The following is a 57671-nucleotide window of genomic DNA, read 5'->3' as shown; positions in this document are numbered from 1 at the left end:
AGATTTGTACCTCTCCTTTGAGCAACTTCAAGAATGGTTAACCGCCGTTCAAAGCGATTATGAAAGTGGGCAATTGACTTTACAGGACTATGTATTATTTCTGACTACTTTCTTTTTATCCGATCGCAAATCAGAAACTTACGCTATCAAATGGAAGAACGTGAATTTCACGACTTCCCAGATTACGATTGGTAAAGCCTTGGATAAATTTGGTAATGAAAAAAGCACAAAAGGGAATAAAACGACAATTTTCCATATTCCAAATGAACTAAAGCAATTACTTCAACAGTGGAAAGTCCAACAAAAAGAAGAACTAGCTCAGTTTGAAATCGAACAAACCGAAGAACAGCTACTCTTTACCTTCTTTGATGATAAAGGGAATATCAATCAAAGACTTCATACAGATTATTTGAACTACCGCATGAAATCCATTGAGCGACGACATAAACACCTTACCCATGCGACCCCACACAAGTTACGGCATACTGGGGCAACTTTAGCCAAACAAGCTGGTGTAGCTCTAGAACAGATTTCTGAAGCATTGACTCACAGCGATACCAACATCACACGAACATATGTAAATACACCAAACGTCATTCAAATGCCTATTGGTGAAATTGCCTATCGCAAATTGTCTCAAAATGTTGCAGACCGGAATGGTGTCAACAATGGTGTCAACTCAAAAAAAGACGCTTCGCAAAATGAATTGCGAAACGCCTGAAAGTGTTGATATAAAGCTGTTTTTAACGTTTTGAAAACTGTGATGCTTTACGAGCTTTTTTAAGACCTGGTTTTTTACGTTCAACCATACGTGCGTCACGAGTAAGTAACCCAGCGCGTTTAAGAGCAAGACGGAAGTCAGGATCAACTTCTAGCAATGCACGAGCGATACCATGACGCATAGCTCCTGATTGTCCAGCGTAGCCTCCACCGTTTACGTTAACAAATACGTCATAAGCGCCTTTTGTTTCAGTAACAGCGAAAGGTTGATTGATAACTTCACGCAAGTCAGCATGTGGAATGTATTCTTCAACATCTTTTTTGTTTACAGTAATTTTACCAGTTCCTGGTACTAAGCGTACGCGAGCAACTGCATTTTTACGACGGCCTGTGCCGATATATTGAACTTGTGCCAATGAAATTCCCTCCTATTAGATTAAGTTTGTGATGTCTAAAACTTCTGGTTGTTGTGCTGCATGTGGATGTTCAGCGCCACCGTATACATTTAATTTTGTAAATTGTTTGCGGCCTAAAGTATTTTTAGGAAGCATTCCTTTTACAGAAGTTTCGATCAAACGACGAGAATTTTTAGCACGCAATTCGCCAGCAGTGATTGATTTCAATCCTCCTGGGAAGTTGCTGTGACGGTAATAAATTTTATCAGTCGCTTTTTTACCTGTTAATTTCACTTTATCTGCATTGATGACGATGACGAAATCGCCAGTGTCCAAATGAGGTGTGAAAGTTGGTTTATTTTTACCACGTAGTACAGATGCAACAACTGTTGAAAGACGTCCCAATGGAACATCAGTTGCGTCTACTACATACCATTTACGTTCTACTTCGCCTGGTTTGGCCATATATGTTGTACGCACGTTATTTTCCTCCAATTTAAGTTCTGATGTTTGACATACACTTCGAGTTTCCGGGGCTCTTTGTGGGGCAAACAATACCATTTAACATATTACCTTCTAATCCCCTTAATGTCAACGTTTTTTCTTTCTAATGAAAAATTTTAATTTTCAGTGCAAATTCTTTTATTCTTTTCATTTTTTCAATGTCCAATCAAAAATCCACTTTGAATAAAATGATAGATATTCATAAATAAATGCATAATATATATTTTTATTTCATTTTATTGTATATTTATTTAGTAAATTGATTGATTTTTTATTTTTATGATGTTATCATTTGAAACAATCAATTCTGAAAACAATGAAAATTAAGGGGAGATTTCTATGAAAGAGAAAATTATTTTAGCTTACTCTGGTGGTCTGGATACATCTGTCGCAATCAAATGGTTAGCAGATGATGGATATGATGTCATCGCGTGCTGTCTTGATATTGGTGAAGGAAAAGATACTGCGTTCATCAAAGAAAAAGCATTACAAGTCGGTGCGGTTGCTTCTTATGCGATTGATGCGAAAGAAGAATTTGCCCAAGAATTTGCGAGTGTGGCGCTTCAAGGGCACACATTCTATGAACAGTCTTATCCACTGGTCTCTGCTCTTTCACGCCCCTTAATTGCAAAGAAATTAGTGGAACTTGCTCGAGCAACGGGTGCAACAACGATTGCGCATGGCTGTACTGGAAAAGGAAATGACCAAGTTCGTTTTGAAGTAGCGATCAATGCCTTGGCGCCTGATTTAAAGATCGTAGCACCTGTTCGTCAATGGCAATGGTCTCGGGAAGAAGAGATTGCTTATGCGAAAGACAATGGGATTCCGATTCCTGCGAATCTAGATAACCCTTACTCGATTGATCAAAATCTTTGGGGACGTGCCTGCGAATGTGGCGTATTAGAAGATCCTTGGGCAACTCCTCCTACTGGTGCCTATGAACTGACGACTGATTTGAAATACACACCTGATGAAGAAGATATCATTGAGCTTACCTTTGAAAAAGGGTTGCCCGTTGCATTGAATGGTGAGAAACTCTCTCTTTCACAACTGATCCTTGCAGTGAATCAATTGGCTGGTAAACATGGTATTGGCCGTATCGATCACGTTGAGAATCGTTTAGTGGGCATCAAATCCCGTGAAGTATATGAATGTCCTGGTGCTATAACATTGATGCAAGCCCATAAAGAATTAGAAGACTTGACATTTGTTCGCGAATTGGCGCATTTCAAACCGATCATTGAACAACAATTGAGTCAAATGATCTATGACGGTTTATGGTTCAATCCTTTGACAGAAGCATTGCTTCAATTTTTGAAATCGACACAAGTGTATGTGAATGGTACGGTTCGTGTGAAGCTGTTCAAAGGAAATGTCATCGTAGAAGGACGTAAATCAGAAAACAGTCTGTATAGTGAGGAATTGGCTACTTATACTTCTGCTGATACATTTGATCAACAGGCAGCTGTTGGTTTTATCAAATTATGGGGACTACCTTCAAAGGTCCACGCAGAAGTCCAAGAAAAACAGATGAACAAAACAAGTACAAAATAATTTGTAAATCATACAAGATTTACGCCGGATACTTGCCAATTACTGGGAGGAACAATAATGGAAAAACTTTGGGGTGGTCGTTTTCAAGGAAAAAGTGAAGAATGGATTGACGAGTTTGGAGCATCGATCTCTTTTGACCAAAAATTAGCGAAACAGGATATTTTAGGGAGCTTGGCCCATGTCAAAATGCTTGGACACACAGGAATTCTTACGGTTGAAGAAACTGCAGCAATTACAGAAGGATTAAAGACCTTACAAACGAAACTGCAAGAGGGAAATTTACAATTTTCCATTGAAAATGAAGATATCCACTTGAATATTGAAACGTTACTGCATCAGGAGATCGGTGCAGTTGCCGGGAAATTGCATACCGCTCGTAGCCGAAATGATCAAGTCGCCACGGACATGCACCTGTTTTTGAAAGATGTTGTGCAGGAGATACTTCAAAAATTGCATCATCTACGCCAAACCTTTGTGGAAAAAGCGGAAGAACATGTAGAAACGATTGCACCTGGCTATACCCATCTCCAACATGCTCAACCGATTTCATTTGGTCACCATTTGCTTGCCTATTATCAGATGTTTACACGTGATTATGCGCGTTTAACAGAAAGTTTGAAACGAATCGATCTTTCTCCATTAGGTAGTGCGGCTTTAGCCGGGACAACTTTTCCGATCGACCGAGAATTTGCTGCTAAAGAGTTAGATTTTTCTGGTGTTTATGCGAATAGTCTAGATGCTGTAAGTGATCGCGATTTTATACTTGAGTTTTTGAGTAACTGCTCCTTGTTGATGATGCATTTGTCACGTTTTTGTGAAGAACTCGTTTTATGGTGTAGTTACGAGTTCCAATATATTGAATTAACAGACACGTTTTCTACAGGTAGTTCGATCATGCCACAAAAGAAAAACCCGGATATGGCTGAATTGATTCGTGGAAAAACAGGACGTGTCTATGGAAATTTATTTGGTTTATTGACATTGATGAAAGGTCTTCCCTTAGCATACAATAAAGATTTTCAAGAAGATAAAGAAGGGATGTTCGATACCAGTGAAACGGTGTTGGCATGCCTGACTATCATGGATGGGATGGTTGCTACGATGAAAGTGAACAAATCACGTATGTACGCAGCCACTCAAAAAGATTTCTCGAATGCTACAGAATTAGCGGATTATCTGGCTGCTAAAGGATTACCTTTCCGCCAAGCCCACGAGATCGTTGGTAAATTGGTTCTGCGTTGCACGCAGAAAGGTGGATATTTACAAGATATTCCTTTTGAAGAATACCAAGCGATCAGTCCTTTGATCGAAGAGGATATCTATGTGACCCTTCAACCGGAAACTGCTGTCAAACGTCGCCACTCGCGTGGTGGGACAGGATTTGATCAAGTACGGTTGCAAATTGACCATGCGCATAAAGAGTTACTCACTGAAAATTAGAGATTGGCTTCCAAAAAAAGAAGGCTCTGCGTTTATTCTTCTATTCTTTGGAGAATCACTCATTGAAGCCATTTGCGGATAGCCATTCTCTTTCAAAAGGTTTCCAAATAAAAATGAATACCCCTCTAACATAAAAAACTGCGTGAAAGGAAACTTCCACGCAGTTTTTCTACTATTATATATTCTATCAATTATCTTTATGCATCGATTTCTGGTGCTTTGCCCAAGTGTGCTTGGATCATCCAGATACGTTTTTCAGTAGCTGTTTTAAATGCAATAAAGATGTCTTGTGTTGGGTCATCGCCTTCTTCGCCAGATACTTCTATCCCTTTTTGGTAAAGGTCTGCTAAGTAGCGATAGCCTTTAACAAGTGTTTCTAAGCGTTCTGGGATTGTACGGTCCCAACGGCCTACTTCATCAGGGATTTTTGTATTGTCAGCAAATTCACGTAAAGTTGAGTAAGGTGAGCCATCTAACGTGATCAAACGTTCTGAGATTTCATCCAATTGTTCATTTAAATCATCCATGAACTCATCCATCATTGGGTGCAATGTCAGGAAGCCAGGCCCTCTCATGTACCAATGTGTTTGGTGAACCACAACAGACATTTGACTCAAATCTGCGACTAACTGATTTAATACTTCTTTGGTTTGTTGGAATTTCATTTTCTGGTTTCCTCCTAACTTTTATTTACATTAAAAGCATAGTAAACTTTGAGACAAAAGTACAATGAAACCATTTACTTGAGAATGATTTTCAACAGAGAACAATTCTTTTTCAATCTGTATTCCCCAGTACTTTCCCCTTTATCGCATCTTTGGTTAATCTCAATCTATTAGATTTCATTTTTTTGGTATCATGTTCTGTCTAATGCTTGGCGAAGGTGTGCTAGTCGTTTATAAGTACTGGCTAATTGTTGTTGTGTATCAACGAATATCGGATAAATGATTTCATAGATCTCGTGGATATTTTTCTGTACGGGAACTTGGGTCTCTAATTTGATCCATTTTTTGCCTTCATTTAATTCCTTGATTTTCCCTAGGCTCTGCCAGCCTAGAAAAACGGCCCCTAAAGCGGAGGCCTCAGAAACAGTTGGAAAGACGAGTGGATAGCCTAAGACATCTGCCATGAGTTGACGAAAAACATAGGATCGAGCAAATCCACCAGTCGCTCGTAGTTCAGATAGCTGACCTTCTTGGCAGATCCCTTCCAAGATCCGTTTCAAGTTGAGACAGATTCCCTCTAAGATTGCCCGCATCATTTCTTTCTCTGTGTGGTGCCGTTGGAGACCTAAGAAGCTTCCAGAAGCCTCTGCATCCCATAGTGGCGCTCTTTCTCCTAATAAATAAGGTTGGAAAAGTAAGCCGTTTGCTCCTGGAGGGACAAAAGCAATTGCTGAGAGCAGGGCATCGTAAGGATTGTCTCCTTGCGCAATCGCTTGTTGCGTGACTTCCTGCATCAAGGTTTGACTTGCCCAATCAAAGATCCCTGCGCCATTACTTGTTGCCCCACCAACGACCCAATGGCTTTGATCCAATACATAACAAAAGGTCTCCATATCTGGGTGCAACTGTGGATGATCTGTTATAAATCGGATAGCACCACTCGTCCCGACCGTTAATGCGGCGATATCCTCCCCAAATGCGCCTAATCCTAAATTTGAGAGCGGACCATCTGCACCACCCAAAACAAATGATATATCATTTTCGAGTTTCAATATTTCTTGCATCTCTGTTTGAAGTTTTGGCATCTTCATGGTGGGTGGAGCTATTTCAGGCAACTGTTTTTCACTGATATTTAAGTAGTCCAACACTTCTTTTGCCCATTTGAACTGATGGATATCGAAGTATCCTGTGCCAGAGGCTGTACTATAATCTGTTATGAGCTTGCCAAATAAACGATAAATGATATATTCTTTGATCCCGATATAATACGCGGTACGTTCGATTAGTTCTGGTTGTGTTTCTTGTAACCATTTGATTTTTGCGAATGGCGTCATTGGATGAAGCGGCGTACCTGTTTGTTGGTAGATGCTTAGACCTAGTGGAGTGTTCTTCAATCTTTCTGCCTGTTCCACAGCACGTGTATCTGCCCAAGTGATCATTCGGGTAAGTGGCACCATTTGTTCATCGCACAAAATCAAACTGTGCATTGCTGACGAGAAGGAAATGACGTCAATCGTTGCTTCTTTAGAGAACCGTTCAGTCAATTGCTGGATCACTGTACAAACAGCGTAGAAAATCAGTTCTTGGTCTTGTTCTGCCATCCCTGGTTGTTCTTGGATCAAGGGATAAGGAAAGTACGCTGAATCGATGACTTGTGCTTGTTCATCGAAGGCGACTGCTTTGGTTTGGGTTGTGCCAATATCTATGCCAATTGAGATCTTCATTTTATCACCTCTACTAAAAATTACGAAAAAATTGGAGCATTACTGACGTATCTTACCTAAAAAGGAGGATACATTCATGTTACTGTCTGTTGTCATTGGTTGTTGTGTTGGTTCTTTCTTATGTTTGTCGGCACAACGGATTCCCCAAGGTCATTCTATTATTTATCCCAGATCACATTGTGTCAACTGCCACCATTTTTTGACATGGTATGAATTGATTCCTTTGCTTTCAATCTGCTTGCAACGATTTCGCTGTCGCTCTTGCCATGTTCCCTTACCCCAAAGCTATTTTTTAGCTGAACTGGCTTGTGGTGGGATCTTTGTTTGGTTCTTCCACTATGCACCAAGCACGGATCCAATGCTCCTTTTTTGGATACTTTCTGCTTTTTTGCTCTCACTGATGGATTGTTTTTATCTCTTCATTGATTCTAGGATACTTTACCTGATTTGGATCATTTTGTGGAGTTATTGGTTGCTTACTGGGCATTTTCAATTCACGACGGTTTTGATCCTATCGATTGTCAGTAGTCTTTTGATTTTTTATGCTACTGATTATTTAGGTTCCGGTGATTCATTGGTTGTATGGTGTTGGAGCGGACAACTCTTACTAGTACAATTACTGTACTTAGTCTTGATTGCTAGTGCCTTAGGAATTTGTTTTATGCTCTGCACTCATTTCTTCTTTCAAAAGAAGATCACAAAGTTACCCTTTCTGCCTTTTTTAAGTGTGGCTTTACTCGTTGTCCAACATATTGAATAACGCGATACTACAGCAATGAAAAAGCCGACATCTAGTTGCACCCTAGCTGTCGGCCGAACATAGAGGTCGAGAAAAAAGTCGTTTAGGTTTGAGAAATTGGAGAGAAAAACGAGGCTAGGACAGAAGTAAGAAACACTTTTGTCTCATTCTTTAAAAACGAATAAACGGTGGGAGCAAAACTGATTTTTAGATTTGTCCCAGACTCTATATTTTTTAGCTCTTTTTATCGCCCCAATGCTTTCTCAAAAAGCCTCCACGGCCAGAGCCTTCACGGTATAGCTGATAATGTACTTTGTTTTTTCTATAATAGTCTTGATGATATTCTTCTGCTGGATAAAAGTCGCTTTTAGGTTCGATTTTCGTTACGATCGGTTTATCGAATCGGCCACTGTCTTGCAGTTTTTGTTTTGATTTTTCCGCTATTTCCCGCTCTTCTTCATTCCCATAATAAATGACTGGCCGGTAGGAGTCCCCTCGATCTGCAAACTGTCCTAACGCATCGGTCGGATCGGTTTGTTGCCAATAGATCTCCACCAGTTGTTCATAGCTGATGATGTCAGGATCATAGGCGATCTCCACGGCCTCCGTATGTCCTGTCGTTCCTGTTGTCACTTGTTCATATGTTGGATTAGGCACGTGTCCACCTGTATAACCTGAAACAACAGAGAATATACCTGGTTGCGTTTCAAATGGTTTTACCATACACCAGAAACATCCTCCGGCAAATACCGCTTTTTTTACTGCCATAATGATCAACTCCTTTCCTTTTATCATACTCATTTTATATGAAAGTCCTATTGATTTGCTTAAATTACCCTGCCAGGGTATTCAAAAAGCTGCTTTATTTCTGTTTTTCCTACTGCCTATTCCAGACTCAATTTTTTGATATTGTGGATAATTATTGAAAAAGAAAAAACTTATCCACCTGTGGATTTATTTTTCGTGTAACTTTTTATGTTTCCTACTGACTGTTGATAGCTTCTTCCCACTTTTTTATCCACAATTTTTTAAAATCATTTGATAAACTCTAGGACGATTTATCTGTAAAATGACTCATAAGATGATTATAGCTAGAATTCGCTTCAATAAATTTCTGTTTATGTTCCAATGAACTGGACCACTATTTTATTCAAAAAAAAGAGGATGTGATAGATTTTATCACATCCTCTAGTTCGAGTAACAAGGGAGAACAGAAGCCATTTCTTGTTGAATCCTTCTGTTCCGACCGCTTTACTTACACGTTATGCTTATTTTTGTTCATTCATTGCATCTTCTGCAGCCATTTGTGCTTCGATGTCTGAAATACTATAAACATTTTCACTTGCTACACCGACTTCTTTTGGTTCCATGTTGCGGTAACGTGACATACCAGTACCAGCTGGGATGATCTTACCGATGATAACATTTTCTTTCAAACCAAGAAGTGGATCTTTCTTCCCTCTGATAGCAGCATCCGTCAAGACACGAGTTGTTTCTTGGAATGATGCAGCAGATAAGAAGCTGTTTGTTTCTAATGAAGCCTTTGTAATACCTAGTAAGACTGGACGAGATGTTGCAGGAACACCGCCGGCTACTAACGTATTGTAGTTTTGGTCTTTGAAATCTGCGATATCTAATAATGTTCCTGGTAAGATTTCTGTATCACCTGGGTCCATTACGCGAACTTTACGCAACATTTGACGAACCATTACTTCGATATGTTTGTCTCCGATTTCTACCCCTTGCATACGGTATACGCGTTGTACTTCACGTAGCAAGTAGTTTTCAACAGACAATACATCGCGGACTTGTAACAATTGTTTAGGATCGATCGAACCTTCTGTCAATGGTGCTCCACGATGGATCATATCGCCTTCAGCAACTTTCATACGAGCTGTATAAGGAACAGTATACGTACGTGTATCTGTTTTCCCTTTGATCGTTACTTCTTTTGTACGTGTCGCAGCGTCTTCTGAAATGTCGATGACATCTCCGGTTACTTCTGTGATCACGGCTTGCCCTTTCGGATTACGTGCTTCAAAAATTTCTTGGACACGAGGAAGCCCTTGAGTGATATCGTCTCCGGCAACCCCACCCGTATGGAACGTACGCATTGTTAACTGAGTACCTGGTTCACCGATTGATTGAGCGGCGATCGTACCAACTGCTTCTCCGACTTCAACGTCAGAGCCAGTTGCCAAGTTACGTCCATAACAATGTTTGCAGACACCGTGTTTTGTGTTACATGTGAAGACTGAACGGATCGTTACTGTTTCAACACCTGCATCAACGATTTGTTTTGCAACATCTTCTGAAATCAATTGATTTCCAGCAATGATCACTTCATTTGTTTCAGGATGACGGACTTCTTTACGTGTGTAACGTCCAATCAAACGATCTTCTAGTGATTCAATGATTTCGTTTCCTTCACGAATCGCTTGAATTTCAAGCCCTCGATCTGTACCGCAATCTTCTTCACGAATGATTACGTCTTGGGCAACGTCTACTAAACGACGAGTTAGATAACCTGAATCGGCTGTCTTCAAGGCTGTATCGGTCATTCCTTTACGCGCTCCGTGAGTAGAGATAAACATTTCCAAGACAGATAGTCCTTCACGGAAGTTTGAAATGATCGGCAATTCCATGATTCGTCCGTTAGGGGCAGCCATCAATCCACGCATACCAGCAAGCTGTGTAAAGTTGGAGATGTTACCACGGGCTCCAGAATCAGACATCATGAAGATTGGGTTTTTCGCTTCCAGACTTTCCATCAGTTTTTGTTGGATGTTGTCTTTGGCAGCGTTCCAAACAGCGATTACGCGTTCATAACGTTCATCATCAGTAATCAACCCACGACGGAATTGTTTAGTGATTGTTTCAACTTGTTTATGGGCATTTTCAATGATTCCTTGTTTTTCATCTAGTACACTGATATCTGCGATACCCACTGTGATACCAGCATGAGTGGAATGTTTGTACCCTAAGTCTTTCATACGGTCAAGCATCTTAGAAGTTTCTGTTACTTTGAAACGTTTGAAGACTTCTGCGATGATATTTCCTAAGTTTTTCTTCTTGAATGGTAAGACTAATTCTTGCTCTTTGATGTGTGCCGGAATATCTGTACCTGCTTCAACAAAATATTTATCCGGTGTTTGGACTGTTAAGTTGAAGTCAGTAGGTTCATTCAAGTAAGGGAATTCTGGTGGCATGATTTCATTAAAGATGATCTTACCAACAGTTGTGATCATCGTACGTTCTTTTTGCCATTCAGTAAATGGTTTTTCACCTAGTGAATTAGGGTTCACACCGATACGTGAATGTAAATGAACGTAGCCATTACGCCATGCGATCACGGCTTCATTTTGATCACGGAAGACCATACCTTCGCCTTCACGTCCTTCTTCTTCCATCGTTAGGTAGTAGTTACCTAACACCATATCTTGAGAAGGAGTTACAACTGGTTTACCGTCTTTTGGATTCAAAATGTTTTGAGCAGCGAGCATCAACATACGTGCTTCTGCTTGTGCTTCTTCGTTCAATGGTACGTGGACAGCCATTTGGTCTCCATCGAAATCGGCATTGTAAGCTTCACATACAAGTGGATGCAAACGGATTGCACGACCTTGAACTAATACTGGTTCAAATGCTTGGATACCAAGTCTGTGAAGCGTAGGTGCCCGGTTAAGTAAAACTGGGTGTTCTTTGATTACGTCTTCTAGGACATCCCAAACTTCGTCTTCTTGACGCTCGATTTTACGTTTCGCATTTTTGATATTTGAAGCAAGTTCACGTTGAACAAGTTCACGCATCACAAATGGTTTGAATAATTCGATCGCCATTTCTTTTGGTAGACCACATTGATACATTTTCAAGAATGGTCCAACAACGATAACCGAACGACCTGAATAGTCCACACGTTTACCAAGTAAGTTTTGACGGAAACGACCTTGTTTCCCTTTCAACATATGAGAAAGAGATTTCAATGGGCGGTTACCTGGTCCAGTAACTGGACGGCCACGACGACCATTATCGATCAATGCGTCAACAGCTTCTTGTAACATACGTTTTTCATTTTGAACGATGATACCAGGAGCGTTCAAGTCTAACAAACGTTTCAAACGGTTATTACGGTTGATTACTCGACGGTAAAGGTCGTTCAAGTCACTTGTCGCAAAACGGCCACCTTCTAATTGGACCATTGGGCGTAGATCTGGCGGGATGACAGGGATAACATCCATGACCATCCAGCTTGGTTCATTTCCTGAAGCACGGAAAGCTTCTAAAATGTCCAAACGACGGATCGCACGTGTACGTTTTTGTCCTTGTGCAGATTTCAATTCTTCTTTTAATTCAGCTGCTTCAGCATCTAAATCAACATTATCAAGTAATTGTTTGATTGCTTCTGCTCCCATAGCTGCTTGGAATTCTTGTCCATATTGTTCACGTTTTTCGCGGTATTCGCGTTCAGTCAACAATTGTTTTTTCTCTAAGTTTGTGTTTCCAGGTTCGATGACCACATATGAAGCAAAGTAAATGATTTCTTCTAGTGCGCGTGGGCTCATGTCTAATACAAGACCCATACGAGAAGGAATACCTTTAAAGTACCAGATATGTGAAACAGGTGCTGCTAATTCAATGTGTCCCATACGTTCACGACGAACTTTTGAACGTGTGACTTCCACACCGCATCGATCACAAACGATTCCTTTATAACGGATACGTTTGTACTTTCCGCAGGCACATTCCCAGTCTTTTGTAGGACCAAAAATCCGCTCACAGAACAACCCTTCGCGTTCAGGTTTTAAGGTACGATAGTTAATCGTCTCAGGTTTTTTTACTTCACCGTAAGACCAGCTTCTGATTTTTTCGGGAGAAGCCAAACCTATTTGCATACTTTCGAATTTATTTACATCGATCAAAAGGGGTTCCCTCCATTTCGTTTAATGGCAAAACCGCAAGGCGGCTGATCATCGACCGCCTTACAGCTCATAGACCGGATTAGTCTAATTTATCTTCTGCGGTTTCAAAGTTTTGGATGACATCTTGTCGTTCATCTTCTACTTGTTCTGCAGCTTTTTTCTCTAGCTCTTTTGCAGTTTGTTGTTCCGCAAATTTAGTCAATGCATCAACGGTGATCAAATCATCGTCTTCGTCATCCATATCACGAAGTTCGATTTCAGCATCTTTGATATCCAAGACACGCATATCCAAACCAAGTGATTGTAATTCTTTTACTAATACTCGGAATGATTCTGGAACGCCTGGTTTTGGAATTGGTTCACCCTTAACAATTGCTTCGTATGTTTTCACACGACCGACAACATCATCTGATTTGTAAGTCAAGATTTCTTGTAAGGTATATGCTGCACCGTAAGCTTCCAGTGCCCAAACTTCCATTTCCCCAAAACGTTGTCCACCAAATTGTGCTTTACCACCCAACGGTTGTTGTGTAACCAATGAGTAAGGTCCAATTGAACGAGCATGCAATTTATCATCAACCATGTGGGCAAGCTTGATCATGTACATCACGCCGACAGACACACGGCCATCAAATGGTTCACCAGTACGACCGTCATAAAGAACAGTCTTCGCATCGCTAGCCATACCAGCTTCACGAACAGTTTCCCAAACGTCTTCATCACTTGCACCATCAAAGACTGGTGTTGCAACGTGGATGCCTAGTTGACGAGCAGCCATCCCTAAATGCAATTCCAATACTTGTCCGATATTCATACGTGATGGCACCCCTAGAGGATTCAACATGATATCGATCGGTGTTCCATCTGGTAAGAATGGCATATCTTCTTCCGGCATAATACGGGAAACAACCCCTTTATTACCGTGACGACCGGCCATTTTATCCCCTTCATGGATTTTACGTTTTTGAACGATATAGACACGAACTAACATGTTTACACCTGGTGACAATTCATCGCCAGCTTCACGAGTAAAGATCTTCACATCGTGAACGATCCCGCCACCGCCATGTGGTACACGTAAAGAAGTGTCGCGGACTTCACGAGCTTTTTCACCAAAGATCGCATGCAATAGACGTTCTTCTGCTGATAGTTCAGTAACCCCTTTTGGCGTAACTTTACCAACAAGTAGATCTCCATCTTTCACTTCTGCACCGATACGGATGATCCCCATTTCGTCTAAGTCTTTCAATGCGTCTTCCCCAACGTTAGGGATTTCGCGAGTGATTTCTTCAGGTCCTAATTTTGTATCACGAGCTTCTGACTCATATTCTTCAATATGAATCGAAGTATACACATCATCTTTTACCAAACGACGGCTCATGATGATCGCATCTTCATAGTTATACCCTTCCCAAGTCATGAAACCGACAAGAACGTTTTGTCCTAAAGCCATTTCACCTTGTTCCATAGAAGGTCCATCAGCTAATGTATCGCCTTTTTCAACTTTTTCGCCTAAATGAACGATTGGTCGTTGATTGTAACTTGTTCCTGAGTTTGAACGGCGGAACTTCGTAATATCATATTTATCTAATGCACCATTATCACGACGAACACGGATTTGAGAAGCATCAACGAATTCAACTACTCCATCGTGTTTACATAATAATGCAGCACCTGAGTCATGTGCTGATTTATATTCCATACCAGTACCAACCCATGGAGCTTGTGGATTGATCAACGGTACAGCTTGTCGCTGCATGTTGGCACCCATCAAGGCACGGTTGGAGTCATCGTTTTCCAAGAAAGGAATACATGCTGTCGCTACCGCAACTACTTGTTTAGGAGAAACGTCCATATAGTCGACTTTATCGATTGACACTTCTAAGTTTTCACTTTGTGCACGAGCCATAACTACGTCTTGAGCAAATGTGCCATCTTCATTCAATGGGCTGTTTGCTTGGGCAACGATGTAATGGTCTTCGATATCGGCTGTCAAATAATCGATTTGGTCTGTTACACGACCCGTTTGACGGTCAACACGACGATAAGGAGTTTCAATAAATCCAAATTTGTTTACTTTTGCATAGCTAGATAAACTATTGATCAATCCAATATTCGGACCTTCAGGCGTTTCGATCGGACACATACGGCCATAGTGAGAATAGTGAACGTCACGGACTTCATAACCCGCACGGTCACGTGTCAAACCACCAGGTCCTAAGGCTGAAAGACGACGTTTATGTGTCAATTCGCCAAGAGGATTCGTTTGGTCCATGAACTGTGACAACTGAGAAGAACCAAAGAATTCTTTGATACTTGCGACAACTGGTCGGATATTGATCAATTGTTGTGGTGTCAATGTTTCTGTATCTTGGATCGACATTCTTTCACGTACCACACGTTCCATACGAGCTAACCCGATACGGAATTGATTTTGTAAAAGTTCGCCGACTGAACGGATACGACGGTTTCCTAAATGGTCGATATCGTCTACATTGCCGATGCCTTCCATCAAGTTCAAGAAATAGCTCATTGAAGCAATGATATCTGCTGGACGCACTGTTTTCACAGGTGCTTCTGGATAGCCATTACCGATGACATTTACTTCACGCTCTGGATCTTTTGGTGAAAAGACTTTGATCACTTGGACAGTCATTGGATCAGTCACTACACCGTCTTCTGATGGGTAGTAAGTCACTGAATTCAAGCCATTTTCGATGAAAGGAGCAAGTGTTTCCATCACTTGGTGAGTCAAAACAGTTCCTTTTTCAACAATGATCTCGCCAGTTTCTGGATCGACCAATGTTTCTGCTAGAGTCAAATTCAATAGACGTGTTTTCAAGTCTAATTTTTTGTTTACTTTGTAACGACCAACATTTGCTAAGTCGTAACGTTTTGGATCGAAGAAACGAGCGTTCAATAGGTTACGTGAGCTATCCGCTGTTTTAGGTTCGCCTGGACGTAAACGTTCATAAACGTCTTTCAAACCTTCTTCTGTTCTTGAGTCGCTTGCATTTTTGTGCAAATCTTTTTCGATCGTATTACGTAATGTTTCACTATCGCCGAAGATTTCAAAGATCGTATCATCTGAGCCAAATCCTAAAGCCCGAACTAAAACAGTCAATGGAATCTTACGTGTGCGGTCGATACGTACGTAAGAAATATCTTTTGCATCAGTTTCCATTTCTAGCCAAGCACCACGGTTAGGGATTACAGTTGAACCGAATCCTTCTTTTCCGTTTTTGTCGACTTTACCATGGAAATAAACGCCTGGTGAACGAACCAACTGAGAAACGATTACTCGTTCTGCCCCGTTGATGATAAATGTTCCTTGTTCCGTCATTAATGGGAAATCACCAAAGAATACTTCTTGTGCTTTGATTTCACCAGTTTCACGGTTTGTTAAACGCAAAGTGACATGTAATGGCGCAGAATAATTGGCATCATGTGCGCGAGCTTCTGCTACAGTATACTTAGGTTCTTTCAATTCATAATCCACAAATTCCAAAGATAGATTGCCGTTAAAATCATCGATTGGCAAAATGTCTTCAAACATTTCTCTTAGTCCTTCATCTAAGAACCATTGGTACGAGTCTGTTTGAATTTCGATCAAATTTGGTAATTCCAACACTTCACTGATTCTTGCGAAACTTCTACGTTCGCGGTGTTTTCCGTATTTTACTACGTGTCCAGCCAAGCTCTTCACCCCTCTAAAATGTCATTCAAAAAGACTACCCGATCAATTGTTACAATAATATTAAAAATATTATATTTAGGTAACAACAGACATTTTTTGCGGCTTTTAGGCAAAAAAAAACCAAAAATAGAACATTCTCTTGAAACCATTTCTTCATGAGCTTCTACTTTTGTTTCCTTATATTAAAGCCGAAACGGACAATATTTCGTTTCTGCCTTCACTTCATCAGATAGTTTTTGCAACTTCATATACTACACTCATTTTTCATAAAAGTCAACACTTCCTGGCGTTTCCTCTGACTTTTCACAAGATTTTCTTAATCTTTTCCTACTATAGTATTCTAAAAATTTATTTCGTGTTTTTTGAGAATTTTCTGAAATTTCTGCTTGACAGTGGGATGGCCCTCCGCTATACTTGAGAAAATTCAAATTGTGGAGGGCTTTTTTATGAAAATAAAAATCAACCAACTAACACCAACACAACTGAATAACTTTTACTTTAGCTACTTTAGATAGGTTTGTATTCATGATTGATCGTGGGTGCAAACGTTAAACGACAGTTTGTATCTATGATGGCTAAAGCACTTTGTACTGCACAAGAGGCCACGTAGACATTACGCTAAGTGGCTGAGCGAAAGAGTGCAAAGTATTTACTTACTTTCATATATTTCGATGACCGATCCATTTAGACGTTTTGTCTAAATGGATTTTTTGTTTTCAAATTTAAGGAGGAAAAACAAATGAAAAAGAAATTAATGATCGGATTAGGAACAGCTTTACTACTCGCACTTGCAGGATGTGGTTCATCAGGGAACTCTTCTGAAAAAGCAGATAACACAAAAACAATCGGCGTCTTACAACTTGTACAACACAATTCACTAGATGCTGCTTATAAAGGTTTCAAAGAAGGATTGAAAGAAAACGGCTATAAAGAAGGCGATAATCTAACCATCGACTATCAAAATGCTCAAAATAATCAAGATAACTTGAAGAGCATGAGCGAAAAACTAGTCAAAGACGATCCAGACTTGCTTTTAGGGATTGCAACTCCCGCAGCACAATCACTTTTAAATGAAACAACAACGATACCAATCACAGTGACAGCCGTGACAGACTTAGAACAAGCACATTTAGTTTCCTCTAATGAAAAACCTGGCGGAAATGTGACAGGAACAACTGACATGGTACCGATCGATAAACAGATCGATTTATTACTAAGCATCGTGCCTGATGCAAAAACAATCGGGATCATGTACAACAATGGTGAAGCAAACTCTAAGATCCAAGGCGATCTAGCTGAAAAAGCACTGAAAAAAGCAGGCGTGAAAGTCAAAGTCTTAACAGCAAATACAACAAACGATGTCCAACAAGTAACAAAAAGTTTAGCAAAAGACGTTGATGGTATCTATATCCCTACTGACAATACCTTTGCAAGTGCAGCCAGTGTCGTCGGTGAAGTAGCAAAAGAAACGAAAACACCGATCGTTGCAGGTTCTGTTGATCAAGTCAAAGATGGTGGTTTAGCAACAGTTGGGATCGACTATGAAAAATTAGGGAAACAAACAGGCGCAATGGCTGCAAAAATCTTAGATGGTAAAAAACCAAGTGAACTTCCTGTCGAATCTGCAGATGATCTTTCATTGTATGTAAACGAAGAAATGGCAAAAGCCATCGGGATCGATCCATCAACGATCAAATCTGCTGAATAGACCTATAGGAGGACAATCATGACAAATCTCATCTCAATTTTTTTATCATCCGCTTCGCAAGGGGTCCTATGGGCACTCCTTGCTATCGGAGTATTCTTAACCTTTCGTATTTTAGATATCGCTGACTTGACTGCTGAAGGAAGTTTCCCACTAGGTGCTGGGATTGCCGCAATGAGTATAACAAAAGGCATCCATCCAGTCCTTGCTTGTCTTTTAGGTTTTTTAGGAGGAGCTGCAGCGGGACTTGTCTCCGGATTACTTCACACGAAACTTAAAATCCCCGCTTTATTAGCTGGGATCATTACAATGACTGGTCTATATTCTGTTACTTCTCGAGTGATGGGTGCTCCTAATATCTCGTTGTTGGGACAAAAGACTGTTTTTGACTGGGTCCAATCTTATGGCATGACAAAAGAAAATGCTGTTTTGATCGTTGGCTTGATCTTTGCTTTGATCGTGGTGGCTTTGCTCGTCCTTTTCCTACGAACAGAGACGGGTCTTGCTATTCGTGCAACGGGAGATAACTTAGCCATGAGTGAAGCAAATGGGATCAACACAGATAATATGAAAATCATTGGCTATATGATCTCAAACGGTTGTATCGCTCTATCTGGTTCTTTGTTAGCCCAAAACAATGGCTTCGCAGATCTAAACTCAGGGATCGGTACGATCGTCATCGGTTTAGCATCGATCATTATTGCTGAGGTACTATTTAGAAATCAATCCTTGCTATTCCGTTTACTGACTATCATCTTGGGAGCCGTGATCTACCGCTTTATCCTGGCATTAGTATTTGAATTGAACGTACAACCAAGCGATTCAAAATTAGCTTCTGCACTTGTACTCGTTATCTGTCTATCATTCCCTCAGATCCAACAGAAATTAAAACTACCAACACGTACCAAAGCAAAAGGAGGTAAATAAAAATGACTGATGTATTAACGCTAGAAAACCTTCATCATACCTTCGAAAAAGGAACAATCAACGAGAACCATGTCCTTAAAGGGATCAATCTATCCTTGAAGCCTGGTGACTTCGTAACGATCATCGGTGGGAACGGAGCGGGTAAATCTACTCTTTTAAACAGTATTGCCGGTTCCTTTTCTGTAGATCAAGGGCGTGTGTTGCTAAATGGGAAAGACTTGACTAAAAAATCAGTCGTGGCACGTTCAAAAGACATCAGCCGCGTGTTCCAAGATCCTAAATTAGGCACTGCTGTCCGTTTAACTGTCGAAGAAAATTTGGCGTTAGCCATGAAACGTGGAAAAAAACGAGGCTTCTTCCGCGGAGTCAAACCTCAGGATCGTACATTTTTCAAAGAACAATTAGCCCGTTTGAATCTGGGACTTGAAGATCGACTAACAACTGAAATCGGCTTGCTTTCTGGTGGACAACGCCAAGCGATCACTCTACTGATGGCAACACTCCAAAGGCCTGAACTGATTTTATTGGATGAACATACAGCTGCTCTTGATCCTGCCACTTCAAAAACAGTCATGGAATTGACTGAAAAACTGATTGGCGAACAACACTTGACAGCATTCATGGTCACACATGATATGGAGGATGCCATTCGGTATGGGAATCGCCTGATCATGTTACACCAAGGAAATATCGTAGTAGACATCCATGAAGCAGAAAAACAACAATTAACTGTTCCTCAACTCTTGGATATGTTCAAACAAAATAGCGGAACAGCATTGAAAGACGATCAAGTATTACTCTCTTGATCCTTTCTGAATAAATACGTCAATTTAGCTTAGATCATTCTTTTTTTCGATTTTGCTAAATTGACGTATTTTTTTTAATAAAATCCATTTGATTAAATTTCAACGAGTTTGTTGAAGTTATTATTTTGTTCTTTTTCACTTATTGATACAATGAACTGAAAAGGAGTGATCATGATGGCGACAAAAGAGAAAGTCCTCCAATTACTGAAGGATTCATCCGAGTTCCTTTCTGGAGAAAAAATTGCCCAACAATTACAAGTTTCCCGTACGAGTATCTGGAAAGCGATCAAAGAATTAGAAAAAGCAGGCTATCAATTTGAGCATCAAGCAAAAGGGTACCGCTATCTCCCTTCTGATGTTTTGGACGCCCAAGAAATCAGCCAAGCACTACACTATTTCGCCCCTGATTTAAAAGTACAGGTCCTAAAGCAATCTGAATCAACGATGAAAGATGCAAAACTGTTCGCTACCCAACACCAGATGGATCCGGTTTTATTGGTAGCAGATACACAGGAACAGGCACACGGTCGTTTTGGTCGACCTTTTTTTGCGGAGCCTGGCCAAGGAATCTACATGAGTCTTTTGCTACATCCAAATCAACGGTTTGATGAGTTACCTCAATATACGATCATCGCTGCCAGTGCGTGTATAAAAGCGATCCAAGAATTAACCGGCAAGTCTGCATCAATTAAATGGGTCAACGATATTTATTTAAATGGCAAAAAAATCAGCGGTATTCTTTCAGAGGCCGTGAGTGATATGGAATCTGGCGAAATCAGTTCAGTGATTATTGGAATCGGGATGAATTTCTCCATTCCTCAAGCACATTTTCCTGAGGCAATCCAAAACAAAGCATCTTCCCTATTTGCAGATGGAAACAAAACCACTACACGTAATGAAATGATCAGTCAAATTTGGCAAAATTTCTTTACTTATCTTTCAGATTCAAGTGATGCTTATTTAAATCTCTATCGAGAAAGATCGTTTGTGTTAGGTAAAAAAGTCAGCTTTACACAAAAAGGGATTTCTTACACAGGTATCGCTAGAAAAATCGGGGAGCATGGCGAATTGATCGTTGAGACCCCACAGGGAACCTTGTCTCTTTCCTCCGGTGAAATCAGCCTTTCTGCGATCGAATCGATCTAGAAAAAAACAGCTATTAGTAGATCAACTATTCACATAGTGACATTAAAAAGCCGTCTATCACAGAAATTCATTTTGGAAACTTCTGTGATAGACGGCTTTTTCTCAATGGTGGTTGCTTTTATATGATCTCGTTGTTTATCCTCCCTAGTCTTCAACTCACGAGTAAAACTGAAGACTGGTGTTTATGTGCGATTGTTTTACTAACAAACTACAATAAATATACTATGTGCTCTTATCTACCATAATTACTAGACGTACTGTAAGAAAACTACCTACCCCAATTACAGATAATTTTCTACTAACTGAAATTCTGCCGCCAATAAAAGTTGGTCAACAAGTGAATCTGTTTAAAAAAATCTCCCCAAAATCTAGCCATAGGTATATTACCCCATTTTATTTATACATGTGTCAACTTCCGAAATCGTTTCCGTTCAAAAAAAAGATAACGTATATAAAATATTCAAACCATCCTCTATACAACAACATTTTTTGCTTTTTTCAGCCCCCTTTTTTTTCTTTCATTGCTTCTATCATTATAATAAATGATAATTAGATGAACTTGTTATTTTGTACAGTATTACAACATTTTTATTCAGTTTTTTCTCAAGAAAGACATTCTTTTTTCCTATAAAATTTTAGCTGGTTCGATGCTAAATACTCAATATTCAAATTGAATTTTTTGACCACTACACAACGGATCAAAAATTTATCAGCTGTAGTTAACGTTCTTTGACATTCTTTTTCAATGTCGTTGAAAGAAAAATAACTCTTTTTTGTTAAAAGCTGAGTCAAAATCTCATTTACATCTACTCTTGATAAATCAGTCGCTAGTTGTTTCCTCAAAAAAATCTTCCTTTCTTACAGTGGTTTGGTAATTGAAACTATAGCATGAATCTTTTTTACCACTAGAACAAGAATTTTTAAAAAAAGGAAAGAACGTTTTTTCCTTGTCTGAACATTTCCAAAAGAAGAAATTTCTGGCGTACGATTCTTTACCATCAATGTTAGAGTTAAGTCAACAATTATGACAAAGGAGTACCTAATTATGGCTAGGATCACAAATATGTTGAAAGATAGCATTCCCTCGAAAGAAAATGAGCAAGACAAAGGAACATCAGAAAAAAGCGCAAAAATCGAACAAAACGAAGCGTTTAAAGATGCGTATGCTCTGGAAGAAAAACAACAAGAACTTGCAAAGTTGAGTCAACAAATTTCACGTTCAAATCATGTACCAATGCAAGTACTACCTGTAATAAAAGGATGGATCACCCTCGCATTTACCATCATGACGATTTTGAAGGCACAGAAAATCGAACAAGAGATAAAAGCGCAAAAACAAGCTCCAGCAAAGCTTGAAAATGAAAAAGGAGAAGTATATCAAAAAAATATATCTAATCTTGAACAAGAAATAACCAAATTTTCAAAAAATTTACCTAATCAGTTAAAAAATCATTCGGAGATCAAACCGCATATCGCAAATCTTTTGCAAGAAGTAGCGAGGCACCCATCGGAAATAACTAATACTAAACAAAATGCAGTTATCAGTGAGAAAAGAGTCCCTCTACATACGTTCGATCAAGTAAAAAAACAAGCGATAACTTCATCTAATCAGCAAACCAGCCAAAACCACCGATCAGCTATCACACGAACTACAGATCAGTCCTTAACAAAATAACCATTGACTTCTTCTGGCTGTGAAACATGCTTGAAATAACTCCCACTATTTTAAGCATGTTTGTTTCTTTTTTTATTTTATAGAACATAAGTTATTCTACGGTCGTATCCATCAGCTAAGGGTTCGACAAAAAAGTTGCTGAGTATAACTAAAAAGAAATCCTTTTAGTCAGCTCAACAACTTTTTAACAATTTATTTAATTGGATTTGACGATGTGTAGCGATCGCTTACGCACAAAACATTTCCCCCAAAACATTTTATGTGTACTGGCTTCTTCTGTCCCTCCTTTTTAAACAAATTGATGCTTGATTTTATCTCAAAAAATAGCCACTTGATCACTGCTTCTATCACTTTTCACACAAAATTCACGTATCAAATGTTACCAATAAATAATAGACTTGCATCTAGTATTAGCATACTTGCTAATCAAACAATGGGAGAAACTTTTTTTCTCTAAAAAGAAAAAAATGGCTGGGACGAAAGAAACTCCTTTGGAAATAAGCCGACATTCACAAAAATTTGAAAAGCAATTTTCGTGAATGTCTTCTTATTTCTCGGAGTTAAACACTTCTGTCCCAACCTCTGTATCAAATCGTCCTTAATTTTCTCGCTCTAAGATCAAGCTCGTGAGCGACAGTAAATTTTCCTTCGTTCCAAATGGATTATCTGGTAGTTTATTGATTTCATTTAATGCTTTTTTGGTATATTTTCCAGCTAATCCTTTGGCTTTTTCTATCCCTTTTGCTTCTGCGACTAGTGTTCGAACTTTCTCTATTTCCTCAGAAGTCAACTTGTCTTTTTTATCAAGATATGAGATAAGTTCTGCCTTTTTATCCGTTTGTAACGCATAGATCAACGGTAGTGAATATACGCCTTGACGCATATCTTCTAGTACTGGCTTACCAATTTCATCACTGCTTTTAGTATAGTCTAAAATATCATCAATGATTTGAAAAGCCATCCCGATCGCTAAACCGATCGTACCAGCTTTTTTCGCAAACCGTTCAGTTGTCCCACTTTCATAAGCGCCTATTGAACAGCTCAACTGAAATAGTTCAGCTGTTTTACCAGAAATATTTTCTAAATATTCCTCAACCGTTAGATGATAATTATAACGATCATCCATTTGGCCTAACTCTCCATCTAATATTTTTTCCATACTGCGAGAATTTGTCTGCAGACTTTTAAGGGAGGTAGAATAATTAGAAAGTAATTTAAAACAACACACAAATAAATAGTCTCCCGCATAGACGGCTACCGTATTCCCAAAATTGCCCCGAATATTTTTCTTTCCACGACGCATGTTCGCTTCATCAACGATATCATCATGGATCAGCGTAGCCGTATGAAGCATCTCGATCGAAGCGGCTAACGCAATTGCTTTATCTCGATCGTTCTCAGCACCAAATTGAGAAAACAATAATTGGTATGCAGGCCGTAATAATTTGCCACCAGCATGGATCGTTTCTTTAATTGCTTGTTCAACTGGTTTATTTTTTAAGCGGATGACATCTTCCATTTTCTTCAACGTCTCTGTTAACTCGTCTTTTAAACCGGGATAGCCCTCCCACATTGGATGTAACTTCATAAAAAAACTCCTTGCATAGCGATTATTTTTCTAAAAAAACGGACTGCCATTTGTCTTTCTTTTTTAACTCATATTCTTTTTGGAATTTTTGAAGGGTTCGTACATGGCGCAATAAGTAATTTGCGGCAATTCCAATAGCGATACCTGATAAGATGCCTAAAAAAGATAAAATTGGTAAATAAAGCATAACCGTCCAAGATTGGGCAATAAAAGAGGCTGTAACGAGTTGCCCCACATTATGCATAAATCCACCTGTTGCACTGATACCAATAATGCTGACTCTTTTTGGTCCTAGTTTTTTGACTAGTAACATCCCGAAATAACTAAGTAGTGCACCACTCATACTATACAGAAAAGTAGAGATTGTTCCACCTAATAACGTCGTTAAAAACAAACGGAGCCACAGAAGCAAAAAACTATCTCGTTTGTTCATCGTAAAGATCGCTACGATCGTAATCAAATTTGCTAGACCTAATTTGGCTCCAGGTGCAAAAGAAAACGGATAAGGAATCATGTTTTCAATCAGTCCAATGATCACGCCCTGTGCTACTAAAAGAGAGATATAAATCATTTTTTGTAATTTTGTCATGGTGTGAATAGCCTAATAAATCAGACTGTCTTCGTCACTCCCATCTGTTGATCGCACTTCGATCACTAATTTATGTGGTAAACATACGATTGTCTCCCCATTTTTTGATGCCCATCCTCTTCTCACACAAATCTGATCATCACAATCTGCTTCCTTGATCCGAATTTTATCTCCGGCAATTTCGATCAGATTGTAATCACCATGGGAATCTTTGTATGTGTACGTATATGTTTCACTCCCCACGCTTAGTGGAAAGGTTTTGATTTCTGTTCCATCTACCCGCAGCACTGCTTCTTTTTCAGGTGCAGCGTTTGCTTGCTGGTAACTAAAAATGATAACTGGTAAAAAAGAAAGAGCAACCAAAAGAATGATAATGAAGATATCCCACGGTTTGAGTAAACTTTTCTTGATAAATTCTTTCATTTTTTGTACGCATCCTCCTCTGCCCTTTTTCACTGACCCAATTTTAGCACGGAATAAAAGAAAGTCCTAGGTATCCCTAGAACTTTCCTTCAATCAACCATTACTTTAAACTTTTTCTGTTCAAGCTCTATATTGCATGCTATTTTGAGCCATATTGGGATTTGGGTTTCCCATACCACCAATTTCCTAGTGTTTTTTGCAACCATGGAATTACCCAGCGATCAAGTCCGATTGCTCGTCCTGAACCATTCATCAACGCGAAGGCCACAAAGATAAACCAGATGTTTACCCAGTAAAACATTCCTGATAAACAGAACGTGATGACCAAGACAATCGTTGTTGCACTACATAACCAAGTGAATAAACCAGCAATCAATGCTAATGCCAACGCAATTTCAAAGAAAACCATGAATTTTTGGAAGAACATTGCTACATCGTTATTCGGCATGATGACTTGCATCATTTTTGTAAACCAAGCAGGTGATTTGTCGATCACAGCCATTGGTTCTTCTCCATAAGCATAGCTTAGACCAAAGTGTGCAGCTTGTGTCGCTGCTTCCCCAGCACCACTTGATGCAGCGCCGCTAGCAGCTGTTGTTGCATCTCCGGCAGCTGATGCGCCACTTGCAACATCCGTCACATTATATTCCCATGTCCAAGGGAAGACGCTGTTACCAGTGAACCATGATCCCTCACCGAACCATGTACCTGGTTTCAATACTTCACCGTTACCGACGATTTTCTTGAATGCTTCTATAAACCAAACTAGTCCGTAGAAAATACGTAACGGTACACTCCATAGTACATTCCCATAGCGTGAAGAATGACCACGCGTCACATTTCGGTCATCTTTAATATGGAAGAATTCATGCATTAGATATTGGAACATATAGTATCCAGAGCGAATATCAAAGAAATATTTTAAGTTGACGATATGTTTCATGACGATTGCTAGGAAACCACTTAAATGGATCTTGTTAAATAGGTTCGCACCCCCCCATTTAGCGCCAACCGAGACCATGAAACCTTGATAATTCCCTTTAAACTTGTGTTTCTCGCCACCTTTGATTGAAGCCACGATATTTGTAGCAGCCGTATGCCCTGTCTGTTCAGCCGCTTGAACGATTTGCGGTGTCGGTGTTCCAGGGAATTCTTCATAGAAAACCAAGTCCCCGATGATATAGATATTTTTATCTTCATAGCCTTTTGCTTGCATGTACTCGTTGGCAATCAGACGTTGTCCGCGAGCCGATTCTAATCCAAAATCAGCTGCATCAGATGTACCTTTTACACCAGCTGTCCAAATCAAAGTGTGTGTTGGAATCTGACGACCATCTTTTAATTTGATATGATCATTTGCTACCTCAACGATTGGGGAATTCAACAATAATTCTACTTGATGTTTCTTCAAGTAACGTTCCGCTTTGGCCGCATCGTTACGATCTAACATATTCAAAATCGTTGGCATTGCTTCTACGACCATCAAAGTGATTTCGCTTGGATCTAACTTGTAGTCTTTTGCTAAACGTTTTTTCCAGTCAATTAATTCACCGATCATTTCGATTCCGGTAAAACCTGAACCACAAACTACAAACGTCAACATAGCGCGACGTAGTTCATCATTTGGCTCTAACGCTGCTTTCGCAACTGTTCGTTCGATATGTTCACGAATCTTCACTGAATCTTCGAATGACCATAACGTAAAGCCATTTTCTTTTACACCAGGTGTACCAAAGTCATTTGGTTCGCCACCCATCCCTAAAATCAATTGATCGAATGGATAAGAACCTAATTTTGTTTTAACGATTTTTTGTTCTTTATCGATACCGATTACCGTGTCTGTCACTAATTGAACATTTTTTTGTCGTGCAAATAAGTGCTGTAAATCATATTGAATTGCTTGTGGTTCAACTCGTCCGCCTGCAACTTCGTGAAGTTCTGTCATCATCGTGTGGTACGAATGACGATCAATCAACGTGATTGTCACATCTTCTTTTTTCAGTTTTTTTGCCAAGTACTTTGTAGCTGATACTCCGGCATAACCTGCACCTACAACGACAATATTTTGCTTTGCCATTGATCATCCGCTCCTTATTAAACCATTTATTTGAAATTTATAATAACTATTTTAGTTTGATACCTATTACACAATCTCCATACATTATATAGATGTTATGTTCTTTTGTCTAATTCCTTTTCGATTTTTTTGAATTTTTATTATTAAGCGTTTTTTTCACGAAATTTACAGAAAGAAAACGGTTGTAAGATTATAATAGTTATTTGCTTAAAATGGTTGACTTATAGCTAATATCTATTAGAATGTATAATGAATCACAAAGAAAATTGTGGACTAAAAAAGGAAATGGTGGGATTTAAAAATGAAGAACAAACGTTTTGTTACTGGATTTGCAGTTTTAGCATTTTCAGCTTTAGTGTTAGGTGCTTGTGGTGCAGATGACAATGGAAGTTCAAACAGCTCAAGTTCATCTGAAGCTTCAACAGCACAAACTTCTGAAAGCGCAACAACTGAAAGTTCAGCAAAAGTTGTCGCTGGTGGCGAGTTGAAAGATGGCACATATAAATTGGAAGAAAAAAATTACTCTAATGGCTACCGCGCAGTTTTTGAAATGGTCGTAAAAGATGGTAAGATCACTGAGTCTAAATATGACAACATCAACGAAAAAGGCGAATCAAAAACAAAAGATGCAGAATACAATAAAAATATGGATGCAAAAGCTGGCACTAGTCCAGAAAAATTCATCCCAGAATTAAACGAACAATTCGTGAAAGCTCAAAGCGCTGGCGGTGTTGAAGTAGTCACTGGTGCTACTCACTCTTCAGAAAGCTTCCAAAACTATGCACAACAATTGATCCAAGCAGCTCAAGCTGGTAACACAGATACGATTGAAATCGACAATGGTGCTGACTTGAAAGACGGTACTTACAAATTAGAAGAAAAGAACTACTCTAACGGCTACCGCGTACAATTTGAAATGACTGTAGCTGGCGGTAAAGTAACGGATTCTAAATTTGATTACATCGACAAAGATGGCAAATCAAAACAAGATGACACAGAATATAACGAAAATATGAAAGCGAAAAGTGGTACTGAACCTAAAACTTACATCCCTGCACTTAACGACGAACTTGTCAAAGCAATGGGCGAAGAAGATGGTTCACCTGCTGACGTAGAAGTAGTTACTGGTGCTACTCACAGCTCACATTCATTCATTATGTACGCACAACAATTAGTGAATGCAGCTGAAAAAGGCGATACACAAACAATCGAAGTTGACAACATCGTAACAAAATAATCAACTAGAAATAAATGTGGAAGAAGCTGTCTTAACAATAGTTTTTTTCTGAAATCCAAGCCGAGATATCCGAAATTTTCTTTGAAAAATTTTTGTGATATTTCGGCTTATTTCTGAAAGAATATTTTTTGTTTTGCTATACCCTTCTTGCCACTGATGAAATGAGGAAACACATGTTAAAGAAACGCTTACTCCCTATCGTCGCTTTGCTATGCCTATTGACGTTAGCTGGTTGTAGTACTTCAGCGAATAAAGCCACAACAACAAGTACTACGACAAATAAAATTTTAAAAGATCCTTATTCAGATGAACAATTCCTATTAGGTACGTATGTCCGGATCCGTGTCTACGATGAAGGAAAAGAAGCTGCTTTAAAACCAGCTTTTGATCGAGTAAAAGAGTTGGGTGATAAAATCACGATCAACCAACCAGGTTCAGAAATCGATGAAGTCAATCAGCAAGCTGGCATCAAGCCGGTGAAAGTTTCTAATGATGTCTATGGGTTATTGAAGAAAGCCTATGAATACAGCGAAGATTCCCAAGGTGGTTTTGATATGGCGATCGGTGCTATCACTCAGCTGTGGCGTATTGGTTTTGATGATGCAAGAAAACCTTCTCAAGAAGAAATCGACCAAGCATTGAAATTAGTCGACTACCATAAAATCGAATTGAACGATCAAGACAAGACTGTCTATCTCAAAGAAAAAGGGATGATCATTGACCTTGGAGCGATCGCTAAAGGATACATCACAGATGAAGTAGTGAAAGTACTGAAAAAACAAGGTGTGACGACGGCGATCGTTGACTTAGGTGGAAATGTTTATGTTCTAGGTCATAGTCCTAGAGGGAAAGATCAAGACTGGACAGTCGGTATCCAAGACCCTAATCTAGCACGCGGATCTGTATTAGGAACAATCGAAGAACGGGATAAAACACTCGTTACATCTGGTATCTATGAACGCTACTTAGAAGTAGACGGTAAAAAGTACCATCATTTATTTGATCCTAAAACAGGTTATCCTTTTGATAATGACATCGCAAGTGTCACGATCATCACAGATAAATCAATTGATGGTGATGGCTTATCAACGGCTGTCTTTTCAATGGGTGTGAAAAAAGGTCTTGAATACGTTGAAAGTGAATTGAACAATGGTACTGAAGCGATTTTTGTCACAAAAGAAGATAAAGTATATGTGACAGATCCAATCAAAGATACATTTAAACTGGATAAAGACTCAAAATATACGATGGGCGATCGCTCAGAACTGAAATAAGGAGCAAGAAACATGACACTAAAAATCTTTTTAGAAGTAGTTGAACTACGGACTAAGGTAGCTAGTGTATTTCCTTTTGCGATAGGGGTTTTATTCTCTATCGCTTTTTTTCATGAGATACATTGGTTGAACACCGTATTATTTTTTATCGGTATGCTCGTCTTTGATTTGGCGACAACAGCTATCAACAATTATATGGACTACGAAAAAGCCCATTCCGCTGTTTATAAATACGAAGAAAATGTGATCGGACGTACAGGGACTTCCCCCAAGTTGGTTCGCAATATGATTTTAGGAATGATCCTTTTTGTTCTGATCATCGGTCTCATTCTAACTGCTAAAACGGGGCTCCTTCTATTGTTGATGGGGGCGGCTTGCTGTTTCATCGGTATCTTTTATACATTTGGTCCGATTCCTTTATCTCGTATGCCGTTAGGTGAGATTTTCAGTGGTGTAACAATGGGGCTAGGAATCTTTGCCATGGTCGTCTATGTCAACACGCACAATACAAACGTATTTGATTTGTCCCTTTCACTTGCTACTGGACACTTTAGCTTAGAAGGCAATCTATGGGCAGTCTTAGCGATCTTTTTGGCTTCCCTTCCACTGATATTCACGATCGCTAACATCATGTTAGCGAACAATCTACGTGACTTAGACCGTGACATTGAAAACCACCGGTATACACTAGTCTTTTATATCGGTCGGCCAGTGGGCATCGTTTTGTTCCAACTCTTGATGTATGCTTGCTATCTTGTCATCTTATTAGGGTTGATCATCCGCGTGTATCAGTTACCGATAATCGTAACCTTCTTTACCTTGCCAAAAGTCTATAAAAATTTGCAGGCTTTTAAACAAACTCTGCCACAACCCGTTAGTTTCAGCTACTCCATTAAAAATATGGTCCTCTTCAATAGTAGCTACGTGGTAGGCTTATTGTTAACGATCTTATTCCAAACTCTTTAAAATAAACTCATTTTAATCAAAGGAAATGTGGGACAGTCTAAAAAATCAGGTTTGCTACAGACGCACAAATAAACGGCGTCCAAAAGTCAGGCTTTTCGGAAATTTCGAAAAAAAAGAGCATGAGACAAAAGTAAGAAATACTTTTGTCTCATGCTTTAAAAATGAATAAATGGTGGGGATGCAACTCCACGAAATAAGAAGTTACACACTTCTACCGTGATTTCTCATCTACTTTTTGTTTACAAATCGTACAATTCACCCGATTTGTCCTTTGATCGTCGTTTTTCGTTTGCTCCCTAACGTCCTGTATTGATAGTAGGTATAGACGTACGGCGCTGTGGTAAAGCTCGGCTTACCTCTTTCGCCTTGTTATTGTTGATGGCAGATATCTTTCTAGCATGGGTCGTTAGTTCAGAAAGTGGCTTATATTTTTTTGGTACATTATTTTGTAACATTTGTGCATGTGTCGGTTTTGCAATCGTATTGTTTATTTGGAGTTTTTCTGTGCGTGCTGGAATAGCCTTGGAATCCTTCACTGCTGTTCCCAATTCTCTGGTACCCCGGTCACGAGTCACTGTGTTATTCCTTAATACGACATTACGAATAACCCTTGGCAACATAGGCAAAACAAATTTTGCACCTTTCATCAGTAGCTGATTGAATTTATTCATTGCATGTTGAAAGGGATTGATTACTCTTTCTCGACTAGTTGCTTTGGATAAAAGAGGCATCTCTCTTTTTTTGATTAGTGCCTTTGATTCTTTTCCCATTAGTTTTTGTGCAGATTGTTTTTTGTCTAATACTTGTTTCATCGTCTGGTTTGGTTGTTTAGTGACTTGACGATTTTTACGCCACTGATTCAATTGTTGAACCCCGGTTTTTGCTTTACTTGCTAGGCTTACGATACCGTTCTTGATTTTTTGGGGTATTTTCTTTTTAAAAAAATACACAGTAAGCTTCAACGCCAACTTGGCAATACCTAAGTACCCCTTTAACATGACCTGTTGGGTTTTGTCTACTTCTTTATCCTCCATCTATCCTCACCCCTTAACTTTTTCAGTAATTATCACTTTGTTTCCATCTTTATCAACAGTTTCAGTGGTTTTCTTCACTGTATCTGATCGCGTGGTACCATCTTGCGTAGGTGTGACCGCTGCATAACTTTTTTCAAAGGTAGTGATCCAGTCAAAAGTACCTGGGTTCCCCAATAAAATATACTTAGAGCCTTCTTCCTTGATTTTAAAGACTACATCTTGTTTCTGGTCATGACTATCCGTTCGACTCATGACAAAAACTGCACTGGACTGTTCATAGTCAATCGAGACGATTCTATATTTATAAGTGACTTCTTCCTCTTTTTTGCCTTGCTCGATTTTTTTTTGAATAAATTCATCGTCTTTGAATGTCAACGTGAATGTCCGTTTATCTGTTTTGTTTTCCCATTCCTCTTGTTGCAAGATGTCCATCCACATTTGTGAGACAACTTGCTGAGCCGCTTCTGCTTGTTCAGAAATCTCTGTTTCCATTTTTTCTTTGACTTCTTCATTTGGATACAGATAGATTTCTTCTTTATCTTCTTTTAAGTACATGACTGTACTACCCATTTTCGTTTGCAACTTGAATTTTTTTGTTTTCCCCTCTTTATCCTCCAGTACCATGACCCCATTATCAATCAAATGATAGGTACCTTTAGATAACCAAGCAGTGGCTTGGTACGTACCATCTGTTTTTAATTCAATCGTCATCTCATCTGTTCGATTGGAATACCATTTGCCACTGTAAGGTGTCGCATCGTATTGCCCTCTGACTTCACTGCTTTCTTGAGTTTTTCCAGTTTTATCTTCATTATTTGCTGAATCTGACTCAGGTTCTTTCGTCATGAACGCATAAATGACAGCGCCAATGACCACGACTACAAATACGGCAAAACCTGCAGCGATCCGTTTTCCTGCTTTTGTCTCCAAAAAATTATTGATCATACGTGTGCCTTTCTAAAAATAAAGTTCTTCTTTACTTAATAGAAAATAACTCACCTCCTTTAATGTGTATCTGATGCTTCTACTTGATTAGTTCAAGTTAATTTGGCTAAGGGATACCATATCCGGAAATAGCTATGTTATCTAGCGCATAGGTTCTACGGCGAACAAGATTATTGGAATTTCCTTCAATGACTTGTACGATATTTCCACCGGAATATTCAACGATCCCCACGTGATCTTTTCCTGTTTTTTTACCTTTCCAATCAAAGAAAATCAAGTCACCTGCTTGTGGGATATAATCCGCAGTTGGTTCTTGGAATTTACGATTATCTTGGTACCATTTCATCATCAATAATGGACTTGGTGTATTCAGCACGCGTCCTTGATCTAGATAGCCAGCCTGACTAGCGACCCAAGAAACAAAGATCGCGGACCATTCGATGCGTTTATCAAAGCCACCCCATTGCCAATATTTATCCCCATTCGGTGTACCTAATTCCTTTTTAGCTACCTCAACTAGTTTACCGATGTCAGCAGAAATGTTATACGTGACAAGTTGCGGATAAAACATATTGCCAAAGGTGTAACGCCAATTGTAGCCAAGATCCAAAGCAACGGTACTATTATAAGATACAGTCTCACCTTGACTCTCCTCTTGCGCGTACAGGCGACTATGGTCAAAGGAGTAACGTCCTCTTATACGAATCAGGTCATCTAAGTAGGCTTCCCCATAGCTATAGGCCTGTAATGCCGCCATTTCTCCTAATTGATTTGACTGCGTCTTTTTCAATAATCTGGCAAAGTATTTTACGCCTTTTTCAATGGATTCAGTTGGGCTATATACTGCACCACCTACTGAGTACGCTTTATTTATCCCCATGATATCTGAGAAACGTTCGCTATCCCCACCTGTTTCGACCCAGATAATGGATAGGATCGTGTTTACATAAGAACCAATATTGTTTTTTATCGCTTCTTCATACACTTTGTCGCGCCATTGTACGACTTTTTCTGGTGGATTAAACAATTCACCTCTTAACCCGCCGCTGTTACTGGAATAGGCTAAATTCGTATCACTGGCAAAGACTAGATTATCGATAAAAATTGCAGGATAGATGTCAGGGTCTGCATGCAGAGCACGGAATTCTTCCATCGCAATCAGCAGATTCCCGCCAAAAGTATTCCTTGTATAGCCGATCAAATCCCCTGCTTTCAAATCCTGATCTTCTCTTACTACAGGGTCCACATTGATATAAAACGCATAGTAATCTCCTGTGTCCGTTTTTATACTTCGTGTTTCAACCATTTTCCCATCGCGATCTTGTGCGCTATACGTTCGATTGATTCCATCTACTTCTTCATCTGTGGTGGCATAAACTGGTGAACCAGGTTCTGCATCCAACATGATCTCAATATTCAATTTGTCCTCGTCTCTTCCCCGATAGCCATAGTTTTCGACAACTGGGCTATAGGTATTTTTACCTAATGGATTATCCATGAAGATTTTTGATTCAAAACGATCCAACTCCATGATTGGATAATATTTATCAACTTCATCTTCGTCGAAGGCATCGACAGTCCCAACTAAGGCATAGTTGCTTTCCTCCTCTAAAATTCCTTCTTTAAAGCCATAGATCTCAACTTCCGGCTGAGAGTCAAGCATTTCATTCAATGTCTGGACCTCGATTTTCACTGTAGCGACATCTTTTACTTCTACTTTGGTTTCAGTCTTCTCCTCCCCTGTTTCTTTATCGATCGTCACTGTCGTTGTTTCGATTTCTTTGTCTTTTTCAATGACCGTCTCATAGTTATACGTCATGTCATGGATTGCATGGATCTCATGCTTCACTCGATTGATCTTGATTGGTAGTTCTGACGATGGATGTGGGGTATCTTTAAATTGAACATGTGCTACCTTTGAAGCTGGCAACTCTGTGCCAGTGTTTTCAGCTAGACGCTTGATATAGACATTCACTGCCCGTTCCTCGATATCGTAATCCTCATATTTTGCATTGAGATAATAGATATAATTATCGCCATTTGACACGACAGAAAATTTCTCAGGATCAGAAGCAATGTTATTCACTTCAAAATAGACTTCGTCATATTCAGGATTATCCACCAACTGATTGTAGCGTTCATAGACTTCTTTATTTTTACTGGCATCTAACCAGGTAACATACTCATAGGCTTCTGTAATCATCATTGATTCTGTTTTAACAACAAACAAACCTACGATGAATGCCCAAATCGCCATGACAACCGCAATGATCGTCATGATGATTGCTAAAATAACAATGATGATGATCAACTTCAACAAAATGGGCACGAGAAGTACCAACATCAAGATCATCCCAATAATGTTCAAATTTCCCTCACTGTCACGGCCAAATTTATCAATGACCATTTCTTTGAAGTAGTTTTTTGCACCTCTTTTCGGAGAAATTTGTTTCTTTAACTGGTCGTTGACCTTTTGCTTCTTGTTTCTTTTTTTATAGGTTTGTTTTTTGCCGGAAGCACGCACATATTTTTGTGCGTATTGCTGATTGCGGAGGTGTCTCCGATTCGAAAACAGCTTTTTTTTCCTTTGAGAAGTTCCTTGAACTTGTTCCTTGTCTTGCTTCTTTTTCCCAGTTTCTTGATATTGCTTGTGTGCCGTTCGTTGCTTCGTTTCTTTTTTTGCTATGATGTGTTGCGTATCTATTTTTTTCTTTTTTTTCAGAATTAGTTGTTGTTTACGATCTTGCTTTTGCCGAACACTCTGGACAGTGGGCTTTTGTTTTTTTACAAGTGCCCGACCATCTGTTTGTTTTTTATTGTTGATAAGCGCTCGGGCTTTTATTGCTTTTTTCTGTTGGATCTTTTGCGTATTGACCTTTTTTACGTCATTGGACAATTTACTGTTGCGATTGATCGTCTTCTGGTATTTTTCACTTTTTTTCAGATAAATTTTTTGCTGTTTCTTTCGCTCTTCTCTGGTGCTGGCGTTTAGATTCCTAAAAAGCCGTTTGTTTCTGCTCCCTTGCGCCTGTATCATTTTTTTATGCTTTAAATTCTTTGAGCGTCTGATTGGCGAACTTGTCAGTGGTGCGTTGCCTTTTTTGGCTTGCTGTTGTCTTCGGAGCATCATTCTGATTTTTGCTCGCTTGCTTCGTGATACAGTCGATTGGTTTTTCCGAATGATTACAGCCTTGCGATGTTTGCTTTTACTAGTGGTGATTTTCTCATTTTTTGAAACATTTTTTTCTTTTTTGGTGGATGTAATATTCTTTGCTGTCTCTAAGCGATCAATGATCTTATCGTTTTTCTTTTCATTTCCTTTTTGGTTTTCTTGTTCATTCAAATCGGGCACTATGACGTATCCTTTCTGATTTCATTCTTTTTATGTTTCACCCGGCTTCGTCGACATCATCTTATAGAGTTTCGTATCTTTAGGAAAATGATCATAAAAAGGCAACGTTGTATCGCCAAAAACCATCAAACCGTAACCTTCTGGAGAGTTGACAACAAATTTTTCTTGTTCCTCGGAAATATCAAATAATCGAACTAACTGCGTACGGTCAGATTTTGCTTGATTCAGCATCATGACGAAATCGCTATTTGAAAGCATCCGTCTTGCTAAATCTGAGAGTAATAATGTTTCCACATTCTGCGTGATACCAGTTGGGATAGCCCCCCATTTTCTGGCACGACTCCACAGTTCAAAAAAATAATTCTCAGAGTATTCATTAGTAAATAGCAACTGCATCTCATCGATATACAGCCATGTACGGACACCACGTTCTCTATTTGTCGTGATACGATTCCAGACTTGGTCTAACACGATCAGCATCCCCATTGTTTTTAATTGTTTTCCTAAATCTTTGATGTCATAAATGACTAAACGCTTTGTAATATCTACATTCGTTTTTGCAGAAAAGACAGACAAACTACCTTCGATATAGATCTCCAGATCCATCACTAATTGTCTTGCTTCCTCTTCTTCTTGTTCTTTCAAAATAGTATAAAAGTCGATAAATGTCGGTGTTTGACTTCCCAATATTTCATATGTTCGTCGGCAAACTCGGTCAATCAATGTCTTTTGAGTAGAACTCAAACCAAGAGCTCCACCAATGATCAAATCAAATAAAGAAATCAAAAATTCTGATTTTAAAACGACCGGATCTGTATCATCTCCATAATTTTCATTGATATCCATTGGATTGATCGTTGTAGCAGAATCACTAGAAATTTTGATGATTTCTCCATTGAAATTTTGACCGATCACTGAGTATTCACGTTCTGGATCAATAATAATCACTTCATCATCTGCATCTCGTAATAAAACATTCACGATTTCTCGTTTGACTGAAAAACTTTTTCCTGAACCTGGTGTTCCCAATACAAAACCGTTTGGTGCTTTCAATAGTTTTCGATCAAGGGAAAGAATATTTTTAGAGATCGCATTGACCCCATAATATTTCCCATTTTCTTGGATCAAATCGGAGATCGTGAATGGAATAAAGATCGCGGTACTCGCAGTCGACATTGTTCGGTCTAAAGGAATCTGATTGATCCCTAATGGCAATGTTGCATTCAGACCAGCTTCTTGCATAAATTCTAATTCGATGATTTTAAACCCAAATTGACGCCCAATCGAATTGACTTCATCATGGATCTCTGTTAATTTTTCAACAGTATCCGCATGGAAATGGATCGTACTGGACATTGAATACAGTTTTTGTCCTTTATTTTGCAGGTCGTCTACTAGTCCTTTGGCTTCTGTCAACGAATAAGATAAGTCATAAGACAGCATTTCAAAGTCATAGCCATTTTGTAATGCTTTCTTTTGTTCATCCACTTTTTGCTGCTCCATGAAGGCCAATTTCGTTTTGACTAAATCAAAAGCCTCATCTTGTTCAAGCGGATCGATATGTAAGGTAATCACTAGTTCTCGAGGGATTTCTAGTAATTCATAGATAAAAGTATCCGATAACTCTGCTGGATACTCCTGTAAGTAAACGGTCTTTGCATAATGCTGATCGACTTTCAAATAGTTCTTATTTTCCTTCAGTTCGATCACTTCTGGTAAAATATCTTCAATTTCTGGCTGTGCCGTAGCTTTCGTCACTAATATCTCTGAAAGGATCGTCAGTAATTCCTTTTTAGGTATTCTTTTAGCCTGACTTCCTAAGCGGTTTGCAAACATCAAAAAGCGATCCGTCACCATGTCTAATTCTTTTTCTGCAAACTCGAGTTTCTGGTGAGTTTGTACGAAAGTGAATAAAATCGTTTTTTTGTATCCATTTTTTTCCTCATCTAGCTTACGCGAAATAATATCATTCATCTCTGCACGATAAGAATCTAAAAAATCATTTTTTTCCTGATAATACAGAATAGATTGCAAATCCGCCAGAGGTCTTTTTTTCTTGTAGACAGTCAGTTGCAATTTTGTTTTACTGCTAAGTGAATTCAAGAAATCACAGTATTGAGAAAAAATCTCGATCTGACTATCTTCTGAAGATAACTGGTAATTGATATCATTCAACTCGATGGTGACCGAATATGTCGTCTCATCGAGTCGGCAGATACCACTAGGATAGATTTCCTGAAATAAAAAAGTATCTCGCAGTAGATCCATTTCTTTAGGATCCTTCTTTGGTTTTTTTCTCTTCTTTTTTGTATCCTCCATCGTGGATTTATCCGTCTTTTTTACTGATGTGAAACCTTTTAATTTCATCATGTTTCTTGTCCGCCTAACTTGGTTTGCTCATTCTTGTCTTTTGGTTCTGCTTCTTTCTTTTTTCTGACGCCTGCAGAAAGGTGGTATTTAAATAAATGTTTGATATACGTTTCAAAATTCAAGCCATTTCGTTTGAACCAACCAAAGGATACGATGGGGATAGAAACTAAAATCATCAGCCAACTTGTGATTTCCATCGGGATTTTCAGCCAGACGACAAAGATCAGACTAATGAGAATATTCACACCCCCAGCAATCGTCAAACACAACAATTGCTTTAGATTCATTCCTGCAATTATTTTTTCTTTATATTCTTTGATATCTTTTGGTACTTTTACTTCTATTGCCATAATTCCTCCTTGGTTACGATGCAGACAATATCGTCTTCGCCCAACCTTTTGTCTTATTGATCGAAAGTAGTAAAGCGATCATATAGATCGTCAATCCTAGTATGATCCCCCACATGCCTTCCCCTACATCCTTCATGATCCTAGCAAAAATCATCGGGTAAATGATAAGAACCAAGGCGATAAAAGTGGCTTGCAGGCCCGTGGAAGCAAAATTTTTGAAGAAGCTTTTTGTCATTGATGAAAACTCTTGACTCGGTAATGCACCCATCGGAATCGGTGCCATTGCAGAAAATATGTATAATTCTAAAAAACGTAAATAGATCGTTACTTGAATCAATACCCGTACGACTAGAGCTACTAAGAACAAGATACACATGATCAGTAAAACAACGATTTGTTCCCACCAAGACAGAGCATTTACTGCTCGTTCTACTCGCTCTGATACATCCTGTACTTTTCCACTCGCTCCTATTGCTAAAATTTTTGCTGATAAGTTTGCTGTGATAACGATGATCCCATCTAAAATGTCTTGAATTCTTAAAATCACTACATAACAGATTGCAAATTTGATAAATGACTTGATGATCATCTCAAATCCAAGCATTGGAGCACCTCCTGCTCCTTCTACCTTCAAAGAAATCCGTTGGAATTCTAGAAGGATAAAAAGAGCAAGAATCGACAGTGCAAGCGGTCCTACTACAATAGTTTGCAGATCTTTTACCAGATCATATGCATCGTACATATAGGAACTTAGATTTTGTCCAAGCGTATTTTGTAAATCTTCTCCATTTAAATAGGTCATGATTTGACTGAAGATATTCATTATTGCTTTTTCCATGAATTAAACTCCTGTTCTCCAAATCAAATTATGGTAACAATGAACTAAAATCAAAGGATGAACCAAACCATCCAGCTGCTGCTAAGATCAACCCACCACCAACAATTTGCCAAATTCCTTGCTGCAATTGAGGGCCATTTTTATCTTTCAATGCCCCAGCTAGAATGATTGTCCCCCAAATAAGCCAAAGTCCTCCACCAACTAATGTGAATTTAGATACTAGATCAAATACCTGTTTCAATAAATCTGAATCGCCCATAATGTTAAATACTCCTTTATCTATGTAATTTTTTTGTGTTCCATCATTTAGTATATGCTACTTTTTTGTTATCCTTTCTCCAGTTATTTCCAAGTTGAGAAAATTTAGAACACTTCTTTATTCGTTTACACTCATTCTTCATAAAAGCGAGTGTTCTCTTGCGTTTTCGTCTATGCATCCATCGGAAATGAATCCCTCTAACAAAATCCAACAAATCATTTTCTGTTATTTTTGTTATTTTTTATTTTCCACACAAAAACTCTCTTTTTAATTGGCCAATTTACGGTAAATACCAAAAAGAGAGTAGAAAAAGTTAAGCAGATAAGTCGCGTAGATACATATATTTTTCTGTTACATCGCCTAATTTCTTATAATTTTTATGTTTGAGAATATCATATTTTTCCGATAAAAATGGATTTGCACCACGTATTTTTAAGATACACTGTTGTCCTTTTAAACTTGCTACTTCATCAGGGTCCATCAGATTACGCCCCAATTTTTGGAAGCTTTCATTGAAGGAACCATTTGAACCTTTTGTCACACTGATATTTCGCTGTTCGATCGTCTCTTTCCCCAGTAGTTTAGAAATATATTCATGTGTACTTTGCTCCATTCCACCCAAGTATAAGAACACATCACTTGTACCAATGATGGTTTCCCAAGTATCCTTATACAATGTCTTTAATTGGCTGATATTTTGCAAGATCACATTCGTTGAAATTTCTCTACTTCGGATAACAGAAATCACTTTTTCAAAGTCGGGTATCTGTCCAATATTGGCAAATTCATCTAGGATACAACGCACATGACAAGGCAATCGTCCTTTATAGATATTATCCGCTTTGTACACGAGCATATCGAAAAGCTGCTGGTACATCATACTTGCTAAAAAGTTGAAACTCGTATCTGTATCTGGCAACAAGATGTACAGAATGGTTTTCTCATCGCCCACTGTATCTAGTTCCAACGTATCTTTTGAAACCAACTCTTTGATACTTGGAATATCAAATGGTGACATCCGTACACCTAAACTCACTAAGATACTCTTCGTTGTCTTATCCCCAGATAATTTGAAGATTTTATATTGCGCTACAGCAAAATTCGTTGGATCTTTTTCTTCTAGCTCATTGAATAAGACATCTAACGGACTGACAAAGCCTGGAACATCTTCTTCGATATCGGCTAACCGAACCAGTTCGATCACATTGCCTAGTGTGCGGTCTTCTTCCACCACTTCTTGGAGCAAATAACTGAAAATTGCCATGAGCAAAGCCGTTTCTGCCTTTTCCCAGAAATCATCGCCCCCTTTTTTGTTAGGGTTAGAGGTATTCTTGATCAGATTGTTCACGATTTTTAAGATATCATCTTCGGTTTTTATGTAATGGAATGGATTGTAGTGATGTGTATCCCGGCGATTGATCAAGTCGAATACTTTGATGTGGTAGCCTGCTTCTTCAAACATTTTTCCTGTCTCCGCCAATAATAACCCTTTCGAATCACTTACTACATAAGAAGAGTGCATCTGCATCAAATTCGGTTTTACGTAGAACCGTGTCTTACCACTCCCAGCACCTCCGACAACTACAACATTCTTATTTCGATTGAAGTTGTCTTTGCCGGTTATCTTCATCCTGCCTGATAACGATAAACTTTCCGTCTTCGTCAATAAAATATTAAAATCTTTTTTCTTATCTATGAATGGGTAGATGTCCCGCGGTTTCCCCCAACGTGCACTCCCGTATTCTTCTCCTGGTCTGACATTCTTGTCGTCGAACACTTTATACAAGACAAATAATCCATAAGCTAGAGTCAAAAAACCTCCTCCAGCTAATGATCGAGTATCAAAAGTAAAATGAAAGGAAACATTTGACAGTTCATCTATAGTCTGAAGAAATCCTGTCATCAGTTTATCTAAAAAAGAAAGCTCTTCTGATTTTTCAGCTAAAAATAAAAAACATGTTCGATTCCCTATATAAAGCAGTATGCTAATAATGACGATATGCAAGCTGATCCATGCATATTGTTTTTTTCTCAAGTTGAAACCTCCTTTTCTGATCGCTTTTTTAACTCATTACTGGTTGTTCTACCTTTTTCTTCCTAGTGTTACTTTGAGTCGCTTCTCGTTTTTTTTGTTCTTCCTGTGCTACTTGCAGTGTCTGATTATTTCTCTGACTCGCTAGATTGGATTTTTCAACCGATGTATTCTTTAAATCAGAGAACGAGCGTAATACTTTTTTCTCGGCCACAGCTTCCGGCGTTCGCTGCTCACTTTTTACATTGACAGAATGAGTCGCTTCATTTTTGATCGCTTCTATCTTTGGCTGGCTTGGGCCCGCTTGATCTATTCGACTTTGAGAATTCTGTTCTCCTTTATGAGCTGGTTCCGTTACCTTAGGTCCTTCTACTTTTTGCGCTACCATTTCTGCCTGTGGCCGCTCAACTGCTGATTTGGCCACCTCCGTTCTTACTGGTTCCGGCGTTTTCTCTTTAGCAACGACTTGTTCTTTTGTTTCCACTTTCACAATTTCACTGATTTTTTCTTTATATTCTTGATTTAGTGACTGATGCTGTCCTTTTTCTTTATCTTTTTCATACCGCTTAACAATCATCTTTGCCCGATTGCGGACTTCCCGCCGAACAAGAAATTTTTGAATTGGTTTGAATACCAATTTATCCGCCAACAATACCGAACCACAAACGATGAATGAACTAGCCGCAAGAGCAAATGCATCGGTCATGATTGAAGAAACTAATACTGGGAATATTGCCGGCGCAATCGCCCCAGCAGTAAAGATCGCTCCAGCAGTCAAACCAACAATCAATGCGATTTTTATCTTATGACGCCACATATAATCAAGGGAACGCTTGGTCAAATTCCACGCACGCATTTTCAGAGATAATCGTTCCCCAGTCACAGGATTGAAGCCTTTATTCCGAAGTTTTCTTTGTTCTGGTGTTAATTTTCCGTCGATGTGTAGCGTTTTTTTCAATTGCGCAATTACTGGTGCTAACTTCGCAGCTACCGGTCGTATCGTATGTTTTGAAATGGTTTCTTGTGTGTTCGCTATTCTATTTTTTATTGGCGTATACACTTTGTCTTTAACGGGGGAAAGAACCTTTGCCTGCACCCTCTCCACAACTTTATCTAAGCCTTTAGCTGCTCGAGGAAACTTCTTTCGAGTCACTTGAGAAAGTCTATCCATTCCTCGTCCCAAAAGCTTTGGTCCTACATACAAAACTTTTTGTGCGACATACGTTCCTAGAATTGCTTGTTGGACTGCACTAATCCCCGCTGCTCCATGCATTATCAAAGTCGTATCTGGCATAACTTGCGCTATAAAACCTGGAACGGCAGGCATTAATAGAAATGGTGTAGCCCACGCAGCTTGCCTCCCGATAAGCGCATAAAATGATGGCCTTTTAAAAACATGGTACCAACGATTGCTTAGCTCTTTATAGTCTATCTTTTTTAGTTCATTCGTCTTTTCAATCAGCTCAAGCGTATCTTTTTTTACTTGTTCGATTTCTTGTGACAGCATACTTTTATCTTTTGGTACTACTTTTTCGATATAGTCGCTTAATTTATTGTTATCTTGGAGAATACTCTTTAGATCATTTATGAGCTGCGTATCTTCCGCCATGGTAGCCTTGATATCCTTAAATCGATCTACTCTTTGTGTCTTCGATTTTCTATCAAGGAGAAAGTTATTCATCGGCGCTTTTTTTATTATTGCCTCAGCGATTCGGACACGTTGTTCCAATAATTCGACTTGCTCCTTCAAATAAGGCCGATATGCCTCCATCAACTTTCCATCTACCTTCTGATTTGGTAAAGTCAATTCAGGTGTAGGTCGACTACGTTTTACTGCTGGGCTTTCCATCGCCTTTTGAACAGAGTGAGGACGCTTTAAATTAGGTCGCGGAAGCTTGATTTTAGGGTTCTCACTTCCATCCACTACATGCTCTCGTTTCAACTGAGGACGTGGCAGTTTGATTTTAGAGATCCCATTTCTATCGGTTAAATGAGGTGCGGAATAACTACGTGTTAATTTAGGCCGTTCTTGGATGTTCTCTTGAATGGATTGAGAACGATTTAGTTTAGGACGTGGAATGTTAAATTCTGATTGTCGAAGCAACAAATCAGAAGTATTTAATACTTTCGCAGGATCTGATACTGCAATATTTTCCAGTATTTCACTATGTGCTATGTAAACATTTTTTTCAAACGTCAATTTTTCCTTCATCTCTTGGACAGCGTCTAATTTTTGCTTTAAATCGCCTACAGACTCTTCATCCTTTGGAAGGTATTGCGAAAATGATGGCGTTCTTTCCAAACGTTGGACAGGCTCAACCGCTTTTTCTATGTTCGTAAGATCATTCGTATTCCCCAGCTTTTCCACGATCTGGATTTCTACATTAGACAACTGAGCGATATTTTTTTCAGTATTCGTCAATGCTTCTTGGACGACTTTGTTTTCATGTTTTTTTAATTGACTAACTTCTCTTCGAAGCTTATCCACTTCTATTTCAAGACTTTTATTTTTCTCATTAAGTACACTACTCGCTCGCATAAATTCTGCTGATCTCAAACTAGTAAGATACGAGATATTTTGGTTAGAGGGATCTTTGATTGCTTGCTCGAGAGAAATAGTGTTTAATCCATTTTTAGCTGTTTCCAATTTTTGATTATTGATTTGATAATTTTTTTGGGCTTGAACCAAGTCAGCCATCAAATTTTTCTGTTTTTCTTCTAATACCTTTAAGTCAATCGTTTTACCTGTGGGTTGTAAAAAACTCTTCTTTTTTTCTAAACTTTCTTTTTCAACTAGCCAATCACTGATTTTTTTTTCTGTTTCTAAGTTCTGTAACTTAGTCGCTTTTAGTTCTTCAAAGCTTTCTAAGATATTCCCTATGGAAGGTGGTTTTTCGCCACTTGCTATTCTTAAAATCCGTTTGTTATGTTGCCCACCTTTCTCAGTCAAAAAAAGTTTGATAAAATCCTCAGTTAAATTAGACTGATTGATAAGATCATCTATCGGATTCCCTGATTTATCTTCTTCGTTCGTTCCCATTTCTTATCCCTTCTTTCTAAAGCTTACAGTGTATGATCACTTGCTAATATAGGAGATTTGGGAAGTGATTGGCTACTTTGCCCAGAACGCGTATGGACATTGTTGATTTTTTCCTTAAATGATTGTCGTTCTGATTGTTTGACATCCTGATTTGTTAATTCATTCACAGGAGAATTTAGATTTCTTTCGACTTCTTTAACAGCGGTTTTTGCCTTTCGTTCTTGGTACTTTTTATAGCCCCATTTTCCTAAAGGCTTGAGCATCCAATTATAAAGGACGGTTTTAGCTATCAATCCAGCTAACTTAAGTAGTCCCCATATCCCTTTTCCTAAGCATTCCAGCATTTTACAATCATATAAAGTAAACATTTTTCTTCCTTCCTCTCTATAAATCATACTTTTGTTTAATGATAGACGAAAATAGTCACAATCTCATTTCTATTTTTTCAAAATTATTAAAAATTTGACGAGCCAAAAAGCTAGGAGGAATACAAGCACTCCTCAAAGTTCGTCCAAAAGATAGGTGTCGGTACTTTAGAAATTTTCAAGATCTCCGATGTGATCCGCTCAAAATTCAATGAAAGATCAGTCAAGACCAAGTCATATTTATTTACGATTTGATAGTCGATAGCAAAGATATCTTTTTCATAAATATCAATATTTTTGAAAAAAGGATACTTGTTCAAAATCAGCTTTTTATATAGCAAGGCTAGACCGACTTCTTGCGTACTTAAAACCAAAATCGACTTTTCTTGTATTTTAGGTTCGATCATTCGCAACAGTTGAGGCGATGAGATGATCAGTTCTAAAAATAGATCTTTATGTAATAATTCACTTTGCTCAATAAAATGGAGTTCAGACGTGGCTAAGGCCAGATGATAGGCCTGCCAGATCTTTGGATTCGTCTTCATCATTTTCTGATAAAAGATATCTGCATAACTTACTTTAAAGATCATCAATTCTTTATAAAAGTTGATATAGTCCAAAAAATAGTCCACTTTTCTTTTATTGACTGCGGAATCAATATTCAATAAGTAATAAAAATGCGTCAAAAATTTTTCGATTTTTGTAGGCATCGCCCCATATTCCCTTGGATTATCAGTAAATAGTAACCCAAAATACGAGCTTATGACATTGGCCACATTAACTTTATTGACATTAAATTTGTACTTTTGGTTCATCAAAGTACCGAAAACTGTATCATCGTGAATTATCTTATAGACCGTGTCAACAACTTCTTCTTTATTGATCAATTCGATTGCAGGAATAAAATGCTTATTCCCCACACGAATGATCGAAACAAAAATATAATATACGGAATAAATGATTTTTGGCGTACTAGCTGCCTTTTTTTGTGTTTTTAAGCAACGTCGCAGCAATTGATAAATGGTGTCAAAATATGTAAACTCTTTTACTCGATACATTTCTTTGAACATACTGGCAAACAGCCGCCTGATCTTCGTTTCATTGCCAACGATAACTAACTTTGTATCTAAGTCTATCTGTATATCCATCTTCTCATGTAAAAAATATGTATTGATTTTTGTTACTATACGCCGAATACTTGTTTTACTTAGGAAAAGTTCTGTAGAAATATCATTTAATGTCGGTTCAGCGATAAAGATATGTTTTAAAATCTTGACATTGATCGAACTATTCAATATTTTCACATAAATATCATCTAAGTTGATATTCTTAGGAATCCTCAAAGATGCTTCTTTATAATGATTGATTCCAATATGTGCAGGAAAGCAAGAAACATTGAAATGATCAATGTCAGCAGTAATCGTTTTATCGGTTATATTTAATTTTCTCGCCAGTTCACTAATATTAGAGGATTCAATATTTAACAAATAAAGTAAGGTAATTTGCCTTTCCAGTTGCTTTTCAAGTAACCCCATATCATTTTTCCCCTCTCTTTCAGAGCTATAGATGTATCGTACAGTCAATTCCTTTATTCCTCTGGAACTTTTTTTCTATTATCATAAATTTAAGTTTTAAGTACGAACATAAATTATGATATAATTTATGTTTTTTATTTTCATCAATGATAGAACGAGTATTCATTACAATACAAAAAATAAAATAACATACATTAATATATAAAATAATTTTTTATCATTTAAAATTTGGAATTTTATTTTATATTCCGCCTATAAAAAAACACTTACATTGTTAAATAATTATGATAAAATAATATATATACTAAGAAATGAAAGGTGGCGAAAAAAGATTTTTGCTATTTAAAAATCTAAAAAAGATGACAAAAGAACCTAGTATACTTGAAAAATCTTCTGAAAGACAAATAAAATTAGCCTTGATTCTGGGTATGTCAGATAGCGATTGTGACACCTTAGCACAACAATTAAATATCACAAAAAAAACTTTATTGAGTGATGTTGTTTTTTTTAATCATACCTATTCACCGATTGCAATCAACATCGATCAATATCAAATTACCTCGTTAAACATACCAAGTGATCAGAATTTAGAAGACCTGATAAAACAAATTCTTAATCATTCAACAAATATTCAGATACTCAAACATATTTTTATAGAAGAAATAACTTTATCGAAGCTTTCAGAAACGCTGTTTTTAAGTGAAACAAGTATTCGGCGCATCATTTTAAAGATCAACACTTATTTTAAAAGTAAGAAATTGCCTATAAGCATCCACCTAACAACAAAACCAAAAATCATTGGGGATGAAATTTTTATCCGGCACTTTTTTTGCAGCATGTTTCGGGAGTTATATCCACCGCAACATCTCCCTCATTTTGAACACCTATTTGAAATTTTGAAACGTTATTATGAAAAAAGTAATTCTGCTACTGATATCAGTACATATAAATTGATTTTGAATAGTTATTATTTTTATATTTCACTTATCCGTATCGGGCATCATCATTTAGTAGAAGTATCTCCGACTGAAAACTGTAGTACGACCTCCATATTTTTTGATTTACTACAAAAAAATACTGTCCTATGTTCAATCATCGAAAAGAATTATCAATGTAAGATCACTAGAGCAGCAATTCAAGACATCATTCAATCTGGAATATATTTGTTCGAAAATCGTGCTGACAACCATAAAAAAAATGAATGGGATCAATTACATACATTAGCGCAACGCTTTTATACTCAATTAAATATAATTGCTCCTTTATCTACTGAAGAGAAACAACAGTTACAGGATTTTCTTCATTTCAATCAGGAGTTGCAATCGTTCAAAACAACTTACATAGAAATCCTATCCGATCTTTTAATCAAGCATTCTCCGAAACTTCTAGTTGCTTACGATACAGCCATAGAAGACGCCGGACTTACAAACATTAAAAAGAACCATTTTCTGTATGAAGAGTTACTGCTGGAATTGATCACTTTATCCCCTCAACTATTGGCGACTTTATTTCCACATAAAGCGCATTTTTCGATCTTGATCATTTCCTATCAAGAAGAACGAATTTTATCCTTTTACAAGCAACTTTTATTAAAGAAATTGCCCGCATTGCATTCAATTGATACATACAAGGGAAATATCTTCAAACTAGATTACCAAGAAATCAATCAATATGACTTAATCTTAACGGATATCGAACTAAATAAGAGTCGAATAACCACACAGATGCTAAAAATTTCCAAAGTACCTATTTCTTCTTTTTGGAACAATTTAGAAGAAATCCTTTATACCTGACACATCATTGGTCAAAAGAACTAGCAAAAACCTATGGATAGTATAAAAAAGTCGGACAGAATAGCTCCTGTAACTAAGAAGGGGTTCACAGAATTTTCTTTTCAAATTTTTGTGAATCCCTTCTTAGATTTTTCTCGTTCCTTATATATCACTCCCACCTATAATTGATTTTATAAATTTTCCTTGTGTTTTAATTTTAACAATGTTAAATTAAAATAAATAATATTAATAAAAGGAGAGTAAACTAAATGGATTGGTTTTTCACTTTAGAAACTGAAGAACAAGAATTTATAAAAAAATTCTTGTTCGCTTCAGGTTCCTTAAAGCAATTAGCAAAAGATTATCAAGTTAGTTATCCGACTGTCAGATTAAGATTGGATCGATTGATCGAAAAGATAAAATTATCTGAAGAAAACAATGATTCTTTTGAAATTGCAATCATGGAGATGGTTATTAATGAAAAACTATCCTTAGAATTAGCAAAAGAAATTTTAATAAAACATAAGGAGAGTAACCATGAATAATATTTTAGAGCTTTTATTGATTGTTTTCGTCATTGCTTTTCAAACGCTGTCAGGATATTTAGGAAAAAAATATTTAGGGGCTATCTTACCGGTGATTTTTAGTGGCTTAGTTGTCTATATTGTCATTAGTGGTCACTGGGATCTCTCTTTTAAAAATATTTTGATGCCTTTCGTTGGTTTGATCGCGCTGATCTGTATGTATGAAGGCGGAAAAGAGTCGAAGAAAAAGAAACTCGCAAAAGAATTAGAAAAAATGAAAGCAAAAGATATCCTTAAGCGATAACAATAAAAAAATACGCCACCTAACTTCGACATTCTAAAGTTAGACGGCGTGTTGCTTTTTCATTATCTCATGGTTACAAACTCTTCAGCACCTGTAGGATGGATTGCTACAGTATTATCAAAATCGGCTTTTGTTGCTCCCATCTTGATAGCTACAGCAAATCCTTGGAGCATTTCATCTACACCAACACCGATTGCGTGTAAGCCAATGATTTTTTCTTCTTTACCTACACAAATCAATTTCATTTCACATTTCTGACGATAATCATTCAATGCAAAATACATAGGTGTAAAGCGGGAGCGATAGACTTTGATTGCTTCTTCTCCGTACTCCTCGATTGCTTCTTTTTCTGTCACACCGATCGTTGCAATCGGTGGATGCGTAAAGATGACCGTTGGTACCAAGTTATAGTCTAAATACGAATCAGCTTTACCATTGAATAAACGTTCAGATAAACGACGTCCTGCAGCAATCGCTACTGGTGTCAATTCAATTTTCCCAATAACATCTCCAACAGCAAAAATATGGCTATCTGTTGTGTTTTGGTATTTATCAACTACGATAAATCCTTTTTCATCTAATTGGACTTGCGTATTCTCCAAGCCAAGTTTCGCCGTATTCGGTACACGACCACCAGCAAATAGGACACAATCCCCTATCAATTTTTCGCCATTTTCAAATACGACAGTATAGTCATTCTCATTTTTGATGATTTCTTTGGCCACATAGTGTGCATAGGTTTGAATCCCAGCTTCTTGGTACATCTCTACTAAGTTATCAGATAACATTTGGTCAAATGTACGTAATGGGCGTTCTTTGCGGTATGCCCACATTACTTCGCTCCCTAAGCCGCGAAAGACTCCTGAAAGCTCCGCAGCAATATATCCAGCACCTAAAACAATTGCTCGTTTTGGTAGTTCTGTCAATTCAAAGAAGCCATTTGAATCAATCGCATACTCGCCCCCAGGAATACTCATCTTGCTAGGTTTTCCGCCTGTAGCGATCAAAATTTTTTCTGCTTGATATGTTTCGCCATTTACTTCCACTGTTTGGCTATCGACAAATGTTGCATATCCTTTGATTGCATCAACATGATTACTATCCAACCCACGTTGATACGCTCCATGTAAAAATTCGATGTATTTTTCACGTCGTTCAACTAATTCTTTGAAGCTTACCTTTTTTAGATCCGCTTGGATGCCATAACTTGGAGCATCTCGTTCAATCGTTTCTAAAATCGTACTTGCTTGCCACATGACCTTTTTAGGTACACAGCCGACATTTACGCAAGTGCCACCTAATTCATTTCCTTCAATCAATAAGACTCTTGCACCATGCATTCCTGCACGATTTGCTGAGGCAATCCCACCTGAACCACCACCGACGACTATATAATCATAAGTTTCCATGTTATACCTCCCGATTTAAAAGGATCATGTCAATAATGATTCCTTAGATAACAGCTTAAACACGCTATGAATGCTCTTTCACAAGCTTTATCCTTACAAAAAATAAGTGTAACACGTTTTACTAAATAATAGGTTTCAAATGCTCAGCTTGTCATGCCTCCGCTATTATTTTCTTTTACGGATCATGTCACCTGGCTTAACTGGTTGAGCTACTGGCATCGTTAAGATCATCATTGGGTTAGGCGCGCGATCAATGGACTCTCCTTCATCATTATACATTACTTCCACTGGTTGGCTGAAATGTGTAAACCCTGGTCCATAAAATTCAATTTCATCGCCTACAGAAAAAAGATTTCTTTGACGGATCGTTGCAATCTTTGTTTCTGCATCATAAGACAATACTTCGCCAACGAATTTATAAACAGGGATCTTGCGACGTTCCCCAAATAATTGTTCATTTTCACTTGGTGTATTGTAGTAAAAACCAGTAGCAAGCTCTCGTTGTGCCACTTTCCATAACTCATCGATCCATTCTTGTTTACATACATAGTTATCTGGATCTTCCATGTAACTATCCACTGCTGCTTTATAGACATTCGAAACAGTTGATACATAATGGATCGATTTCATCCGTCCTTCGATTTTGAAACTATCGACCCCATTCTCGATCAATTCGGGGATATGTTCGATCATTGACATGTCGACTGCACTCATCGAAAATTCTTCTTCGATTTCTCCAGAATCAGTCAAGCTGTTTCTCTCTTGACCAAATGGCATATCGAACAGTCCATATTTCCAACGGCATGATTGAGAACAGCCACCGCGGTTTGCATCACGCATCGACATGTGGTTAGACAATGTACAACGTCCAGAATAAGAAATACACATTGCACCATGAATGAACGCTTCAATTTCAATGTCTGTATTTTTACGGATCTCTGCGACTTCTTCCATTGAAACTTCGCGTGCCAAGACGACACGTTCTAATCCTTCTTCTTTCCAGAATTCAAGCGTTTCAAAGTTGGTTGCAGAGGCTTGGGTAGAAAGATGGATAGGTAGACCAGGTGCTTCCGTTGCACAAATCTCGATTAAGGCAGGGTCTGAAACGATCACCGCTGAAATGCCAACATCACGCAGACTTCTAAAAAATTCTCCTGCTCCCTCTTCGTTTCCTTCATGAGTGACCATATTCGCAGCAACATATACTTTTGCATCATGTTCTTTGGCAAAAGCAACACCTTCAGCCATTTCTTCATAGGTGAAATTACCGGCACGACTCCGCAAACCATAAGCATTACCGCCAATGTACACAGCATCTGCACCATAATGGATCGCTGTTTTTAATTTTTCAAGTGTTCCTGCCGGAGCTAAGACTTCCGGACGTTTTAATTTTCGTTTTGTTGTCATTTTTCTTTTGTCTACTCCTTACTTGATGGCTTCAGGATCAATATAAAAGAAGCCTGTATCTAATTCACGATTTGTTGGATGTAATTCGTTGATTGTAGCACAGATTGCTTCAGCTTGTTCTTCATTCCATGAATCAGCAAGTAGCAAGTCTTTGGCTTTTACAAATTCTTGTGTGATCTTTACAAAATTTACTCCTGGTGTAAATAATCCGTCTAATTTCCATGTACGGAAGTGATGCGTATAAAGTTCATTCAATTCTTTAGAAAGATTTAGATCATTGCTTGCAAAAATATGTGTACCATGTGTATCTTCATAAATGGAATAATGTGTTTCTTCTTTTTTAGGTTCAGAAAGAAAGAGCCCTCTGTCACGGTCTGCACGCTCCTCTTGCTTCGTAAAATGATAATAATTTTGTAAAAGCGGCCGTTTCGATTGATGGATACATGTAGCACCATACACGAGTACTTCGACAGGAATCGTCAATTTCTCTTCCATTTTTTTCATTTCTTCAAACGGAACTTCACGTGCCAGTACTGCACCAGTCGCTCCTTTTTTCGCCCAAAAGTTGATTTGTCTTGCACTAGTAACCAACGTTTCTGCGTCAAATATATATGGAATACTCAATTCAGGGTATTTTTTCATTGTATAAATAATCCCAGTATCGCCCACCGTGATCTTATCGACCCCGATTTCTTTTAGAAATTTCAGGTATTCTGGAACTTTTTTCATTTTTTCAGGATGGATAATGCCATTCACCGCAATATTTGCTTGTTTGCCATATTGATGAGCCAATTCAACTAATTGGCGTTGTTCTTCTCTCGAGAATGACGCGGGTAATCTTAGGCCAAATAACTCTTCGCCAAAATATAAAGTGTCCGTCCCAGCTTCAATCAGCTCTTTCGCTTGTTCAAAAGATTCTACAGTAGTTATGATTTCGATCATTAGTTCCTCCTCCTACAACTCCATAATAGTAGCATAGCTTAAAAAACTTTCCAATACTTCTTATATTTATTGTTGGATTTTTGAAAATCTCTTCACAAGAAAAACTGCACATAATAAAAAAGAACGGCTATTATCTCTCCACGTAATGTTTACGTTAGGAGAGATAAAAAACCGCTCTTCTTAATCATTAGGATTCAATTGTTGCCTTTTTTGGTAAGCGAACGTTTAAAGTGATTTTCCCTTTCGAGGCGCCCACTGTGACTTGATCCCCTAAATGGATCTCGCCACCTAGTAAAGCTTCACTTAAACGATCTTCTACTTCTTTTTGTAGGGCGCGACGGATCGGACGAGCACCATACTCAGGATCAAATCCCGCTTTACCAATCACATCAACTGCTGCCGGTGTGATTTTCACTTGAATATCTTGGTCTTTTAATCGTTTGACGATTGCACGACTCATGATCTCAACAATCGCGTGAATTTCTTCTTTGTTTAGAGAATGGAATACTACCGTTTCATCGATACGGTTCAAGAATTCTGGACGGAACGTTTTCTTCAATTCCTCTAAAATACGTTTTTGCATGGCTTTATGATCTTTTGTAATATCTTGGACATTGAAGCCAACATTCTTTTCTTCTCGAATTTGTGTCGCTCCAATATTTGAAGTCATGATCATGATCGTATTTCGAAAATCAACTTTTCGACCTTTAGAATCTGTTAAGTGACCATCATCTAGTACTTGTAATAACAGATTGAAAACATCTGGATGGGCTTTTTCCACTTCATCTAATAGAATCACCGAATAAGGTTTTTGGCGGATTTTCTCTGTCAATTGACCACCTTCATCATACCCAACATATCCTGGAGGTGAACCAATTAGACGACTTGTGCTGTATTTTTCCATAAATTCAGACATATCCACACGAATCAACGAGTTTTCATCGCCAAACATCACTTCTGATAATGCTTTAGCCAACTCCGTTTTACCGACACCCGTTGGTCCTAAGAACATGAATGAGCCAATCGGACGATTAGGGTCTTTCAACCCACTACGAGCACGTCGGATCGCACGCGACACTGCCTTAACTGCTTCATCTTGTCCAACTACACGTTCATGTAGTAATGCTTCTAGTTCTAATAACCGCTGACTTTCCTTCTTTTCCAACTGTTGAAGTGGGACACCTGTCCATTCAGAAACGACAGTCGCCACATCCTCTTCAGTTACACGGTTCGCATAACCATTTTCGTGTTTTTCTTCAAGCAATAATAACTTATCTAGTTTTTTACGCATTGCTTTTTCTTGTCTGCGGAATTGAGCTGCCGTTTCAAAGTCTTGTTTCTGGATAGCTCGTTCTTTTTCTTTCACAAAAGTATCGATTTCTAACTTGACCATCGCCGATTTAGATAGATCATCTGTCTGATCTAAACGAACTTTTGCAGCTGATTCATCGATTAAATCAATCGCTTTGTCGGGTAATTGTCGGGAAGTGATATAACGTACAGAGAGAGTGACAGCAGAACGTACAGCTTCATCTGTGATTTCTACATTATGATGTTCTTCATATCTTGAGCGTAGTCCGCGCAAGATTTCTTCTGCTTCCTCCGGCGTTGGTTCATCCACTTGAATACGGGCAAAACGTCTTTCCAATGCCGAGTCTTTTTCAATGTACTTTTGGTATTCATCTAAAGTCGTTGCACCGATCGTCTGTAACTCGCCACGAGCTAACGCTGGTTTCAAAATGTTCGAAGCATCGATTGCGCCTTCTGCTCCACCAGCACCGATCAGCGTATGCAACTCATCAATAAATAAGATCACTTGGCCATCGTTATAAATTTCATCAATGACTTTTTTCATCCGATCTTCAAATTCACCACGATACTTCGTGCCCGCAACTAATGAGCCCATATCGAGCATCATCAAGCGTTTTTCCTGCATTTCTTCAGGCACTTCACCCAAGATGATCTTTTGTGCAAGTCCTTCCGCAATAGCAGTTTTACCTACACCAGGTTCACCCACTAATACTGGATTATTTTTAGTGCGGCGGCTAAGGATTTGGATCAAGCGTTTTACTTCTCTTGAACGTCCTACTACTGGATCTAATTTGCCTTCTTTAGCTAGTTGCGTTAAATCTCTTGCTAAAGAATCCAAAGTTGGTGTACCTTTTACCATTTGGCGCTTCTCTTGTGGGTTTCGACGACGTAGTCCACCATTACGAGTATCATTTTTCAAGCCCATTTTTTGTTTCAGTGATTGGCGTACTTTCGTTAAACTGATTCCTAAATTGATCATGATACGAGCAGCCATGATGCTTTCATCCTTCAACAGACTAGACAAAATATGCTCTGTACCGACTTTTTGCGAACCCATTTTCTTTACTTCGCTATTCGCCAATGCAAATATTTGTTTCATCCTTGGGGAATATGGAAGAAATACACCCTGAGGATACGAATTGACCATCCCATAACCAATTAAATGTTCGATCTCTTCATAAATATCCGTTTCGTTAAGCCCCACTTCTCGCAAGACTTTCCCAGCGATACCATTTGGTTCGAGTACTAAGGCTAACAAGATATGCTCAGAACTAACAGACTGATGTTTGAATTTTTTTGCTTCTTTTTGCGCAATTTCTAATACTTGTTGCGCTCTTTCTGTAAAAAGTTCTTCCATTTATGTTCACTTCCCATCTTCATAACTTAAACGTTCTAAAAAGGCTCGAAGAATCCTAGCACGTGTATAGTCTTCTAATTCACTAAAATTAAGTGTACTTTTAGCAATTGCACTTAACATTAAATTTCCTTCTTTTTTTGAAATCATTTGATCTTCATATAGCTTTTGGATAATCGCAAACGCATTTTTTTCACTGATCGTTTCATCAAACAGCTGATTGATTTGTTCCAGCATATGTCTTTTATCAGAAATCCTTACTTTTGCAATACGTATATAGCCTCCGCCACCCCGCTTACTTTCAACTAGATATCCACGTTGAATCGTAAATCTCGTATTGATGACATAGTTGATCTGAGAAGGAACGCAATTAAAGAGGTCTGCCATTTCAATCCTACGAATCTCAATCATTTCATTATCTTCCAAAATTTTCTTTATATAAGATTCAATTAAATCCGAGGTATTCTGATGTGCCATCTTACTCATTCCTTTGACTAATATTGACCTTAATTATAACGAATTTAATATCAGAAAGAAAGAAGAATGACTTTTCTTCATCTTTACCTTAGTATTTATTAAAATATATAAAAAAAATACGGAATAAACCATTCCGTATTAACGCGCCCAAGAGGAGTCGAACCCCTAACCTTTTGATCCGTAGTCAAACACTCTATCCAGTTGAGCTATGGGCGCATATTCAGTTCATTCAAATTATAAATCAACTTGAAAGTAAAAGCAATTAAAAACAAAAAATCGGGAAGACAGGATTCGAACCTGCGACCCCTTGGTCCCAAACCAAGTGCTCTACCAAGCTGAGCTACTTCCCGAAGATATAAAAAAGACTACGCGCCCAAGAGGAGTCGAACCCCTAACCTTTTGATCCGTAGTCAAACACTCTATCCAGTTGAGCTATGGGCGCATATTCAGTTCATTCAAATTATAAATCAACTTGAAAGTAAAAGCAATTAAAAACAAAAAATCGGGAAGACAGGATTCGAACCTGCGACCCCTTGGTCCCAAACCAAGTGCTCTACCAAGCTGAGCTACTTCCCGAAGATATAAAAAAGACTACGCGCCCAAGAGGAGTCGAACCCCTAACCTTTTGATCCGTAGTCAAACACTCTATCCAGTTGAGCTATGGGCGCATATTTGTAATGCCGAGGACCGGAATCGAACCGGTACGGTGATCACTCACCGCAGGATTTTAAGTCCTGTGCGTCTGCCAGTTCCGCCACCCCGGCGTATTGCTTTGGCAAAGCGGAAAACGGGGTTCGAACCCGCGACCCCCACCTTGGCAAGGTGGTGCTCTACCACTGAGCTATTTCCGCGTGGTTATGATGCCGGCTAAAGGATTTGAACCCTCGACCCTCTGATTACAAATCAGATGCTCTACCAACTGAGCTAAGCCGGCATGTGTAAATCATATAATGCGGGTGAAGGGACTTGAACCCCCACGCCGTAAGGCGCTAGATCCTAAATCTAGTGCGTCTGCCAATTCCGCCACACCCGCAAAAAATATGAGCCGTACAGGGCTCGAACCTGTGACCCTCTGATTAAAAGTCAGATGCTCTACCAACTGAGCTAACGGCTCATATGGAGGTTAACGGGATCGAACCGCTGACCCTCTGCTTGTAAGGCAGATGCTCTCCCAGCTGAGCTAAACCTCCATAAGATAATTCAAGCGTGGCGACGTCCTACTCTCACAAGGGGCAACCCCTCACTACAATCGGCGCTAAGAAGCTTAACTTCTGTGTTCGG

General features: G+C 38.5%; 42 protein-coding genes, 11 tRNA genes and 1 rRNA gene (1 of these 54 running past the window's edge). 15 read left to right on the top strand and 39 right to left on the bottom strand.

Annotation, left to right across the window (positions count from 1 at the left end; genetic code table 11):
* Window positions 1-721 carry the 3' portion of a site-specific integrase gene (locus tag FGQ66_RS12115; RefSeq protein WP_138302514.1) on the top strand. It extends 575 nt beyond the left edge of the window, so the window shows 721 of its 1296 coding nt (coding positions 576-1296); its start codon lies beyond the left edge, outside the window; the stop codon is at window positions 719-721.
* A 22-nt stretch (window positions 722-743) separates the two neighbouring features.
* Here FGQ66_RS12115 and rpsI read toward each other — a convergent pair whose 3' ends face one another.
* Together rpsI and rplM are read right to left on the bottom strand one after the other, a co-directional pair.
* Window positions 744-1136: a 30S ribosomal protein S9 gene (gene rpsI, locus FGQ66_RS12110; RefSeq protein WP_005881201.1), complete on the bottom strand. Its 393-nt coding sequence runs from the start codon at window positions 1134-1136 to the stop codon at window positions 744-746.
* Window positions 1137-1151: 15 nt separating this feature from the next.
* Complete coding sequence (gene rplM, locus FGQ66_RS12105) at window positions 1152-1580, bottom strand: 50S ribosomal protein L13 (protein ID WP_034865780.1); 429 nt, start codon at window positions 1578-1580, stop codon at window positions 1152-1154.
* A 378-nt stretch (window positions 1581-1958) separates the two neighbouring features.
* On the opposite strand from rplM, the gene FGQ66_RS12100 reads away from it, so the two are divergent.
* Window positions 1959-3173, top strand: coding sequence for an argininosuccinate synthase (locus tag FGQ66_RS12100; RefSeq protein WP_138302513.1), 1215 nt, complete (start codon window positions 1959-1961; stop codon window positions 3171-3173).
* 57 nt (window positions 3174-3230) lie between these two features.
* Window positions 3231-4613 (top strand): argininosuccinate lyase, encoded by a 1383-nt coding sequence (argH, locus tag FGQ66_RS12095; protein ID WP_138302512.1) that lies wholly within the window; start codon window positions 3231-3233, stop codon window positions 4611-4613.
* 197 nt (window positions 4614-4810) lie between these two features.
* Here the strand turns inward: argH and FGQ66_RS12090 are convergent, their stop codons facing one another.
* The gene (locus FGQ66_RS12090; protein ID WP_005881193.1) at window positions 4811-5278 is read right to left on the bottom strand and encodes a Dps family protein; all 468 of its coding nucleotides are present in this window, start codon (window positions 5276-5278) and stop codon (window positions 4811-4813) included.
* Between the two features lie 191 nt (window positions 5279-5469).
* The gene (locus tag FGQ66_RS12085) at window positions 5470-7002 is read right to left on the bottom strand and encodes a gluconokinase (RefSeq protein WP_138302511.1); all 1533 of its coding nucleotides are present in this window, start codon (window positions 7000-7002) and stop codon (window positions 5470-5472) included.
* A gap of 76 nt (window positions 7003-7078) precedes the next feature.
* On the opposite strand from FGQ66_RS12085, the gene FGQ66_RS12080 reads away from it, so the two are divergent.
* The gene (locus tag FGQ66_RS12080; RefSeq protein ID WP_138302510.1) at window positions 7079-7762 is read left to right on the top strand and encodes a prepilin peptidase; all 684 of its coding nucleotides are present in this window, start codon (window positions 7079-7081) and stop codon (window positions 7760-7762) included.
* Window positions 7763-7975: 213 nt separating this feature from the next.
* Here the strand turns inward: FGQ66_RS12080 and msrA are convergent, their stop codons facing one another.
* The 3 genes from msrA to rpoB form a co-directional block, all read right to left on the bottom strand.
* A complete protein-coding gene (gene msrA, locus FGQ66_RS12075) occupies window positions 7976-8509 on the bottom strand; it encodes a peptide-methionine (S)-S-oxide reductase MsrA (protein ID WP_005881187.1) in 534 nt (177 codons plus the stop codon).
* Between the two features lie 500 nt (window positions 8510-9009).
* Window positions 9010-12660 carry a DNA-directed RNA polymerase subunit beta' gene (gene rpoC, locus FGQ66_RS12070; protein ID WP_016177781.1) on the bottom strand — a complete coding sequence of 1217 codons (3651 nt, stop codon included), beginning with the start codon at window positions 12658-12660 and terminating at the stop codon, window positions 9010-9012.
* A 79-nt stretch (window positions 12661-12739) separates the two neighbouring features.
* A complete protein-coding gene (rpoB, locus tag FGQ66_RS12065; protein ID WP_005881184.1) occupies window positions 12740-16357 on the bottom strand; it encodes a DNA-directed RNA polymerase subunit beta in 3618 nt (1205 codons plus the stop codon).
* 739 nt (window positions 16358-17096) lie between these two features.
* On the opposite strand from rpoB, the gene FGQ66_RS12055 reads away from it, so the two are divergent.
* The 5 genes from FGQ66_RS12055 to FGQ66_RS12030 all read left to right on the top strand — a co-directional run bounded on the left by FGQ66_RS12055 (window position 17097) and on the right by FGQ66_RS12030 (window position 22616).
* Window positions 17097-18065, top strand: coding sequence for an ABC transporter substrate-binding protein (locus tag FGQ66_RS12055; RefSeq protein WP_081135136.1), 969 nt, complete (start codon window positions 17097-17099; stop codon window positions 18063-18065).
* An 18-nt stretch (window positions 18066-18083) separates the two neighbouring features.
* Entirely contained in the window at window positions 18084-18989 is a 906-nt protein-coding gene (locus FGQ66_RS12050; RefSeq protein ID WP_081135133.1) for an ABC transporter permease, read from the top strand.
* 2 nt (window positions 18990-18991) lie between these two features.
* Window positions 18992-19795, top strand: coding sequence for an ABC transporter ATP-binding protein (locus FGQ66_RS12045; RefSeq protein ID WP_005881178.1), 804 nt, complete (start codon window positions 18992-18994; stop codon window positions 19793-19795).
* Between the two features lie 174 nt (window positions 19796-19969).
* Window positions 19970-20941, top strand: coding sequence for a biotin--[acetyl-CoA-carboxylase] ligase (locus tag FGQ66_RS12040; RefSeq protein WP_016177783.1), 972 nt, complete (start codon window positions 19970-19972; stop codon window positions 20939-20941).
* 1045 nt (window positions 20942-21986) lie between these two features.
* A complete protein-coding gene (locus tag FGQ66_RS12030; RefSeq protein WP_113846416.1) occupies window positions 21987-22616 on the top strand; it encodes a hypothetical protein in 630 nt (209 codons plus the stop codon).
* A gap of 598 nt (window positions 22617-23214) precedes the next feature.
* On the opposite strand, the gene FGQ66_RS12025 is transcribed toward FGQ66_RS12030, so the two are convergent.
* The 4 genes from FGQ66_RS12025 to FGQ66_RS12010 all read right to left on the bottom strand — a co-directional run bounded on the left by FGQ66_RS12025 (window position 23215) and on the right by FGQ66_RS12010 (window position 27293).
* Window positions 23215-24204 carry a polyprenyl synthetase family protein gene (locus FGQ66_RS12025; protein ID WP_115234916.1) on the bottom strand — a complete coding sequence of 330 codons (990 nt, stop codon included), beginning with the start codon at window positions 24202-24204 and terminating at the stop codon, window positions 23215-23217.
* A gap of 22 nt (window positions 24205-24226) precedes the next feature.
* Window positions 24227-24793: a Gx transporter family protein gene (locus FGQ66_RS12020; RefSeq protein WP_005875234.1), complete on the bottom strand. Its 567-nt coding sequence runs from the start codon at window positions 24791-24793 to the stop codon at window positions 24227-24229.
* A gap of 12 nt (window positions 24794-24805) precedes the next feature.
* The gene (locus tag FGQ66_RS12015) at window positions 24806-25216 is read right to left on the bottom strand and encodes a NusG domain II-containing protein (protein WP_081135119.1); all 411 of its coding nucleotides are present in this window, start codon (window positions 25214-25216) and stop codon (window positions 24806-24808) included.
* Between the two features lie 139 nt (window positions 25217-25355).
* On the bottom strand, window positions 25356-27293 hold the full coding sequence (locus FGQ66_RS12010) for an NAD(P)/FAD-dependent oxidoreductase (RefSeq protein ID WP_138302509.1): 1938 nt from the start codon (window positions 27291-27293) through the stop codon (window positions 25356-25358).
* Window positions 27294-27594: 301 nt separating this feature from the next.
* On the opposite strand from FGQ66_RS12010, the gene pplA reads away from it, so the two are divergent.
* From pplA to menA, 3 genes are all read left to right on the top strand, one after another.
* Window positions 27595-28530 carry an extracellular electron transfer flavoprotein PplA gene (pplA, locus tag FGQ66_RS12005; RefSeq protein WP_113846419.1) on the top strand — a complete coding sequence of 312 codons (936 nt, stop codon included), beginning with the start codon at window positions 27595-27597 and terminating at the stop codon, window positions 28528-28530.
* Between the two features lie 173 nt (window positions 28531-28703).
* Window positions 28704-29804 (top strand): FAD:protein FMN transferase, encoded by a 1101-nt coding sequence (locus tag FGQ66_RS12000; RefSeq protein ID WP_113846420.1) that lies wholly within the window; start codon window positions 28704-28706, stop codon window positions 29802-29804.
* Window positions 29805-29816: 12 nt separating this feature from the next.
* Complete coding sequence (gene menA / locus FGQ66_RS11995; RefSeq protein ID WP_113846421.1) at window positions 29817-30770, top strand: 1,4-dihydroxy-2-naphthoate polyprenyltransferase; 954 nt, start codon at window positions 29817-29819, stop codon at window positions 30768-30770.
* A 296-nt stretch (window positions 30771-31066) separates the two neighbouring features.
* Here the strand turns inward: menA and FGQ66_RS11990 are convergent, their stop codons facing one another.
* From FGQ66_RS11990 to FGQ66_RS11940, 11 genes are all read right to left on the bottom strand, one after another.
* Window positions 31067-31804: a hypothetical protein gene (locus tag FGQ66_RS11990; RefSeq protein ID WP_138302508.1), complete on the bottom strand. Its 738-nt coding sequence runs from the start codon at window positions 31802-31804 to the stop codon at window positions 31067-31069.
* Between the two features lie 6 nt (window positions 31805-31810).
* A complete protein-coding gene (locus FGQ66_RS11985; RefSeq protein ID WP_138302507.1) occupies window positions 31811-32749 on the bottom strand; it encodes a copper resistance protein NlpE in 939 nt (312 codons plus the stop codon).
* A 106-nt stretch (window positions 32750-32855) separates the two neighbouring features.
* The gene (locus tag FGQ66_RS11980; RefSeq protein WP_138302521.1) at window positions 32856-35156 is read right to left on the bottom strand and encodes a lysozyme family protein; all 2301 of its coding nucleotides are present in this window, start codon (window positions 35154-35156) and stop codon (window positions 32856-32858) included.
* A 975-nt stretch (window positions 35157-36131) separates the two neighbouring features.
* A complete protein-coding gene (locus FGQ66_RS11975) occupies window positions 36132-38471 on the bottom strand; it encodes a VirB4-like conjugal transfer ATPase, CD1110 family (protein ID WP_138302506.1) in 2340 nt (779 codons plus the stop codon).
* Window positions 38468-38821 carry a PrgI family protein gene (locus tag FGQ66_RS11970; protein WP_005875212.1) on the bottom strand — a complete coding sequence of 118 codons (354 nt, stop codon included), beginning with the start codon at window positions 38819-38821 and terminating at the stop codon, window positions 38468-38470. The genes FGQ66_RS11975 and FGQ66_RS11970 overlap by 4 nt, the downstream gene beginning before the upstream one ends.
* Window positions 38822-38834: 13 nt before the next feature.
* Window positions 38835-39659, bottom strand: coding sequence for a VirB6/TrbL-like conjugal transfer protein, CD1112 family (locus FGQ66_RS11965; RefSeq protein ID WP_081135095.1), 825 nt, complete (start codon window positions 39657-39659; stop codon window positions 38835-38837).
* Window positions 39660-39687: 28 nt separating this feature from the next.
* Entirely contained in the window at window positions 39688-39918 is a 231-nt protein-coding gene (locus FGQ66_RS11960) for a hypothetical protein (protein WP_138302505.1), read from the bottom strand.
* Between the two features lie 313 nt (window positions 39919-40231).
* The gene (locus FGQ66_RS11955) at window positions 40232-41953 is read right to left on the bottom strand and encodes a VirD4-like conjugal transfer protein, CD1115 family (protein ID WP_081135088.1); all 1722 of its coding nucleotides are present in this window, start codon (window positions 41951-41953) and stop codon (window positions 40232-40234) included.
* A 28-nt stretch (window positions 41954-41981) separates the two neighbouring features.
* Window positions 41982-44990, bottom strand: a complete 3009-nt coding sequence (locus FGQ66_RS11950; RefSeq protein ID WP_138302504.1) for a hypothetical protein — start codon at window positions 44988-44990, stop codon at window positions 41982-41984.
* Between the two features lie 23 nt (window positions 44991-45013).
* A complete protein-coding gene (locus FGQ66_RS11945; RefSeq protein ID WP_113846426.1) occupies window positions 45014-45358 on the bottom strand; it encodes a hypothetical protein in 345 nt (114 codons plus the stop codon).
* Between the two features lie 110 nt (window positions 45359-45468).
* Complete coding sequence (locus FGQ66_RS11940) at window positions 45469-46890, bottom strand: AcpB/EbpR/MafR family transcriptional regulator (protein WP_081135080.1); 1422 nt, start codon at window positions 46888-46890, stop codon at window positions 45469-45471.
* Between the two features lie 359 nt (window positions 46891-47249).
* Here FGQ66_RS11940 and FGQ66_RS11935 point away from each other — a divergent pair, with 359 nt between their 5' ends.
* The 3 genes from FGQ66_RS11935 (at window position 47250) to FGQ66_RS11925 (ending at window position 49490) form a co-directional block, all read left to right on the top strand.
* Complete coding sequence (locus FGQ66_RS11935; protein ID WP_230315294.1) at window positions 47250-48683, top strand: AcpB/EbpR/MafR family transcriptional regulator; 1434 nt, start codon at window positions 47250-47252, stop codon at window positions 48681-48683.
* Between the two features lie 248 nt (window positions 48684-48931).
* Entirely contained in the window at window positions 48932-49207 is a 276-nt protein-coding gene (locus tag FGQ66_RS11930) for a DUF2089 family protein (protein WP_005881150.1), read from the top strand.
* Complete coding sequence (locus FGQ66_RS11925) at window positions 49200-49490, top strand: hypothetical protein (protein WP_005881153.1); 291 nt, start codon at window positions 49200-49202, stop codon at window positions 49488-49490. Before FGQ66_RS11930 ends, FGQ66_RS11925 begins: the two co-directional genes overlap by 8 nt.
* Window positions 49491-49552: 62 nt before the next feature.
* Here FGQ66_RS11925 and gor read toward each other — a convergent pair whose 3' ends face one another.
* The 17 genes from gor to rrf form a co-directional block, all read right to left on the bottom strand.
* Window positions 49553-50899: a glutathione-disulfide reductase gene (gor, locus tag FGQ66_RS11920; RefSeq protein ID WP_138302502.1), complete on the bottom strand. Its 1347-nt coding sequence runs from the start codon at window positions 50897-50899 to the stop codon at window positions 49553-49555.
* Window positions 50900-51064: 165 nt separating this feature from the next.
* Window positions 51065-52306, bottom strand: coding sequence for a peptidase U32 family protein (locus tag FGQ66_RS11915; protein WP_005881157.1), 1242 nt, complete (start codon window positions 52304-52306; stop codon window positions 51065-51067).
* Between the two features lie 18 nt (window positions 52307-52324).
* Complete coding sequence (locus FGQ66_RS11910) at window positions 52325-53248, bottom strand: peptidase U32 family protein (RefSeq protein WP_138302501.1); 924 nt, start codon at window positions 53246-53248, stop codon at window positions 52325-52327.
* Window positions 53249-53435: 187 nt separating this feature from the next.
* Window positions 53436-55916: an ATP-dependent Clp protease ATP-binding subunit gene (locus tag FGQ66_RS11905; RefSeq protein ID WP_138302500.1), complete on the bottom strand. Its 2481-nt coding sequence runs from the start codon at window positions 55914-55916 to the stop codon at window positions 53436-53438.
* Window positions 55917-55922: 6 nt separating this feature from the next.
* Window positions 55923-56390, bottom strand: a complete 468-nt coding sequence (locus FGQ66_RS11900) for a CtsR family transcriptional regulator (protein WP_005881164.1) — start codon at window positions 56388-56390, stop codon at window positions 55923-55925.
* Between the two features lie 142 nt (window positions 56391-56532).
* A tRNA-Arg gene (locus FGQ66_RS11895) sits at window positions 56533-56606 on the bottom strand.
* Between the two features lie 60 nt (window positions 56607-56666).
* Window positions 56667-56740, bottom strand: a tRNA-Pro gene (locus FGQ66_RS11890).
* An 18-nt stretch (window positions 56741-56758) separates the two neighbouring features.
* Window positions 56759-56832: transfer RNA gene (locus FGQ66_RS11885), tRNA-Arg, on the bottom strand.
* A gap of 60 nt (window positions 56833-56892) precedes the next feature.
* Window positions 56893-56966: transfer RNA gene (locus FGQ66_RS11880), tRNA-Pro, on the bottom strand.
* A gap of 18 nt (window positions 56967-56984) precedes the next feature.
* Window positions 56985-57058: transfer RNA gene (locus FGQ66_RS11875), tRNA-Arg, on the bottom strand.
* Window positions 57059-57068: 10 nt separating this feature from the next.
* Window positions 57069-57154 (bottom strand) — tRNA-Leu (locus FGQ66_RS11870).
* Window positions 57155-57169: 15 nt separating this feature from the next.
* Window positions 57170-57241 (bottom strand) — tRNA-Gly (locus tag FGQ66_RS11865).
* Between the two features lie 10 nt (window positions 57242-57251).
* Window positions 57252-57324, bottom strand: a tRNA-Thr gene (locus tag FGQ66_RS11860).
* Between the two features lie 17 nt (window positions 57325-57341).
* A tRNA-Leu gene (locus tag FGQ66_RS11855) sits at window positions 57342-57423 on the bottom strand.
* A gap of 8 nt (window positions 57424-57431) precedes the next feature.
* Window positions 57432-57504, bottom strand: a tRNA-Lys gene (locus FGQ66_RS11850).
* A 3-nt stretch (window positions 57505-57507) separates the two neighbouring features.
* Window positions 57508-57580: transfer RNA gene (locus tag FGQ66_RS11845), tRNA-Val, on the bottom strand.
* 14 nt (window positions 57581-57594) lie between these two features.
* Window positions 57595-57671, bottom strand: a 5S ribosomal RNA gene (rrf, locus tag FGQ66_RS15845); the annotation flags it as partial.

The organism is Enterococcus sp. BSD2780061688st2 D3 (assembly GCF_005844145.1).
GTDB lineage: Bacteria > Bacillota > Bacilli > Lactobacillales > Enterococcaceae > Enterococcus_B > Enterococcus_B durans.
Note: the sequence above shows the minus strand (reverse complement) of the source record. Positions and strands in the feature narration are given on the sequence as shown.

Excerpts from the sequence above, each read along its gene's own strand:
- FGQ66_RS11950 (WP_138302504.1), bottom strand. The coding sequence starts at position 44,990 with ATGGGAACGAACGAAGAAGATAAATCAGGGAATCCGATAGATGATCTT.
- FGQ66_RS11960 (WP_138302505.1), bottom strand. The coding sequence starts at position 39,918 with ATGGGCGATTCAGATTTATTGAAACAGGTATTTGATCTAGTATCTAAA.
- FGQ66_RS11975 (WP_138302506.1), bottom strand. The coding sequence starts at position 38,471 with ATGATGAAATTAAAAGGTTTCACATCAGTAAAAAAGACGGATAAATCC.
- FGQ66_RS12100 (WP_138302513.1), top strand. The coding sequence starts at position 1,959 with ATGAAAGAGAAAATTATTTTAGCTTACTCTGGTGGTCTGGATACATCT.
- rplM (WP_034865780.1), bottom strand. The coding sequence starts at position 1,580 with ATGGCCAAACCAGGCGAAGTAGAACGTAAATGGTATGTAGTAGACGCA.
- FGQ66_RS11925 (WP_005881153.1), top strand. The coding sequence starts at position 49,200 with ATGAATAATATTTTAGAGCTTTTATTGATTGTTTTCGTCATTGCTTTT.
- FGQ66_RS12010 (WP_138302509.1), bottom strand. The coding sequence starts at position 27,293 with ATGGCAAAGCAAAATATTGTCGTTGTAGGTGCAGGTTATGCCGGAGTA.
- FGQ66_RS12000 (WP_113846420.1), top strand. The coding sequence starts at position 28,704 with ATGTTAAAGAAACGCTTACTCCCTATCGTCGCTTTGCTATGCCTATTG.
- FGQ66_RS11985 (WP_138302507.1), bottom strand. The coding sequence starts at position 32,749 with ATGATCAATAATTTTTTGGAGACAAAAGCAGGAAAACGGATCGCTGCA.
- FGQ66_RS11940 (WP_081135080.1), bottom strand. The coding sequence starts at position 46,890 with ATGGGGTTACTTGAAAAGCAACTGGAAAGGCAAATTACCTTACTTTAT.
- FGQ66_RS11930 (WP_005881150.1), top strand. The coding sequence starts at position 48,932 with ATGGATTGGTTTTTCACTTTAGAAACTGAAGAACAAGAATTTATAAAA.
- argH (WP_138302512.1), top strand. The coding sequence starts at position 3,231 with ATGGAAAAACTTTGGGGTGGTCGTTTTCAAGGAAAAAGTGAAGAATGG.
- FGQ66_RS11915 (WP_005881157.1), bottom strand. The coding sequence starts at position 52,306 with ATGACAACAAAACGAAAATTAAAACGTCCGGAAGTCTTAGCTCCGGCA.
- msrA (WP_005881187.1), bottom strand. The coding sequence starts at position 8,509 with ATGGCAGTAAAAAAAGCGGTATTTGCCGGAGGATGTTTCTGGTGTATG.
- FGQ66_RS12015 (WP_081135119.1), bottom strand. The coding sequence starts at position 25,216 with ATGAAAGAATTTATCAAGAAAAGTTTACTCAAACCGTGGGATATCTTC.
- FGQ66_RS11965 (WP_081135095.1), bottom strand. The coding sequence starts at position 39,659 with ATGGAAAAAGCAATAATGAATATCTTCAGTCAAATCATGACCTATTTA.
- FGQ66_RS12055 (WP_081135136.1), top strand. The coding sequence starts at position 17,097 with ATGAAAAAGAAATTAATGATCGGATTAGGAACAGCTTTACTACTCGCA.
- FGQ66_RS12045 (WP_005881178.1), top strand. The coding sequence starts at position 18,992 with ATGACTGATGTATTAACGCTAGAAAACCTTCATCATACCTTCGAAAAA.
- FGQ66_RS12020 (WP_005875234.1), bottom strand. The coding sequence starts at position 24,793 with ATGACAAAATTACAAAAAATGATTTATATCTCTCTTTTAGTAGCACAG.
- FGQ66_RS12090 (WP_005881193.1), bottom strand. The coding sequence starts at position 5,278 with ATGAAATTCCAACAAACCAAAGAAGTATTAAATCAGTTAGTCGCAGAT.
- FGQ66_RS11900 (WP_005881164.1), bottom strand. The coding sequence starts at position 56,390 with ATGGCACATCAGAATACCTCGGATTTAATTGAATCTTATATAAAGAAA.
- FGQ66_RS11990 (WP_138302508.1), bottom strand. The coding sequence starts at position 31,804 with ATGGAGGATAAAGAAGTAGACAAAACCCAACAGGTCATGTTAAAGGGG.
- FGQ66_RS11935 (WP_230315294.1), top strand. The coding sequence starts at position 47,250 with ATGACAAAAGAACCTAGTATACTTGAAAAATCTTCTGAAAGACAAATA.
- FGQ66_RS11910 (WP_138302501.1), bottom strand. The coding sequence starts at position 53,248 with ATGATCGAAATCATAACTACTGTAGAATCTTTTGAACAAGCGAAAGAG.
- FGQ66_RS12030 (WP_113846416.1), top strand. The coding sequence starts at position 21,987 with ATGGCTAGGATCACAAATATGTTGAAAGATAGCATTCCCTCGAAAGAA.
- FGQ66_RS12085 (WP_138302511.1), bottom strand. The coding sequence starts at position 7,002 with ATGAAGATCTCAATTGGCATAGATATTGGCACAACCCAAACCAAAGCA.
- pplA (WP_113846419.1), top strand. The coding sequence starts at position 27,595 with ATGAAGAACAAACGTTTTGTTACTGGATTTGCAGTTTTAGCATTTTCA.
- FGQ66_RS11905 (WP_138302500.1), bottom strand. The coding sequence starts at position 55,916 with ATGGAAGAACTTTTTACAGAAAGAGCGCAACAAGTATTAGAAATTGCG.
- gor (WP_138302502.1), bottom strand. The coding sequence starts at position 50,899 with ATGGAAACTTATGATTATATAGTCGTCGGTGGTGGTTCAGGTGGGATT.
- FGQ66_RS12080 (WP_138302510.1), top strand. The coding sequence starts at position 7,079 with ATGTTACTGTCTGTTGTCATTGGTTGTTGTGTTGGTTCTTTCTTATGT.
- FGQ66_RS12050 (WP_081135133.1), top strand. The coding sequence starts at position 18,084 with ATGACAAATCTCATCTCAATTTTTTTATCATCCGCTTCGCAAGGGGTC.
- FGQ66_RS12040 (WP_016177783.1), top strand. The coding sequence starts at position 19,970 with ATGGCGACAAAAGAGAAAGTCCTCCAATTACTGAAGGATTCATCCGAG.
- FGQ66_RS11970 (WP_005875212.1), bottom strand. The coding sequence starts at position 38,821 with ATGGCAATAGAAGTAAAAGTACCAAAAGATATCAAAGAATATAAAGAA.
- FGQ66_RS11980 (WP_138302521.1), bottom strand. The coding sequence starts at position 35,156 with ATGGTCATTGATAAATTTGGCCGTGACAGTGAGGGAAATTTGAACATT.
- FGQ66_RS12025 (WP_115234916.1), bottom strand. The coding sequence starts at position 24,204 with ATGAAGTTACATCCAATGTGGGAGGGCTATCCCGGTTTAAAAGACGAG.
- FGQ66_RS11945 (WP_113846426.1), bottom strand. The coding sequence starts at position 45,358 with ATGTTTACTTTATATGATTGTAAAATGCTGGAATGCTTAGGAAAAGGG.
- menA (WP_113846421.1), top strand. The coding sequence starts at position 29,817 with ATGACACTAAAAATCTTTTTAGAAGTAGTTGAACTACGGACTAAGGTA.